The organism is Neorhizobium sp. PAMB6630 (genome assembly GCF_058242775.1).
In genome coordinates this window covers 1,864,085-1,919,579 of the sequence record NZ_CM177836.1, presented here as the reverse complement: position 1 = coordinate 1,919,579, position 55,495 = coordinate 1,864,085, and the positions used below count along the sequence as shown (strand labels likewise).

Genomic DNA, 55,495 nt, shown 5'->3' with positions numbered 1-55,495 from the left:
TCGGACATAGGCGAAGGCCGATCCGTCCGGCGCCCAGTTCGGTGAGTTCATCGTGCCCTGCCCGCCAAACAGTTCGAACAGTGTCTCGACGTTTTTGCCATCCGGGTCCATCAGCCGCACGCGGACATTATGGTCGCGCGGATGGTCGAACACATCGCCATCGTAGGAGACGAAGACAACCTTCCTGCCATCCGGCGAGGGATGCGGGAACCAGTCGCCAAAATCGCTGTCGGTGATCCGCTCGGCCGCGCCACCTGCCGCCGGCACGCGCCAGATCTGCATGCGCCCGGTGCGGCTGGAGTTGAAATAGATCCAACGTCCGTCAGCCGAATAATCCGGCCCGTCATTGCGGCCTTCGCCATGGGTCAGGCGGGTCTCGTCACCGCCGTCGATCCCGATCGTGTAGATATCAAAGACGTCATTGCGGATGCCGCAATAGGTGAAGCTTTGCCCATCCGGTGACCAGCCGTGCCAATAACTTGGCAGGTTTTTCGTCACCAGTTTGGCAGCTCCGCCCTCCGCCGGCAGCACATAGATCGCCGATTTGCCGAACTCCACCTTGTCGGAAATCGCCATCAGCGTCCCATCCGGTGAAAGTCCGTGATCGTTGTTGCACTGGATGGCAAAACCGGTGGCAATCACCTGCGGCTCAGGCTTGCCGTCAAGCGCCAAACGAACCATGCGCCCCTCGCTGTTCAGCACCAGGCTCTTCCCGTCCGGCGCCCAGTTCGGCGCCTCGAACAGAGCCTCGGTCTGCCATATCACGCGCGACATGCGGCTTTTCAGGTCATAGATCTCGATCGAACTGCGCATGTTATGTCTCCGGAGACGATGACCGTGTGCAAAGCGGCAGATCCTTCGGCGCGAAAAGCCTCACGCCCGGTCGCGGAACCGGTTGGTGATCGGATACCGCCGGTCGCGGCCAAAATTCTTCTTTGTGATCTTCACGCCCGGAGCCGATTGCCGGCGCTTGTATTCGGCGAGATAAAGAAGATGCTCGATGCGGTGGACGGTTGCCACGTCATGGCCGCGCGCCACAATCTCGTCCGTGCCCATTTCGTTTTCGACGAGGCATTCGAGGATGTCATCCAGCACCGGATAAGCCGGCAGCGAATCCTGGTCGGTCTGGTTGGGCCGCAGTTCCGCCGAGGGGGCCTTCGAGATGATATTCTTGGGGATCACCTCGCCACCCGGCCCGAGTGCCCCCGGTGGCACATGGTGGTTGCGCCATTCGGCAATCGCATAGACCTGCATCTTGTAGAGGTCCTTGATCGGATTGAAGCCGCCGTTCATGTCGCCGTAGAGCGTCGCATAGCCCACCGACATTTCCGACTTGTTGCCGGTGGTCACCACCATGGCGCCGAACTTGTTGGAAATCGCCATCAGGATGGTGCCGCGCGTCCGGCTCTGCAGGTTCTCTTCCGTAATACCCTCTTCGGTGCCTTCGAACATGTCGGCAAGCGAGGACAAAAATCCTTCGACGGGTTCGGAAATCGGCACGATGTCATAACGGCAGCCGAGCGCGCGCGCGCAATCGGCCGCATCCGAAAAGCTTTCTTCGGATGTGTAGCGATAAGGCAGCATCACCGTGCGCACCCGCTCCTCGCCGAGCGCATCGACGGCAATTGCCGCGCAGACGGCCGAATCGATGCCGCCGGAGAGGCCTAGCACCACGGACTTGAAGCCGTTCTTGTTGACGTAATCGCGAAAACCCAGAAGGCAGGCGCGGTAATCCGCCTCTTCCTTTTCCGGGATATGCACCATGGGGCCGGACGTTGCGCGCCATGTGCCGCCGTCGCGGTGCCAGTCGGTCACGGCCATCGCCGTCTCGAACTGGCTCATCTGGAAGGCCAGCGTCTTGTCGGCATTAAAGCCGAAACTTGCGCCGTCGAACACCAGTTCATCCTGTCCGCCAAGCTGGTTGACGAAGATCAGCGGCAGCCCGCTTTCGATCACCTGACGCAGCGCCACCTGATGGCGCACATCCAGCTTGCCGCGATAATAGGGCGAGCCGTTCGGCACGATCAGGAGTTCCGCGCCCGATTCGGCCAGCGTCTCGCACACACCGAGATCGTTCCAGATTTCCTCGCAGATCGGCACGCCGAGCCGAACGCCGCGAAAATTCACCGGCCCCGGCATCTCGCCTTCGTCAAACACGCGCTTTTCGTCGAACTCGCCGTAATTGGGCAGGTCGATCTTGTCGCGCAACGCAAGGATCTTTCCGCCATCGACGATCGCCACAGAATTGTGCCGACCCTTTTCCCCCTGCCTCGGCAGGCCGATGATCACGCCTGGGCCACCCTCTTTCGTGTCCTCCACCAGCGTCTCCAGCGCCGTCCAGCAGGCCTTTAGAAAAGCCGGCTTCAGCACCAGGTCTTCCGGCGGATAACCGGAGAGGAAAAGTTCGGTAAAGACGATCAGGTCTGCCCCCTCACGGGCGGCATCCCGGCGCGCCTCGCGCGCCAGCGCCAGATTACCGGCGACATCGCCGACGGTCGGATTGAGCTGCGCAAGGGCAATACGAAGGGTCTGTGCGGGTTCCTGGGTCATGTCCCTGATTTAGCGTGCGACTCCGGCTGGAGCAATGCGGCAGAGGGTGAATTTTCGATGTCAGGTCTGCGCCTCGTGCGGCCGGCGCGAATGACCGGCGGGATATTGCGGGGCATCGCCGCCGATCTCATAAAAATCGGGCTTGTCGGCGCAGTAGATGTGGTAACGCATCGAAAGTCCGCTTGGATCGTCGAAGGCGCCCACCATCACCGACACCCGATCCTCACCATCGGCCTGCCAGAACAGCGCCGAGCCGCAGCGACCACAAAATCCCCGTCCGGCGCTGTCGCTTGCACGGTACCAGTTGAGCGTGCCGGCATCCTCGATGGTGATGTCACGCAAGGCGCATTCAGTCGCGGCATAATAAAGCCCCGTCTGGCGCCGGCACTGCGAGCAATGACAGCCGACCACCCCGTCGAGTTGCCCCCGAACGACAAACCGCACCGCGCCACAGAGGCAGCCACCCTGATGATCGTCCATTCCATGTCCCTCCGGTCGCGTCAGAAACACCTGACGTTTCGCGGCGTCCGTGTCAAACAGCTTCGGCTGACAGGAAGTGTCAGCGAAATTGATGGCACGTAGAGAGGCGCCGGCGGCTCTCAAAGGCGCCGTCGACTGGAAACGCGTGCTGCAGATCGGCGTGGACAAGCCCACCGGTCTTTCCGCTCGCGCCTGCTCCGTCCTAATGCGCCGCGACAATGTTTGGGCATGCTGGTTCGATCGGCGGTGGCAGATGCCCCTATTAAAGGGCCCCGGACTGCAACTCAAAGATATATTCATCTGCGCATTCATGCAAATGGATGTATCGTCAATATAAATTCAATAAAAATTCTGAACGACCCAACAGTTTTCCAATTCTATAGCTAAAGACGCGCGAAATAATGTTTGTCATTCCTACACGAAGTGCCATCATTGAGACAGCGGTACGCCCCCGACACCCGATCGTCTCCGGCAGTCTTGCATCTCTGACAGCAGATCAATCACCAGCAGTATGAACACAAGGGGAATGTCATGAAACATGTGATAAGCCTTACCGTGCTCGCCATCAGCCTCGCGCTGCCGGCAGCCCTTCCCGCATTGGCGAAAAATGATGGAAAACTGCCCAAAACCGCAAAACCTCTGACGGAGGAAGAAGCGAAAGCGATCTACTCGGGCAAGACGATCGATTGGCAGCCATCGCGGGTCTATTGGCGACCGGATGGTACGGCGATCGGGTTCAACCCGAAAAAGGGCCAGGAATATTTTACGGAGGGAACGTGGACCGCCCGCGGCAACGAGGTCTGCTTGCACCTCGAATGGCATGGTCCGGACAAGGCAAAGCCGCCTTATCTCGAAGACCTGTGTGCGAAATATTATAGTGATGGCAAGAAGGTCTGGGTCGAGAACACCAAGGATGAGCCGCAATATATGGGCGACATCTGGACCGGCATCGAGAAGAAGCTCAAAAAGGGCGATACAGCATCCGAGCAGGCTTTGGCGCTAAAAGCCAAGTTCGGCTATTAAGCCTGTCAGGAACCGTAGCCTTCCAACGCCCACGAAAAAGGGCCGGATATTTCCCTCCGGCCCCTCTTCAATCCTGTGCGTGAAAACGGCCGATCAGCCGTTCACTACCATGCGCTTTTCGTCGCGGCCGGTCTTCATGCGCTCGGCCAGAAGGAAGGCCAGTTCCAGCGCCTGGTCGGCATTGAGGCGTGGGTCGCAATGGGTGTGGTAACGGTCCTGCAGGTCGCCGGCCGTCACGGCGCGGGCGCCGCCGGTGCATTCGGTCACGTCCTTGCCGGTCATTTCCACATGGATGCCGCCGGGATGCGAGCCTTCGGCACGGTGGATCTGGAAGAAGCTTTCGACTTCCGACAGAACCCGCTCGAAGGGCCGCGTCTTGTAGTTGTTGAGCGTGATCGTGTTGCCATGCATGGGATCGCAGGACCACACGACCTTCCGGCCTTCACGTTCCACCGCACGGATGAGGCGCGGCAGGTGGTCGGCGACCTTGTCATGACCAAAACGGCAGATCAGCGTCAGGCGGCCGGCCTCGTTGGACGGGTTCAGAATGTCGATCAGCCGCAACAGATCGTCGGCCTGCATGGACGGGCCGCATTTCATGCCGATCGGGTTCTTGATGCCACGGCAGAATTCCACATGCGCATGGTCGGCCTGACGCGTGCGGTCGCCGATCCAGATCATGTGGCCTGATGTGGCATACCAGTCGCCGGAGGTCGAATCGACACGCGTCATCGCTTCCTCATAACCCAGAAGCAGCGCCTCGTGGCTGGTGAAGAAATCCGTCTCGCGCAGCGCCGGATTGTTCTCCGAGGTGATGCCGACGGCCTTCATGAAGTCCATCGTTTCGGAAATCCGGTCGGCGAGCTTGCGGTAACGCTCGCCCTGCGGGCTGTCCTTGACGAAGCCGAGCATCCACTGGTGGACGTTTTCAAGATTGGCATAACCGCCCATCGCAAACGCGCGCAGCAGGTTCAGCGTGGCGGCTGACTGGCGGTAGGCCATCAGCTGGCGTTCCGGGTTCGGAATACGGGCTTCCGGGTTGAACTCGATGCCATTGATGATGTCGCCGCGGTAGGACGGCAGTTCCACATCACCCTGCTTTTCGATGTTGGACGAGCGCGGCTTGGCGAACTGGCCGGCAATACGGCCAACCTTCACCACCGGCTGCTGGGCACCAAACGTCAGCACAACAGCCATCTGCAGGAAGGCGCGGAAGAAGTCGCGGATCGTGTCGGCGCCATGCTCCTGAAAACTTTCGGCGCAGTCGCCGCCCTGCAGCAGGAAGCCGTTGCCTTCTGCCACCTGGGCAAGGCTCTTCTTCAGGCGGCGGGCTTCACCGGCAAACACGAGTGGCGGAAACGTCGCAAGCTGGGCTTCCGTTGCCTTCAGCGCCTCCATGTCCGGATAATCCGGAACCTGCTGGATCGGTTTTTGCCGCCACGTGTTCGGGGTCCAGTTCTGTGCCATGGTCTTTTATCCGTCCTTCGCACCGGGTCCTGCCGGTGCCGTTCCTCAAGTTGGCGGCTTATAAACCTTTGCAGGCGGCTTGCATAGCCGGGGAAACCACCCTCGCCGGCTGCTCAGGCAGGCATTTGTTCATCCTGTTTCTTCAACCTGTGGCAATCGATGCGTTCTAATCTTGGGCACTTCGGGGGCGTGTCTCGCCCCTCCTGCCGCATGATGCAGCACTCTTTTGGTGATCCTTTCACGACAGATGGCTTTTTCATGCGCCTCCTCACGCTCCTGCGCGACCGTTCCGGCAATTTCGGCATCACGACCGCCCTCATCGCGGCACCTCTGATCGGTGGTGGCGGCATGGCGGTCGATCTGGCCTATGCGCTCGACCAGCGTACGGCGCTGATGGCCGCAGCCGACGCGGCAGCTCTTGGCGCCCTGTCGGAAAAGTCCCCGGGCGTGGCGGCAGCGCTTGCCATGGGCGGCGATGGTAAGGTGGCGATCGGCGCCCAGGACGCGCTCAGCCTGTTTCGCGGCCAGATGTCCAATATCCAGGCACAGGTGACCAGGGTCGATATCGATCTCAATCGTCAGGGCAAGGATCTCGTCTCGTCCCTCACCTTTCAGGCAAGCGTGCCCACCGCCTTCATGCGCGTGCTCGGGCTTGACAGCATCACCATCTCGGGCACGGCAACGGCCACCTACCAGACGAATGCCTTTGTCGATTTCTACATGCTGCTCGACAACACGCCGTCGATGGGACTTGCCGCCACCACCGCCGACATTGCGACGATGAAGCGCAATACGCCTGACCAGTGCGCCTTCGCCTGCCACGAGACCACCAATGCCGACAACTATTACCTGCTGGCCAAATCGCTCGGCGTGAAAATGCGCATCGACGTGGTGCGCGAGGCGACCCAGGCCCTCACCCATGACGCCACCCGCTATGCCCAGCTTGCCGATCAATACCGCATGGCGGTCTATACGTTCGGTGCGACCGCCGATACCGCCGGTCTGACCGAAGTCTCGCCCATGAGTTCGGACATGGCCAAGGTGCGCACGGCCACCGACCTCGTCGACCTGATGACAACGCCGAAAAACAACTACAAGAGCAACCAGCTGACGGATTTCGATTCAGCACTATCGAAGATGAAGACGTTGATCGGCAAGGGCGGCACGGGCGACAGCACCACAAACCGCCAGAAAGTGCTGTTTTTCGTGGCCGACGGGGTGTTCGATGCGGCCAAGCCCACCTGCAGCGAGCCCCTGAGGGTAACACGCTGCCAGGAGCCGATCGATACCAGTTTCTGCGATGCGCTGAAGAAAAACGGCGTGAAAATCGCCGTCCTCTACACCACCTACCTGCCGCTGACGGACGACAGCTTCTGGGTCAACTGGATCAAGCCGTTCACCGCCAAGATCTCGCCGCATATGGAGGCCTGCGCGTCGACAGGCTATTTCTTCGAGGTGAGCCCGACCGAAGGCATCGAGGACGCCATGCAGGTGCTGTTTCGAAAACTGCTGAGCGCCCCCCGCCTCACCGGCTGACGATGAGGCGGCACTTTTGCGCAATCAGCCGTCGATACGCTCTCCACCCCGCACGCGGTAGCTCGGCTTGTACATGGTCACCAGTTCCTCGGCCGCCGTCGGATGCACGGCCATGGTGCGGTCGAAATCGTCCTTGGTGACGCCGGCCTTCAGCGACACGCCGAGAAGCTGCGCCATTTCGCCGGCATCGTGACCGAGAATATGGGCGCCCACCACCTTGCGGTCGCTGGCATTAACGACGAGTTTCATGATCATCTTTTCCGCCCGGCCGGACAGCGTCGCCTTCATCGGACGGAACTCGGCGCGGTACACTTCGATCTCGTCGAATTTTTTGGCCGCGTCCTCCTCGGACATGCCGACAGTGCCGATTTCCGGCTGCGAAAACACAGCCGTTGCAATGAGATCATGGTCCGGCGAGGTCGGGTTGCCGCGGTATTCGGTCTCAATGAAGCACATCGCCTCATGGATCGCGACCGGGGTCAGTTGCACTCGGTCGGTCACGTCGCCAAGCGCAAAGATATGCGCAACATTGGTGCGCGAATAGGCGTCGACGATGACGGCGCCCCGCTCATCCACGGCAACGCCTGCCTTTTCGAGACCCAACCCTTGTGTGTAGGGATCGCGGCCCAGCGCCAGCATCACCTGGTCGGCAACGATGGTGGCGCCGGCCTTGGTGCGCGCGCTCAGCCCGCCGGCGGGCGACTGCGTCACCTCCTCGATGATGTCGGTGAGCACGATGCGGATGCCCTTGGCTTCCATGGCCTTGTGCAGGCCCTGGCGCATGTCGTGGTCGAAGCGCGACAGGATTTCCTTGCCGCGGTAGATCAACGTCGTCTCGACGCCAAGACCATGGAAGATATTGGCAAATTCAACCGCGATATAACCGCCGCCGGCAATCAGGATGGATTTCGGCAGGTCTTCGAGATGGAACGCCTCGTTGGAGGTGATGCACAGCTCGTGGCCGGGCAATGCCGCATGCGGGTTGGCGGTGCCGCCGGTTGCGATGATGATGCGTTCCGCCGTCACCGTCGTATCGGTCTTCAGCAGCCGGATCGTGTGGGCATCGACCAGTTCGGCGCGGGTATCGAGAAGTTCTGCGCCGGCATTTTCCAGTCCACGGCGGTAAAGCCCTTCCAGACGGGCGATTTCCGTGTCCTTGGCCGCAATCAGCGCCTTCCAGTCAAAACGGCTTTCGCCGACCGTCCAGCCATAACCGGCGGCATCTTCGAAATGCTCGTGAAACTGCGAGGCATAAACGAACAGCTTCTTCGGCACGCAGCCACGGATGACGCAGGTGCCGCCAAAGCGGTATTCTTCGGCAATCGCCACTTTCTTGCCAAGGCCCGCCGCAAGCCGCGCCGAGCGTACGCCGCCCGATCCGCCGCCGATGACAAACAGATCGTAATCGTAACTGGCCATGAGAAACTCCTGTCAGGGATCGGGATAACGGCAACCGCAGCAACGCAACGCATGGGGTGCGCGAACCGGCCGCCCGCAAGGGAATGTGTCGCCCTGCCATATAATGCGGACGCTGCAAAAGCAAAAGCCCGGATCGCTCCGGGCTTTCAGGGCTGTCATGCACAAATGGCAGGGATCAGGGCTTGGCAGCGGGCGCCTGGCCTTCCACCTCGGCCACCGGCGGTGCGATCGGTGCCGCATCGATGGTGCCGCGCAGCTTTTCTGTGCTGCCGGTGGTCAGGTCGCGCGAGACGCCATTGGCCCAGATCTGGGCGGCGCGAACAGATTCGCGCTGCACCAGCGGCAGGGTCTTCAGGTATTTCTGGCCCACGTCGGAGGAGTAGAAAGCCGAGATCGCCTTCAGTTCATCCGCAGTAAACGAGCGGGCGAAAATCGTTGCCACTTCCTTTTCCAGGTCGGCGCGACGCGGAGCAAGAGCCAGCGCCTGCGCATCGACAGTCTTGGAAATCTGGTCCTGGAAGTTCGGCGAAGCGGTGATGTATTCGCTCTTCAACCGCTCCGCGAGGCCGGGAAGAATGGCATCGTAACGTTCGGTGGCCTTGAGCGCCGAGATGACGTCGCGGGCTGCCTTCAGGTGATCGGCAGCGATCTCCTGCGCCTGCGCCGTCGCGCCGACCATGGCGCCTGAGAGAAGGATTGCAAGTGCCGCAGCACGGCCGAGAACCGCTTGTCTGATCATGTTTCGTTGCTCCTGTCTTAATTCGCCTTCAGCGTCCGCGCTCCTGCCGCACCGGCAATGATCGCGAAGGACGCCATGTTGATGAAAAGCCCGTGCTCCACGACGCCGGGGATGGAATTCAGCTGGGTCGAAAGAGCCTCTGCATCAGGAATACGGCCAAAGAATGCGTCAAAAATGTAGTGGCCGCCATCGGTTGTGAAGACATCTTCACCTGAACGCCGAAGCTTGATATCGCCGGAAAGGCCAAGCCGTGCGGCGAGCGTCTCGATCGCAATACGCGTCGAGCCAAGGCCAAACGGGTTGACCTCGATCGGCAGCGGAAACTTTCCGAGCGTCTCGACCACCTTGGTTTCGTCGGCAATGACGATCATCCGCGTCGAGGCGGCCGCCACGATCTTTTCGCGCAGCAGCGCACCGCCGCCCCCCTTGATCAGGGTCAGATGCCCGTCCACCTCGTCTGCACCGTCGATGGTGAGGTCGAGCTGCGGCAGTTCGTCCAGCGATTTCAGCGGCACGCCAAGCTCCAGGCAGAGCCGCGCCGTGCGCTCGGAGGTCGGAACCCCCAGAACCGAGAGCCCGTCCGCGACCTTTTCCGCCAGCAGCCGCACGAATTCTTCCGCCGTGGAGCCGGTGCCGATGCCCAGCCGCATGCCGTCTTCCACATATTGAAGGGCCGCCTCGGCAGCCTTCACCTTCATGTCCCGGGCGTCCATACGCCGCTCGCTCCCGTCTGTTTCGCCGCAAGCTGTTTACACGGCCCGCCTGTCAAACAAAAGTCCCCCGCATGCATGTTATACCGGCTTCCTGTCGGCTGTTTTTGCCGGCCCGTTTGCATTTTTCCGCGGCAAACCGTAATTGGCGGGATCAGACCTTCCTTGATGCAAAGGCCTTGCCGTGACCCAACCTCTCGTCGTCTTCGATCTCGATGGAACGATGATCGATACTGCTCCGGACCTGATCGCGAGCCTCAACCACACGATTGCGGTCGCCGATCTTGCGCCGGTCGATTTCAACGACCTGACGCATCTCGTCGGCCAGGGCGCCCGCGTCATGATCCGCCGCGCCTTCGATCTCAGGGGCAAGCCGCTCGACAACGGCGCTGTCGAGCCTCTGCTCGCCCGGTTCCTCGATCACTACAAGGCCGAAATGCCAGGCCACAGCCGCGTCTATGACGGGCTTCTGGACAGTTTCGCGCGGCTGGAATCATCCGGCATGCGGCTTGCCATGTGCACCAACAAGCTCGGCGAACTCGCCTATCCGCTCCTCGAAAAGCTGGGACTTGCCGGGCGTTTTGTCGCCATGACCGCCGGTGATACATTTGCCGTGCGCAAGCCTGATGCCCGTCATCTGCTGGGCACGATCGAACAGGCCGGCGGCGATCCTGCCCGCTCCGTCATGATCGGCGACAGCGTCAACGACATTCTGGCCGCCAAAAATGCCGGCGTTGCCTCGATTGCCGTCACCTTCGGTTATTCGGACGTGCCCGTCGACACACTCGATCCGACCGCCGTCATCTCGCATTTCGATGAGCTGACCGTTGATCTGGTCCATCAGGTGCTGGATTTGCGTCAGAACTCAGCCGTCGCGGGCTAGCGTGTCCGCCAACATCTTTCCGGCGAGCGGTGCCAGAATGATGCCTGGATGTCCGACAGCAAGATAAAGCCCTTCCGTCCCAGGCACCGGCCCAATATGGGGCATGCCCCCAGCCAGCATTGGCCGGTGTCCTACACGGGCAGAGGAAAGACCAAGGTGTCCCAACAGCGGAAAGTGAGCTTCGATCAATGTCTTCAGGCGCAGACCAAACGCCTGCGGCGCGTTGTGCGGATCGTCATCAATATAGCCTTCAGCCGCAAGCACCGTGCCGTCCTGCTCCTGGCGAACTTCAATGTCCGGGCCGCACACGATATGGCCGATAGCCTGCCGCTCAGCTGAAAATCTGAAAAGAATGGTGGGCGAGGTGGAAAGCGCAAGCTCTGGCATGAATGCTTGCACAAGCGGTGCTGTGCCCTGTCCGCCTGCGATGACAATGACGTCTGCTGGCAAGCTGCGGGTTTCGGTGCGCACGCCTGACACCCGCCCACACTGCGTATCGACACCGCATACCGGCTGATCGAAAAAAATGGAGGCGCCCCTGCTGCGGGCTGCAGCCAGCAATGAAGCTGCTAACCGCCCCGGGTTCAACGCTATGTCACCCGCAACGTAGGCGGCGACCTCCGGCGCATGAACCAGATGTGGCTCAAGTTGCCGGATCTTTTCGTTGTCGATCAACTCCACTGCCGTCCCGGCCTGCTGCTGCTGTCGCACCAGTGCCTCTGTTTGCTGGGCGCTCTCCCGCCAGATCAGCGATCCGCGCCGGAACTCCCCGTAAAGGGCCGGAAAGTCCTTCAGCAGAGACTGGTGGTAGGCAAAGGCCTGCCGCTGCAGTTCATATCGTGCGCGGTCATCGGGCGTGGAATAGATGAGATTGATCCACCCGAAGGCAAGCCCAGTCACGCCGCAGGCGGCGCTGGGGCCAGCCTCGAGCAGGGTAACGTCAAACGCCGGCTGCTGGGAAAGGTGATACGCTGCAGACGCACCAAATATCCCGGCGCCGACAATAATGATTTTCATGAAACAGACGCCCCTTCCTTTAGAGGGGCCACACTTACCGCTTGTCTATGTCGGACAGATGTCGTGCAACCGCTTGCCGCACATGCCTACTAAAACGCAAGACGCTTCTGGTTTTCACCAGGAGCGTCTTCCTGTTTTGAAAACACGGAAGGCTGCTTCAGGCGCCGCGCGCCTTGCTCGTCGCCTCGAACGCCTTCACCACCGCCTGGTCGCGGTCATAAACGTCGTCAAAAAATTCCACCTTGCCATCCTTGTTCGGCCAGGCGGTGAAATAGGCGACATAGACAGGGATCTTCGCCGTCACCGGCAGCGCCAGGTTCTTGCCCTGTGCAATACGGGCGCCAACCTCCTGCTCGCTCACGCCCAGCACGGCGGCTGCCATCTTGCGCGGTTCGGCAAGGCGCACGCAACCGTGGCTCAGCGCACGCATGTCGCGCTGGAAGAAGCTCTTCGACGGCGTGTCATGCATGTAGATGGCATGGCTGTTGGGGAAGAGGATCTTCAATTCGCCAAGCGCATTGTCGCTGGATGGCGGCTGGCGCACGGCAATCGACTGGGTCGAGCCGTACCAGTTGACCGCAGTCGAAGGCACGGCCTTGCCGCCCACTTCCACCTGATAACCCAGACGGTCGAGATAGCTCGGGTCCTGGCGCAGCTTCGGCAGCATCTCGTTAATGATGATCGACTGCGGCACGCCCCAATAGGGGTTCACTTCCACGGTCTTGATCTCGTCGCGGAAGAAATAGGTCTGGTTCGACTTCGAACCGACCACAACGCGCATCGAAAACTGCTCGCGGCCCTGATCATGGTAATAGACGCGGAAAGCGGGTTGGTTGATGAAGACATAACGGTCGCCAAGCGTGTTGGGCAGCCATTTGGTCTGCTCCATGGCAACGACAAGCTTTTCGAGCTTGTTCTCGCTCGTCTCGCCCACCATGGCGCGCACGGTCGCGGGTCCAATCACACCGTCGGCCTTGAGGCCGGCTTCCTGCTGGAAACCCTTGACGAGATCGACAAGGTCCGGTGCATAGTCGGGGCTTGCCTGATAACCGGCCAGCGTCGAGGCATGGCTTGCCTTCAGGGCAGCCGAACCGCGATGCTGGATCGCGGCGACGACATGCGCCATTTCGGCGCTGCTATTCCCCGGCTTCAGGACAAGGTCGCTCGGCAGGCGCACGGCTTCCACCTGGTTGACGCTTTCGGCCCGAAGGCGCAGCAGTTCGGCCTTCAGCACGCGGTATTCGGCGCCGGCCGGCTCAAGCCCCTGCAGATAGGCGCTCGCATCCGGTGCCGCACCGGCAGACGCCAGCAGGCCGTCCAGCGCAAAGTCGCGGCGCTTCAGGTCGTGATAACCGGACAGCCGGTTGGGATCGACGCGGCCACGCACGAGGTCCTGGGCAAAAAGCACCATCTTGGCAGACATGGCCAGTTCGAACTGCATCAGGTCGCGGTCATGGCTGTCGGCAAGCGTTGCGGGCTGGGCAACGGGCGCTGCCGGCTGTGTCGCGGGAGCCTGCCCCGGCGTTGCAGCCGTTGCAGCGTCTGCGGAAACCGGCTGGGCACTCGCAGCACCTGCCGGAGCCACAACCGTCTCGGCCGGCGTCGATGCGGTCGTTGATGCCGGCGTCGCCTGCTCGGGCGTTACACTTGCCGTCGTCATGGCCGGAACCGTCAGGCGGTAGTCGGACGGATCAAGGCCAAACTCTTCTGCCTTGGCAAACAGGGCCATCACCGCATGGGCGCGCTCGTTCACATCGCCCTGCTCCACCCAGAGCGGCGCGCCACCCTTGCCGTAATAGGCTTCGACGGCGGCTGCGACATCAGACGGCGCCGTGACGGACGCATTGGCGAGAAAATGCGTCTGGTCGGTCGCATGGGCGGCGGTAAAACCTTGCGTGCGGATCTGGCGCGTCTGGTCGCTCTTGTAGGTGAGATATTTCGGCGCCGACACTTTTGGCAGCGGCTCAGGGTCGCTGCGGTCGGCGGCACGCTGTGTGTCCGGCGAAACGAGGTTGCGGGTATCCACATGTTGCTGCGTGCTCTGGCGGTTGCCGCGCAGCATCTCCATCAGCGTCAGGGCATGGGCGTGACCAGCCCCCAGGGAAGAAAACGAAATGCCCGACAGAAGGGCAAGTGCGAGCGAAGTCTTTTTGTGGGAGTGCGACAATGTTGTCCCCGTCACCTTATGAGCCGTGAATCAGCGTGCGTTCAGCCTGTTCCGCCTGTCTCTAACGGAAGCGGCGCGCCGTGGAAAGCAAACGAAAGACGTACGAGATCGGCAAAAAGATCCGACGCATCTGTTTATCGTTTCCAGAACCCTAAGAAACCACTGGTTAATTTTTTATAACACCACGCCAAATGGCCTGTTCACGCTGTCGTGACGCGGCAAAAAGCGCTTGTTTTATAAGGAGGCCGTGTCTTTCAGGGCACGCTGCAACCGTCAAAGGCCTCCGGATCTTTTGTGGTGCCTGCCCCGGCCCATCATCGGATGGTGGTGTTTTGCCCCGCTTGCAGTGCCGCTGTGATCGTATAGTAATTCGCCGCCTGATCTTGCGCGGCGCCGGTGGCTTGGCTAACCCGGTTCCACGATCCTTTTTTGTCACACAGAGGCTTTGAGATGACCACGCGCACCGAAACCGATACCTTTGGCCCGATCGACGTTCAGAGCGACCGCTACTGGGGTGCCCAGGCGCAGCGATCGCTCGGCAACTTCAAGATCGGCTGGGAAAAGCAGCCGCTCTCCGTCGTGCGCGCGCTCGGCATCGTCAAGCAGGCGGCGGCCCGCGCCAACATGGCGCTCGGCGGTCTCGATGCCAAGATCGGCGAAACCATCATCGCCGCTGCCCAGGAAGTCATCGACGGCAAGCTCAACGATCATTTCCCCCTCGTCGTCTGGCAGACCGGCTCCGGCACCCAGTCGAACATGAATGCCAATGAAGTCATCTCCAACCGCGCCATCGAAATGCTGGGCGGCGTGATGGGCTCCAAAAAGCCTGTTCACCCGAACGACCACGTCAACATGAGCCAGTCGTCGAACGACACCTATCCGACGGCCATGCATATCGCCTGCGCCGAACAGATCGTGCGCCACCTCATTCCGTCGCTGAAGCACCTGCATCAGGCACTGGATGCCAAGGCAAAGGCCTTTGCCCATATCATCAAGATCGGCCGCACCCACACGCAGGACGCAACACCGCTGACGCTCGGCCAGGAATTTGGCGGTTATGCCGCGCAGGTGGCCTCCGCCATCAAGCGCCTGGAACTCACGCTGCCGGGTCTCTATGAACTGGCGCAGGGCGGCACCGCTGTCGGCACCGGCCTCAATGCCCCCATCGGCTTTGCCGAAAAGGTCGCCGAAGAGATCGCCTCCATCACCGGCCTGCCCTTCATCACCGCGCCGAACAAGTTCGAGGCGCTTGCCGCCCATGATGCGATGGTCTTCTCACACGGCGCGATCAATGCGGCAGCCGCTGCCCTCTTCAAGATCGCCAACGACATCCGTTTCCTCGGTTCCGGCCCGCGCGCCGGCCTTGGCGAACTGGCGCTGCCGGAAAACGAGCCGGGCTCGTCGATCATGCCGGGCAAGGTCAACCCCACCCAGTCGGAAGCCCTGACGCAGGTCTGCGCCCACATCTTTGGCAACAATGCCGCCATCACCTTTGCCGGCAGCCAGGGTCATTTCGAGCTGAACGTCTACAACCCGATGATGGCCTACAATTTCCTGCAGTCGGTGCAGTTGCTGGGTGATGCCGCCGTCTCCTTCACCGACAATTGCGTCGTCGGCATCGAAGCGCGCGAAGACAATATCCGCAAGGGCGTTGAAAACTCGCTGATGCTGGTAACGGCGCTGAACGGCAAGCTCGGTTATGATGCCTGCGCCAAGATCGCCAAGACCGCCCACAAGAACGGCACGACGCTGCGCGAGGAAGCCGTTGGCGGCGGTTACCTCTCGAACGAGGAGTTCGACCAGTATGTGCGCCCGGAAAACATGATCGGCCCGAAGTAAGGTCCGGCTCCGGGCGGCGCAGGCGCGTCGCCCGGAGCATTTTTCCAGCCTTATCGGGTTGAGATCCATGCCGCTGGCCGATGCGGAAAAAGACATTTGTGCCAGATACCTGCAATGCTGCCTTAAGAGATTTCCAATATCTTGTCCCTAAAGCTTTCGTCGGAATTAACCGAAAGCGCCAGAGGGTTACGATGACATCGGCCGTTGCGCCAAAGGGGGCCCCTTCAGAGATTGCGGGCCATATCATGCAGGCAATGCGCAGCATGGGCGTATCGCCCATCCCGCGCAATTACCAGTTGTTCTATGAAGCCATTCTTGGCACCCACCCGGATCTGTCCCGCGATTTTGCAAAGCTCGCCCCCCGGGTTCGCCAGGAGGAACTGGACGAACTGGCCGCCCTTTACCTCGGCACGCACGGGACCAGCGCGGTCGAGCGTGCGCAAAACCGCATCCGTGAGGAACTCGAAGGCGTGCTGGCACTGCTACGACAGGAACAGGCCTCGCTCGAAAACTACAACCGCCTGCTGTCGGAAACACAAGAACGCGTCACCGCCAAACACACGTTATCAGCCGAATTGCTGGCGAGCGCCATCAATCTCGTCGCAACCGCCACCGGGGAAACACTGGCCAATGGCGAAAAGACCGTCGAGGGCATGGTGCGGCGCTCGCGGGAAATGGAAGCAGTCCGCAAGGAACTGGACACGTACAAGCGCATCGCCAACACTGATTCGCTGACGCGGCTTGGCAATCGTCGAGCCTTCGATGAGCGACTGGCTGCCCTCTATGACGATCCGATGGTGCTGCCGGTGACGGGTCTGGTACTCGCCGATATCGACCACTTCAAGAAGATCAACGACACCTATGGCCATCCGGTCGGCGACAAGATCCTGGCCTCCGTCGCCGGCATTATCCGGGCGGCCCTTCCGCGCGATGTTTTCGTTGCCCGCACCGGTGGCGAGGAGTTTGCCATCATTGCCGAAAACAAGACCATGGACGAGGTGATGGAGATCTGCGAACGCATCCGCCGGACCCTTGAGGGCCGCCCCTTGCGCAACCTGCGCACGGGCGTCGATTATGGACCGGTCACCCTGTCGCTCGGTTTTGCCATGGGCGCACAGGCGCAAGATCCCGGCGAGCTTTATGTCAGGGCAGACACGGCCCTCTACTGCGCCAAGAATGCCGGCCGCAACCGCACCATGCTCTACGAGGATGGCATGGCCAAGGATTACACCGGCAAGAGCTGGCTGATCTACAAGGGCTGACGGTGTTGCAACGCCTGCCGCGTCAGGCCCGTTTTACCAAAGGCCCCTTTTACCAAAGGCTTGTTTACCAAAGGCATGTCTACCAAAGGCTCGCGGCGGCGCGCGCGGGCCATTCACGGTCATAGGTCTCGTTGTCGAAATCTGTCTTTGCCGCTTTCAGCATGTCGCCGGGCGTCGGCAGCGCTTTGGGATCGAGATGGCGCTCGCCGTTCCACAGCTCGGCGCGCATCACGGCGCGCGCGCACTGGAAATAGACCTCGACGATGGTGACCACCGTCACGCTGCGCGGATGGCGGCCATCCATCGTAAAGCTTTCGAGCAGGTCCGGATCGACGGACACCACGGCGCGGCCGTTGATGCGCATCACGCTGCTGGAGCCCGGAATGAGGAACATCAGCGCCACGCGCGGATCACGCACGATGTTTTCCAGGCTGTCGATGCGGTTGTTTCCACGCCAGTCGGGCAGTAGCACCGTCTTGTCATCCGCAACCCGCACCACGCCGCCGAGATCACCGCGCGGCGAACAATCGAGCCCTTCGGGGCCAACGGTTGCCAGCGCCATGAAGGGTGATGCCTCGATCATCTGCCGGTAAGGTCCGGTCAGCGCCGGCGTCACCTTGGCAACGGAGGCCTCGGATTTTTCCTGGTAGATGGCGCGCAGGGCTTCCACGCTTTCGAGGATCGACATGACAGGGTCTCCGATAATGGTGCGGAGACGCTAACGGGGCTGCCGTCACCACGCAAGAAAAAGCCTTGGGGTCCGTGCGTCTCTATTCGCCGCTCGCATCGGCAATGTCGCCGGAGCTTGCGGGCCGGCGCGACAGCTGGCGATATTCCCAGACGGCCACCATCAGCAGCGTCAGCACCGCGGCAAGGCCTGTGACATGGATGACAACGAAAGGCGCCATGAAGAACAACAGGATGCAGAGCGCCAGACCCGCCAGATGCGAGGCCGGCAGGCGCCCCGTCGTCATGCGTTTCACCCAGAGATTGCCGGCAAGAAACAAAAGCGGCCCGCCGAGAATGACAGCCGCGTGCGCCGTATCGGCAGGCTCCGGGGGATGGGCGATCAGATATTCGGCGGCAACCGCTGTCAAAATGATGCCGGCAACGACGGGCATGTGGCCATAGGTAAACACATGCAGGGCCACCTCGCCCGGCTCATCGGTCGTTTCGATCTCCTGGCTGGCCTTGGCCTGGCCGAAATGGAAATAGATCCACCACATCAAAACGGTGGCGGCAAAGGCACCGACGAAGGTTGCCATCAGCACCCCCGTCATGTCCTCCTCGGCAAAGGTGCGCCCGATGGCCAGAACGCTTTCACCAAGACAGATCAGCACGAAAAGGGCGCAGCGCTCGGCCATGTGCTCGCCGGAAATATCCCAGTCGCTGGTGCGCGAAAAACCAAGGCCCGGCACGAAAAAGCGCAGTTCGGGGGCTGCATAATCCACCGCAAGCGCTGCAAGCCAGAGGAAAACCCGCATCTCCTCGCCGCTCAGCGCACCGGCAATCCAGAGGCAGGCCGACAGCGCAAACCAGACGGAGACGCGGGCAAAATTGCGCCTGACAGCGGGCATGACCTCCTTGAAGGCGTAGATGGCAAAGATCGACCGGCCGAGCTGCATGGCGATATAGGCACCGGCAAACATCAGTCCCTTGTCGTCGAAGGCGTGCGGGATAGCAGCAGACAGCAAGAGGCCAAAGAACATCAGCCCGAACAGCATGGCGCGCACCGCGCCATGTTCCGGATCCAGCCAGTTCATCACCCAGGCGGTGTGGTTCCACACCCACCAGAGCGACAGCGCGATCATGGTGCCCTTCAAGAGGCCAAGCGGGGTGAAATCGGTGACGATGAAATGCGACAGCTGAATGAGCGAGAAGACAAAGACCAGATCGAAGAACAGCTCGGGAAAACCGACGCGCTTGTCCTCCTGGCGTTCCTCGCGCAGCAGTTCACCCGGCTCCTCTTGCTGGTCGGCCATACGGTTACCTGCTCATGGCGGGGTTGTCGCGGTTCAGGCCTTTTTCGGCAAGCTCTGCCTCGTAGGCGGCAAAAAGCTCTTGGCCTTTTTCGCCCAGTTCCCGCAGGTAACGCCAAGTGAAGATGCCGCTGTCATGGCCATCATCAAAGGCGATTCGCACCGCATAATTGCCGGCAGCGATGGCGTTGCGAATGCCAACCATTCGTTTTCCCGGCACCGTCACCTTCTGGCCGGGGCCATGGCCCTGAACTTCGGCAGAAGGAGACAACACGCGCAGCATTTCAGCCGGCAGCGCAAAACGGGAGCCATCGTCAAAGGCCACCGTCAGTGTACGACGATCCTCGGATACCCGGAGTTCCGTCGGCCAGGCCTTGTCGTAAAGTTCGCTCATCGGATGTTCTTTCGTTTCACGAGGCAAGATGGAGCGCCATCGTCTTCCTACAAGGGAGGCAATCACCGGGGCGAAATGAGCCGTGGCGCGGTTGGCGCATCCTATCCGACTTGACGACACAAGCATCAAGACCCATTTTGTGGCTTGAGGAGAAATTGCCTTGAACAGTTTTGTCCAGCCACCACTCGCCCTTGATGGTGCCCACGCGCCGCTTTCTGCCGACAAGAGCCCGATGATCGATCCGTTCGGTCGCGCGGTTACTTACCTGCGCGTTTCCGTGACGGACCGCTGCGATTTCCGCTGCACCTATTGCATGGCGGAAAACATGACCTTCCTGCCGAAGAAGGACCTTTTGACGCTCGAGGAACTCGACCGTCTCTGTTCCGCCTTCATCGCCAAGGGTGTGCGCAAGCTGCGGCTGACCGGCGGCGAACCGCTGGTGCGCAAGAACATCATGTTTTTGGTCCGTGCGCTCGGCCGGCATATCGAGGCGGGCACTCTTGAGGAACTGACGCTCACGACCAACGGCTCGCAGCTGTCGCGTTATGCCGATGAACTGTATGACTGCGGCGTTCGGCGCATCAACGTCTCGCTCGATACACTCGATGCCCAAAAATTCAAGGCCATCACCCGCTGGGGCGATCTTTCCCGCGTGATGGAGGGCATGGAGGCCGCGCAGAAAGCAGGGCTCAAGATCAAGCTCAACGCGGTCGCGCTGAAAGGCTTCAACGACCACGAAATTCCAGACATGCTGCGTTTTGCCCATGGCCGCGGCATGGACCTCACTGTCATCGAGACCATGCCGATGGGCGAGATCGACGAGGACCGCACCGACCAGTATATGCCGCTCTCGGATCTGCGGAGAAATCTCGAAGAGCAGTTCACGCTGTCTGACATCGGTTACCAGACCGGCGGCCCTGCCCGCTATGTGCGCGTCGAGGAAACCGGCGGCCGCCTCGGTTTCATCACGCCGATGACGCATAATTTCTGCGAAAGCTGCAACCGCGTGCGCCTCACCTGCACCGGCACGCTCTACATGTGCCTGGGACAGAACGATGCTGCCGACTTGCGCACGGCGCTTCGCGCCTCTCCCGACGACGCCTATCTGTCTGCCGCCATCGACGAGGCAATCACTCGCAAGCCCAAGGGCCATGATTTCATCATCGACCGCAACAACCGCCCGGCCGTTGCCCGCCACATGAGCGTTACCGGCGGCTGAGGTTTTTCAGCCGTCGCAGCCTGACAGCCGGAACGATCGAGGGCTGCGACCCCGTCCAACAATCATACTTTTCGACCGATTTTCGCCGTGTTTCGGTCGCAAACCAGCGGGCGCTACGGATGTTTTGGCGCGCACGATTCCACCCTTTTTTGGATGATGTGCCCGGCGTTTGCAGCAGCTGAATAATTTTAGCTCCATCCTGTCTGCCCTTGGCGGCCCTTCTGCGGGTTATCCCAAAACCTGCCGGCCAATGGCATTCCTCACTGCAAGGAGAACGGTCGTGACAGAAACACGAACCGAGACGATCAAGACGGTGCTGCGCGTCACGAGCGGCAACTTCCTCGAAATGTTCGATTTCTTCCTGTTCGGCATCTATGCCTCGCATATTGCCGCAACGTTTTTCCCCAATGACAATCCGTTCGTTTCGCTGATGGTGACCTTCCTCAGCTTTGCCGCCGGCTTCGTCATGCGCCCCATCGGCGCGCTGACGCTCGGCCCCTATATCGATCGCATCGGGCGCCGCAAGGGTCTCATCGTCACGCTGCTTCTGATGGCAACGGGCACGGTACTGATCGCCTTCGTGCCGGCCTATGCCACCATCGGCATCGCAGCCCCCATTCTCGTCCTCATCGGCCGGCTGCTGCAGGGCTTTTCGGCCGGCGTCGAGCTTGGCGGCGTCTCGGTCTATCTCTCGGAAATGGCAAAACCGGGCCAGAAGGGTTTTTACGTCAGCTGGCAATCGGCCAGCCAGCAGGTGGCCATTGTGGTGGCAGCCCTCCTCGGCTTTCTCATCAACAAGTTCCTGATGCCGCAGCAGATTTCAGACTGGGGATGGCGCATTCCCTTCTTCATCGGCTGTATGATCATCCCGTTCATCTTTGTCATCCGCCGGTCGCTGCAGGAAACAAAGGAGTTTGCCGCCCGCAAGCACCAGCCGGATACGAAGGAAATATTCCGGACCCTGTTTTCCAACTGGTCGGTGGTGCTCGGCGGCGTCGGCATGGTGATGATGACGACCGTGTCCTTTTACCTCATCACCGTCTACACGCCCTCCTTTGGTAAGTCGGTGCTGCATCTTTCCGAATCGCAGGCACTGCTCGTCACCATGGCTGTCGGCGTGTCGAACTTCATCTGGTTGCCGATTGCAGGCGCCGTATCCGACCGCATCGGCCGCAAGCCGATCCTGATCGCGTTTACGGTTCTCGCCATCCTCACCAGCTATCCGGCCCTCTCCTGGCTTGCCGCCAACATCACCTTCGGCCACATGATGGCGGTGGAGCTGTGGCTGTCCTTCATCTACGCCTGGTATAACGGTGCGATGGTCGTGGCGCTCACCGAAGTGGTGCCGGTGACGGTGCGCACCGCCGGCTTCTCGCTCGCCTACAGCCTTGCCACGACCCTTGGCGGCTCCTCGCTTGCGATCTCCACCTTCGCCATCGAGGCCACCGGCGACAAAGCCGCCCCCGGTTATTGGATGAGCTTTGCCGCCCTCTGCGGCCTCGTCGCGACGCTCTTCCTCTATCGCCGCAAGGCAATGCCTGTGCTCGGTGGCCAGACGGAAGCGCCCCGCGCTTAACCCTCCCGATGCGGGGCAAGTCCAAGCCCCGCATCGCTCCCAACCCTTTGGCTTTCCCGCAAAACGCTCATGCTGTAGAAACCGGGCATGACCGCACAGCCCCTTAACCCCAACGCCTCCGGTGCAACAGACCTCACATCCCGCACCTGCGGCACCTGCACCTTCTGCTGCAATCTCCCTGACATCGAGGCGCTGGACAAACCGGCCAACACGCTGTGCCGCCACTGCGTCGCGGACAAGGGCTGCACGATCTACGACACCCGCCCAAACCTCTGCCGCGATTTCCTCTGTCTCTGGCGCACGTCCGACACCCTCGGCCCCGAATGGCAGCCGCAGACAGCCGGCATGATGATCTACCGCCAAGGGCCGCAGACCACCGTGCTGGTCGACCCCACCCGCCCGGACGCATTTTCCCGCGAACCCTATGCCAGCGGCCTTCAGACCCTTGCCCGGCAAGCGGAAGCGTCAGGCGGTTACGTCATCGTGTTTGTCGGGGATAAGGTGAGGAGAGTGCGGGCAATCGAGTGAAAGGCTAAATCGGTTATGTCTCGCCACAGTCACGCAAGTGGCCGCAATTCCGAATAAAGCGCACCCAGCGGCAGTTGGTAAAGCCTCACCAGAGCTGCCCAGAAGTTATAGTCCACAGCTGGCGCACGGTCCGGCTTGCCGAAGCCATCAAAATGATCGCCAAGCCCAAGCGCATGGCCAAACTCGTGAACCACTTGGTCAAAGGTCGCCACATGACCTGTCCGCGAGTCGATATTAACGGATAGGGTTTTACAAAAGCTGCCCGCTGCATCGACCGCATCCATGTCCCAAGCCGCCGTCCCCGGTCCCTTGCTGACATTGCCGACACAGATCTCTTTCGGCTTTTCGGGATTTCCCACAGCCTGCCGGAGCCAGATCATCATACCTTGATTTGTGGCTGAGGCTCGATCTGGTTGAACAGAAAACACATGAGAACCGAGAACCTCACCAATCAGTTTTACAGCCTCCTCGGCCCGCTCGTCGTTCGCGAGAAACACCGGGATCGGCCCCTTTGCAAGGTCCCAGCGTTTCACCCTACCCGGCAGAAACGATTTGAGATTTGATTCCACGGGAGAACCGTTGCTCTGCGAAAGGAGAGCATCGATATTCTCACCCTCAAGAAAGGTCTTTTCGCGAAGCCATTTCTTGGCGGAACGGGACGCAAAGGAGTGATCGAACTTACTCACGCCGCCCACTCCCGCCGTGCGCCGCCGGACACCGGTTCACCCGTGCGAAAATGCTCGATCTTTTCCGACAGCGCCTCGACGCGTCCGCGAAGGCCATGGATTTCGGCGTTGTTTTCCTCCACCATCGCGGCATTGCGCTGGGTGATCAGTTCCACCTCGCCGAGCGCATGCGTCACCTCGTTGATGCCGACCGACTGTTCGCCGGTGGCGGACGAGATATCGGCGACGAGTTTCTGCACGGTGCCGATATGGCTGATGATCTCGGTCAGCGCCTCGCCGGTTTCCTCGACCAGATGCACGCCGTTCACCACCTGCCGGGCGCTTTCGGAGATAAGGCCCTTGATCTCCTTGGCGGAATTTGCGCTGCGTTGCGCGAGTTCCCGCACCTCCTGCGCAACGACGGCAAAACCACGCCCCGCCTCGCCGGCACGGGCTGCCTCGACGCCGGCATTCAGCGCCAGCAGGTTGGTCTGGAAGGCGATCTCGTCGATGACGCCGATGATGGTGCCGATCTTTTCAGACGAGCGGTTGATCTCACCCATCGCAGCGATGGCATTCGTCACGACGGCACCGGAGCGGGTCGCAAAGGCTTCCGTCTGGTCGACGGATTGCGCCGTGCGCTTGGCGCTGTCTGCGGTGGCACGCACGATATGGCCGAGCTGGCGCAAGGCGCGTGTGCTCTCTTCAAGTGCTGCCGCCTGCTGTTCGGTGCGCCGTGCCAGATCGTCGGCGGAGGCGGCAAGGTTGCCGGTGCCGCTGTCGATATCGCCGGCGACCATGCGCACATCCGAAAGCGTGGCCCGCAGCGTCGAGACGGCCTGGTTATAGGTGCGGGCCATCTCGACGAATTCGGCGGGGAGATTTTCCGTCATTTCCTGTTCGAGGTCGCCTTCGGCCAGACGATGCAGCACGTCGGAGAGCGCAGACAGCGCCTGGCTCTGTTCGTTGGAGATGCGCGCCCGCTCGGCCGCACGGCGTTGCGCCTCGGCCTCCGTTGCGCCGCGCGCCGCACTTGCCTCCTGCTCGAGGCGAACGTTTTCAAGCGCTGCATCGCGAAACACGCTGACCGAGCGCACCATGTCGCCGATTTCGTCGCCGCGCTCGCGGCCGTCGATCTTGACCTCGAGATCGCCACCGGCAAGCCGGGTCATGATCTCGGTCACCCGGCGCAGCGGGCCACGCAGGGTTTCCACCAGCATCAGGGCACCGATGATGGCGAGAAGCGTGCCGACGACGGTTGCTCCGACCGACAGATTGGCGGAAAGCTCGCTGTCCTGTTTGCCGGCCTCCTGCGCCTGCGCCACAAAATCCTTCAATCCCGCCATGCCCTTCGCCAGCGTATCCTGGGCGGCCGCACGTGCTGCCTTCCATTCGGCCGAGAGCTTCAGGATCACGTCGGTGTTGCCGCTCAGTTGCTCCAGTTGCGGCAGAAGCTGCGGCGAAAATTCGCGCATGGCTTCGTTTTTGGTGCCGAGCTTGCTGACATTGCCGCTCGCCGTCGTCAGCGCGCGGATATCGGCCAGAACCTCCTCGCGGGCAGCCTCGGAGAGCGTTACCCGCAGACGCTCGGTATGCAGTTGCAAGAGGTCGATCAGCTGTAGCGAGGTGCCGATTTCGGTGAGCAGGCTGCGCATCAGCTGCACTTCGTCTTCCAGGTTGGCAAAGCGGTCGGTCGCGGTCGCGGTGCTGCGCAGCACCTCCTGCCGAAACGCTTCCTGCACGGGCACGAAGGCGTCGATTGCGGCGCGCACGGCAACCGCCTTTTCCGGCGTCGGCAGCGGGCCGGCGATCAGCTCCTGAAGGCTTTGGGCCTGCGCCTTCACGGCATCCACCATGCGCGCGGATTTGGTCGTGCCACGGCCTTCCAGCTTCGGAAACTGTTTTTGCAACACGCCGAGATAAGCGGACGCCGCCTTGATGGTGGTGGCGTCATCGGTCACGCCGCGGATGGCATCGATGATGTTTTCGATATGGCGATCGACCGTCTTCAGCACGAAGGCATCAAACAGCGCGCCCTTGGCAAAACGTTCCTTGCTTTCCGCCTCTTTGCGCACGGTGATGATCTGCGCGTTGACGGAGGACGCGAGCATGCGGATTTCATCGACACCTGACTCCATCGCCTGTTCCGTGCGCGTGATCTTGCGCTCGATCTCCCAGAGGCCTGCCGTCTGCTGTTTCAGCGCCGGCGCTGTCTGGCGCACCACATCCAGCCGCGTCCGGTCGGCATCGGTCAGCTGCAGCCCGTCAAGGGTCACGACCCCCTTTTCCAGCTGGTCGATACCTTCGTTGAGGCTTGTCAGTTTGTTGCGGGAGGGATCGGCGAAAAAGCCGAGCAGATCCGCCTGCAGCTGTTCAAAATCGCCAATGTTTTCGATGGATGCCCGGGTCACGGTCATGTGGCCGTTCAGCATCCGCGCCGTATAAAAGCCGGCAAGGCCGACCCCCGCAATCAAGAGGATCAACGGCACGACGAAGAGCAGAACCTTGGTCACGATCCGACGGCTCTGCAAAAGACGGTCCAGGAATGACATCGCACTACCCCGTGCAGTAACCCGGTCTGCCCGCATCGGCACCTGTCACGCGTCATTCCACCTCATACGGAACACTTCGAAACTTGCCCGGCAGCTATTGAACATACGTTAACGCCCGGCAAAAGCTGGCCATTTATGGGATAAAATATGACAGCAGGTCTCATAGGTTGATCGAATGGCTGGTCCGCACCCCGGCGATGCTTTAAGCCCTTGCTAAAATCAGGTCGAAAAAATCTTCTAGGGAATCGGAAATGCCTTTGTCGCAGAATGCACGCGGCGCGCTGATGATGACGCTCGCCATGGGCGTGTTCACCACCAACGATGCCTTCGTGAAAATGGTGACGCCGGAGATGAATGTCGGCCAGATCATGTTCCTGCGCGGTACCATGACGCTGGTGATGCTCATTCTGCTCGCCCGATATTACGGCCTCCTGCATCAGGTCAGGCTGATGTTTGCGCCGAGCGTCATCCTGCGCTCCGGCTTCGAGATCGGTGCCGCCGTCAGTTATATCTCGGCGCTTGCCCATATCGATCTGGCGGTTGCCGCCACCATCCTTCTGTCCTTGCCGCTCGCCGTGACATTTGGCGCATGGGCCTTCTTCAAGGAACCTGTCGGCTGGCGACGCTGGTCGGCCATCATTGTCGGCTTTATCGGCGTGCTGATTGTTCTCAGGCCAAGCCCTGAAGCCTTCGTGCCCGCCTCGCTGTTTGCCGTCATTGCCGTTGTCTTCACCGCCGGGCGCGATCTCACCACAAGGCGCATTCATGCAGGCATCCCCACGCTGCTGGTGTCGCTGTTTGCAGCGCTCACCAACACGGTCTTCGGTGCCGTCCTCATCTTCCCCATGGGCGGCTGGAGCCCCGTCAGCGCCTCGGCGCTAGGGCACCTCGCAATTGCCTCGCTGCTTATCCTTGCCGGATACCAGAGCATCGTGATTGCCATGCGCTCCGGCGATATCTCGTTTGTCGCCCCCTTCCGTTATACCAGCCTGATGTTTTCGCTCACCCTCGGTTTCTATTTCTTCGGTGAGCAGCCGGATGGCTATATGGCGGTCGGCGCAAGCCTCATCGTCGTGTTGGGCCTCTATGCCTTTTACCGGGAAAAACAGCGGGCACGAACAATTGCGGCTACGACCCCGCCCCGCACGCCTGTTTGAGCGGTCAGGCCGGATGACCAGTACCGAACCGGTGACACGATCCGTCTATCTTGACCGCGCAACCCCGCCGCACATCTCCACGCTTGTACTGGTGGCCGGGCTTGCGGCACTCAGCATGAACATTTTCCTGCCGACGCTTGCGGCCATGGCCACACATTTCGGCACCAGCTACGGCGTGATGCAGGTTGCCGTATCCGGTTATCTCGCTGGCACCGCCATCCTGCAACTGGTCATCGGCCCGCTGTCGGATCTTTTTGGCCGCCGCCCTGTCATGATCGGCTGTGTCGTGCTGCTGGCCATCGGCACGCTGATCTGCCTCGTCGCACCCAATGCCACCGTCTTCATGATCGGCCGCCTGTTGCAGACGGCCATCGTTGCCGGCTTTGTCCTGTCACGCGCCATCGTGCGCGACATGGTGCCGGCCGATGAGGCGGCCTCGATGATCGGTTATGTCACGATGGGCATGTCGCTGGTGCCGATGGTGGCGCCGGCACTCGGCGGTTTTCTCGGCGATGTCTTTGGCTGGAAGGCGAACTTCCTTGTCATCCTCGTCTACGCCCTCCTCTGCCTTGCCATCAGCCTGCGCGATCTCGGCGAAACCAACCACCGGCGCACGGTAAGTATCGGCGCGCAGTTTCGCGCCTGGCCGGAACTGGTGCGCGCCCCGGCCTTCTGGGGTTATGTGCTGACCGGCGGTTTTGCCTCGGGCATCTTTTATGCCTTTCTCGGCGGCGCACCCTATATCGGCTCGGTCGTTTATGGCTTGGCGCCGGCCATGCTCGGCCTGCAATTCATGCTTTTGGCCGTCGGATATCTCGTCGGCAATTTCCTCTCGGGCCGTTATGCCCGCCATGTCGGCCTGATGGGCATGATCACCTGTGGCAATATCGTCAGCATCGCAGGCGTCGCCGGCTCGCTCCTCCTCGTCGGCACCGGCAGCGAGGTGGCGATCGCCTTTTTCGGCCCGCTAACGCTGGTCGGAATTGGCAACGGGCTGGCGCTGCCCAGCGCCAATGCCGGAATGGTGAGCGTTCGCCCGCATCTGGCCGGCTCCGCCTCGGGTCTCGGCGGCGCGGTCATCACCGGCGCTGGCGCTGCGCTGTCCGTTCTGGCAGGCTGGCTCCTGAGTTTTGGCGACGGCGTCATGCTGGTCCTCTGGCTGATGTTCGCCTGCGCGGTCCTTGCCATCGCCGCCACCGAGTTCATCCGCCTGACCGCCAGAAACGCCGCAAGCGAGGACATATGACGACAACCCATCCGGTCTCGGTAAAACCTCCCGGCGTCATTCTGGCCGGCGGCCGCTCGCAACGGATGGGAGAGGACAAAGCGCAGGTGCTACTCGCTGGAAAAACGCTGCTCTCTCACGCGATCGCGCGCCTTGTCCCCCAGCTGTCGGCCCTCGCCATCAATGCGCCGGAAGGTTTTAAGCCCCCGGAAAACCTGGCCCTTGTGCCCGATACGCTTGCCGGCCAGCGCGGCCCACTTGCGGGCATTCTCGCCGCGATGCGCTATGCGAAAAACCTCTCACCGGTCGCAAGCCATGTGCTGAGTGCCCCCGTCGACAGTCCTTTCCTGCCGACAGATCTGGTTAAACGCCTGCAGCAGGCCATCGAGGACGGCCACGACATTGCGGTTGCCGCTTCGCGCGGCGCCATGCACCCGGTCTGCGGCCTCTGGCCGGTCGAGATCGCCGACGCCCTCCAGAGCTTCCTCGAAACGCCGGAAAACCCGCGCGTGAAAACCTTCCTGTCCCGCCATGACACGGTGGAGGTGGATTTTGCCGATATCGAAACCGCCATCGGTCCGCTCGATCCCTTCCTCAACGTCAACACGCCGGATGACCTGAAGACTGCCCATCGCTACCTCGAGGCCCTATAAACATGACAGCAGCAGACAGACGCCCGCGCATTTTTGGCATTTCCGGCTGGAAGAATTCCGGCAAGACCGGCCTTGCGGTGCGCCTGGTGGAAGAGTTGACGCGGCGCGGCTTTCGCGTTTCCACCATCAAACACGCCCACCACGATTTCGACATCGACAAGGTCGGCGCCGACAGCTACCGCCATCGCCAGGCCGGCGCGCATGAAGTGGCGCTGGTCTCCGGCACCCGCTTTGCCATCATGCACGAGTTGCGTGGCACGCCTGAACCCAGCTTCGAAGAAATCCTCGCGCGCCTTGCCCCTTGCGACCTCGTCCTTATCGAAGGTTACAAGCGCGAACCTGTGCCCAAGATCGAAGCCCGCCGGCTGGAGGCAAAAAACCGCGAACCGCTCGCCCCGACCGATCCCCACATCACCGCCATTGCCGCCGACCACCCGGTCCCCGACGCCACCCTTCCGGTTTTCGATCTGAACGACACGATGGCGATTGCCGATTTCGTGCTGGCGGTGGTGGGCCTTCCCAAGTCAGCACGCGACGCCTGACGCACTACTCCTGCCTTTCCAGACATGCTCGCCCACGAGGACCGGCGCACCGGACGGCGGCTGATGGAGATCGTCACCGGCACGGGCGACAGCCGCCTGCGCCGCTTACGCGAGACCATCCTGAAAGTCGGCCCTGAAACGCGGCGCTCGGCTCGTCGTTATACGAGGTGGCGCAGCCCCGGCCACAGGGCGGACCAGGCGGCAGCGGTGGACTTGCACGACGATCATCGTGATGCGGCGGCCATGAAGGTTTGAAAATCCGTCCTGAGTGAATAGGATGGGTTCATATGTCCCCTCATACCAATCTCAGTCTGCGAAGGCGCTTCTTCCACTTTTGCCAGCGGGTCTTGGGCGGCGCATGAACCTCCGTACCTCTGGCATTGATGAGAGCGCAATCAATGAAAAGCCGACCGCCACGCAGACGCACCGCCTCATTAAAGGCCACATGCTCGCAAACCTCATGGCCATCATCGCCAAGCCCTAAATAACGGCACCCCGAAATCGCCGAAAGCCGATAAAGGCCCAATCCGCCGAAGGCACTTTCTACCTCCACACGCCCTTGATCTGGCGGTAGCGAAAAGGAGATCGCGGTGATGAAGCGCGCAACGGCGTCCTCCGGGCTCATCTCCTTGGGGCGCTCGCGCACCTTCCTCCAGACATCGTAGGGGCAGAGCCTGGCATGGCGCAGGGCCCACAGATCGTAATAGCGGTCCGCCTGATTGGCGAAGAGGCCGGCCCAGTCGCCGGTGTCATTTTCGACAAGTTTCACCAGATAATCGACGCTGACGGTGGAATTGACGTCATCAAGGTCGAGCAGCAATAGAAAAGCATGTTGAGGATCCGCGACAGAGACTTCCGCGCGCGCCAGAATGGCATTGCGCAGATAGGCCAATCGAGCCGTACGCTTGCGGTAAGTCCGGCCAATTCCGTCCAAGCTTTCAAAATAACAAGAAGGATGCTGTCTAGCGAAAGACTTTAAAACTGCCTTTGTCCGATCGACGGAATCGTTTTCGAGAAAAATGAAATGACTCCGGGAAAAACGGCCGGCCAGTTCCTCCAGCATCGGAAGCAACCGCGGCAGCGAGTGCGCGCAATCACGAGCGAGACCGGCGATTACAATCTCCTTGTCGATCCGGCCTGCTTGCAAAGATCTGCCATCCGGCAATGCCTGCTCAAACTGCAAGTTCATTATACCGTCCCTCAATGACCATTCCGGCCGAAAAACGCGGCCATGGCTTGTTCCATCAGCATTTTGTAACCGAACCCGACATGTCCCAAATGGGCGGCCTATCCGCTCTCGATTGACGGAGGGATAGCCGGATTCCGACCCAACAGGAAGGCGGAATGCCGTTGCCACAGCCTCTGCCACAGCATAATCGCCACCTCGACCGCCTTGGTGGTCTCCTGCCACGCGGCTCCAGCCTTTTTTGCAACGTGGCGGGCGCATTTCGCCTGTCGCGCCACCTGCCCGAGCGAGTGCCGGACGCAAAGGAACTGCTCGCGGAGCGCGGATATGATGCCGTTTGGTTGCGCCCACACATTTCTTTCCGCAATCTTCCTCGCCGCGACATGCTGCTATTGGCGCGGCGAATGAGGCCTCAGTCTCGCTAGCCCACGAAAAAGCCGCCGGATCTCTCCGGCGGCCATGATTGCAGTGCAGAAGGGTTTTAGCGGTTCTGCGCCACCGGCTTTACCAGCGCCGTGATGCGGCGGATGGTGACGCGGCGGTTTTCCTGTGAGGGGCCGTCGGTGTTGACCTTCAGATAACGCTCGCCATACCCTTGCGTCGTCATGTTTTCCGGCGGAATGCCGTAGACGTCGCTCAGCACCACCGCCACCTGCTCGGCGCGACGGTCGGAGAGAACAAGATTGCTCTCGTCGGAACCCACGGCATCCGTGTGGCCTTCGATCAGGAAGGTTTCGCTCGGATCCTTCTTCAGCACCTCGTTGATGGCATCCGCCACCTTGCGCAGCGAACGCGCCTGGTTCATCGGGATATCAGCACTGCCCGTGGCAAAAGTGATCGTATCGAGGTCGATACGGCGCACCTTGTCGCGGATACGGGCGGAATAACGCACTTCATCCAGCGAATAGACCCGTTCGACACGCTCTACCGGCGGCTGTTCCAGGAATTTGTAATAGTCCCGGTCCGGATCGGTCGAGGTATCGATGATGTACTGGCTGACCGGCACGGTCAGACGCATCGGCGGCAGGTCGTCGGCCGGGTCACGCCATTCGTAGCCCGGACCACGGTCCTGACGCTGCTCGGGGGCATAGAACAGCACATATTCGCGGCCATCCTCGCCAATGCGCGAGCGCTGCACCACGTCACCGTAGCGGTCGCGGATCGTCACAATCTGCACACCATTGTCCCGCGCGATGATTTCGCGGGTCCGTCCGCCCGGCAGGCGTTCGTATTCCGGCGTGTAACCGCTGTCGTAGAAACGGCGGCTGTCGTCGTGGCGCACGATGGTGCGGTTGTCGAAGTTGATGATGATGCGGCCGTCATCGGAGGGACCGCCGGCATCGCGTCCATCAAAACCAGCCGGCATGTCATAACGCGGGCGCTCCCGCATCCGCTCGCCACGCTCGGAGGTGATGGCCTCCATGCGCACCGGCGGGGCTGCACGGCCGGCAGGGCCTGCCTGGGCATCGGCATCGGACCGCGGCGGCGGTGGCGGCGGGGTGTTGGGTGCCACCGGTTGCGGCTGGGCGCCCGGCTGTCCTGCCTGCGGCCCGCCATCACGGCGCTGACCGTCACGGGATTGCCCGTCTTGGGGCTGGCCATCGCGAGGGCCGCCCGGTCGGCCCATGGCAGCCGGCGCTTCCTTGGCGCTGTCGAGAACGGCGGCACCATTTTCAACCGGAAGCACGATGGGCTGGTTGCTGGCAGCGGGGTTCTCGGCAATCTTGCGGGCGCGCTCGACCTGTTCCGGTGTGGTGGGCGATGCAACATTTGGTGCAGCGGGTGCCGCCGCTTCACCCGGTGCCGGCGGCACGGGACGAGCGCCAGGTGCCGGGGGCTGACCAGCGGCAGGCGCCGGAGCATCGGGGGCGACAACGGCCGGAGCCTTGGCGCCGGGGACCGGTGCGGGAGCAACAGCTGCCGGAGCGGCAGGGCGCGCGGCCGGTGCCGGTGCTTCGCCAGACAGCGGCGTTGCGGGCCGCGCGGCAGGCGCCGGCGCCTCGCCGGCTTCCGGCTGCGGCTTCTGGGCATCCGTCGTCCGCGGGCGCGGCGCTTCGCCGGGCTTCTTCTCCGGGGCAGGTTTTGCTACAGGGGCAGCCTCGGCAGGCGCCGGGCGCGACTGCGCCTCCGGCTCAGCCGCCGGCTTTTCGCGGGCCGGTTTCGCCTCGGCTGGCTTTGGTTCGGGCGGCTGCGGACGAGCAGCAGGCGCGTCAGCCGCTACGGGTTCCCTCGCCTTCGGTTCAGCAGCTTTGGGTTCGGCAGCTTTGGGTTCCGCGGACTTGGGCTCCGCGGCCTTGGGTTCTGGAGCTTTTGGTTCTGGAGCCTTCGGTTCAGGTGCCTTGGGTTCAGGCGCTTTCGGCTCTTCGGCCACCGGTTCACGGGCGGCAGGGCGTGCCTTGGGCTCGGCCGGGGCTTCAGGCGCCGGGGCAGCGGCGCGTGGTTCGGCTTTCGGCTCGGGCTTCGGTTCGGGGCGCGCCTCGGGCTTTGCCTCCGGCAGCGCCTTCTGAGGTTGTTCTTCGGCAGCAGGCGGTGCGCGGCGCTTTTTCAGCTCCTCTTCGCTTTCTGCGCCTGCAGGCGGCGGGCTCACGGCGTCCTGTACGCGGATGATGTCGCTTGCACCATAAGCGCGCTCAAGCTGCGGCATGTTGGGCATGGCCTGCGCGTGCGGCACCATCAGGCTCATCGAAATCAGCGGCATTGCAACGCTTGCAAGATATCCGGTTCGCTTGGACATGTTTTCTCCTGGGTCGTCTTTTAACCGTCCCTTGCGCCGGGATCGGCGCGCCTCAACGGCGGACACGGTCTTTGGTTCCACGCTCAACAAGACACCGGGTGATGTGAACAGCAGATGAACCCTTGTGGCAGCAGTCATTCAGAATGAGTGCCAACTATCTGATTTATAGAGATAAAACGTTTGATATGATGGTTTTGTTAAGCTTCACTTAAGCCAGCGGTGCTCCAATGTCTACGAGCGCTCGCGCTCGACGCAGGGTCAACTCCAGGGGATACGCATGACACCCGAAATGGACATGATGCTGAAAGGCTACGGCCTCACCACCGCCCAGATCCTTTACCGCCTGCCGGATCATCCGGCCCTTCTGCAGACCTATATCTGGCAGAACTACGATCTGGCGCCTGACTTTCCCGAAATGCGCGGCTTTCTGAAATTCTGGCAGGACACGCTGGATGGACCGCTGCATTCCGTGCGGTATGTCCATCGCAAGCTGATCGCCGCCAGCGAATGGCGCTCGTTGAAGGGCGAGTTCATCCTGCATTAGGCGGCTTGTCCTTGCCATTGGCTGGCACTTTGCTTAAATCCGGCTCAAACGGTTCGGACACAAGAAGGCTGCCATGACGAAGATCGACGAAGAAGCGCTGGCGGAAGCCTATAACCGGGCTCTCGCCCACGAAAAGGCCGGCGAAATCGATGCAGCCGTCGCCGCTTACGGCGAGGTTCTCGAAATCGATCCGGAAGATCATGGTGGCGCGGCCGTGCGCATCGCGTCGCTGGGGCGCGGTGAAACGCCGCCCAGGGCGCCCGATGCCTATGTGGAAACGCTGTTTGACCAGCATGCGGAAAGCTTTGAGGATATCCTCGTGGCGCAGCTCGGTTACGACGTGCCGAAAATGGTGCTGCAGCGCCTGCAGGAGCGTGAGCTTGGGCCCTTCAAGCGCATGCTTGATCTCGGCTGCGGCACGGGGCTGACGGGCGGCACGCTGCGCGATCTCTGCGAGGATATCACCGGCATCGACATTTCCGAAAACATGGTCGAAATCGCCCATGAGAAGGATCTGTACGAGACGCTCTACGTCGCTGAAATCGAGGATTTCTTCGAAGACAATGACGATGAGCCCTTTGACCTGATCACCGCGACCGACGTCCTGCCGTATCTCGGCGCGCTGGAGCCCTTGTTCTTCGGGGCTGCGGAAAACATGGTGGATGGCGGCATCTTCGTGTTTTCCTCCGAAACGGCCTCTGACGACGTTCTCGCCGGCCGCCCCTATATGGTCGGCCCGCACCAGCGTTTTGTCCATTCGCCCGCCTATATCCGCGAGCGCCTGGCCTCCACCGGCTTTGTCGTCATCGAGATGGAAGAGATCAACGTGCGCATGCAGGATGGCCATCCGAGCCCTGGCCATCTGGTTGTCGCCCGCCTCACCAAGGCCTGATGTTTTGGGGCGGCAGGCCGGGGTCGTCTCTCCGGCCCGCCATTTCCTTTAACGAAACAGCGCCGCAACGGCCGCATGGATCACGGTCGCGCCGCCGATTGGCGCGACAACGAGCAGTGCGAGATTAAAGCAGATCACCCAGATCAGAACCTTCTGCTCGCGGACGGTCAGCGTCCGTCGCGGCGGGTTTTGCGGTGGTGGCTCCGGCTGGCGTCGATAATAGCCGTTAAGGTCAAGAAACATCGCAGTCCCATCTTTTTGAACATCTGCGCTGTCGGAAATCCTATACCGGATCGGTTGGCTTCGGAAGCTTGCGCCATCGGAAATGCCTGATGGCGTCGATCAAGCCTAGCCAGCACCGCCCTGTCCCTCTAAATTCAGCGGTAACCGGAGGGGCACAATGACACCAAACCGCTATTTCCTCGTTCAGGCCTATAACAATGCCTGGGCCAATCACCGGCTTCTTGGCGCCTGCCGAACGCTGACGCCGCTGGAACTGCAGGTTACCCGCACCAGCTTTTTTCCCTCCATCCTGCACACGCTGAACCATATCCTGACGGTGGACTGGTTTTACGTGAGCGCGCTGGAAGGCCGGCCGATGGGGGTCGCCGCTTTCACGCCGGAACTTCCCTTTCTCGATTTCAGCGATCTGGAACGCGAGCAGCGCGCCGTCGATCGCCGCCTGATCGATCACTGTCGCCAGATGCAGGATGATGACTTCGCCTGCGACATCGTCATCCCCCGCGCAAACGGCGAGCAGCGCGAACAGGCAGACCGCCTGCTGCTGCATCTTTTCCAGCACCAGATCCACCACCGCGGCCAGGTGCATGCCATGCTCTCGGGCACCCGCACCAAACCACCGCAACTCGATGAATTTTTCTGCGCATCGCCCACTGAACAGGCCCTGCGCCGGGGCGATCTTGCCGAACTCGGCTTTTCCGAAACACAGATCTGGGGTTGATCCATGCTCTATTTTCTCTTCAAGGCGCTTCACGTCGCCTCCGATATCATCTGGGTCGGCGGCATGCTGATCAATGCCTTCGTCATCGGCATGGTGCCGGCGCCGATCCGCACCGGCGTCATCAGCGCACTGCGCCGTTATGACCGCATCGTCACCACAGGCGCGCTTGCCGGCGCCTGGATCTTTGGCCTCATCCTTGTCTTCGGTTATGTCGGCTTTTCCGGTGGCTGGCTCCATGCCAAGCTGCTGATCGTCGTGCTCCTGTCGGCCCTGCATGGCATGCAGAGCGCCTGGTTGCGTCGTATGGAAGCCAACCCGCTCATCGATCCGCCGGCTTTCGTCGCCAAGGGCATGCCGATCGTGCTCGTCTCCATCGTCATCGTGGTGGGCCTTGCCATCATCAAGCCGTTCTAGAGCGTTTCCCTAACTGATTGAATCGGATGGCTTTGCAAATCAGTCTCCTTCTGATTCAAACTATCTGCCGATGGAGGTCGGCAGATATGTCGAAAGCCCTTTCCGTTGATCTTCGCATACGTGTGCTGGCTGCCGTGAACGGCGGCGCATCTCATAGAGAGGCTGCCGAGCGTTTTGGCGTGAGCGCAGCCAGCGTGAGCCGCTGGCGTCACTTGCAAATCCAGCAGGGAAATGTTCGACCCGGTCCACTCGGCGGCGACCGCAATTCCCACAAGACAGAAGCGCATGCCGATCTGATCATGACCTGGCTCGGCGAGCACCGGGACGGCACCCTTTTCGAGCTTCGCAAAGCCTTGGCTGACCAAGGCATTTCCATCAGCAAGTCGGCGCTGCATCGCTTTCTTGTCCGGCACGAACAAACGCGCAAAAAAAGACTGGCCATGCGGTAGAGCAAAGCCGCCCGGACGTTCTGGAAAAGCGGCAATGCTGGTTCGAGGAGCAACTCGATCTCGATCCAGAGCGGCTCGTGTTCATCGACGAAACCTGGACCGCGACCAATATGGCCCGTACTCACGGGCGATGCCGCAAGGGCGAGCGATTGAGGATGGGTTTCCCTCACGGTCATCGCAAGACGACCACATTGGTTGCGGGCCTCCGTAACACGGGAATGGTCGCGCCACTTGTCATAGACGGACCGATCAACGGTGAGTGGTTCGAGGCGTATGTCGCCCAGGTTCTGGTTCCGACATTGAAACCAGGGGATGTTGTCATCCTCGACAATCTGTCCAGCCACAAACGACCGGCAGCAAGGGAGCTGATCGAGGCGGTCGGCGCGACAATGATGTTCCTTCCGCCCTACAGCCCAGACTTCAACCCCATCGAGAAGGCCTTCTCCAAGCTCAAGGCTCTCCTGCGAAAAGCTGCGGAGAGAACCGTCACCGGACTGTGGGATCGCATCGGAAAGCTGATTGATATGGTCGAACCGCAAGAGGCTCAGAACTACTTCAATTCCTGCGGATATGATCCAACATGACAGGGAAACGCTCTAACGTCAACAGCTGTCCCGTTGTGAAGGGGGCATCTGCCCCCTCATGATGTGCCGAGGATCGCCGATAGCAGGCGACCTTCTAGCTGTGCCAGTTCCGGATCGCCATGTTTTCGCGGATGCGGGCGCGGCACATCGAGATCAAGCGTCACGCGGCCCTCGTCCAGCACGATCACCCGGTCGGCCAGATGCACCGCTTCGGCCACATCGTGCGTTACCAGTACGGCCGTAAATCCCAGTTCCCGCCAGACACGTGCAACAAGCTGCTGCATGCTGATACGCGTCAGTGCGTCGAGCGCGCCCAAGGGTTCATCGAGCGCCAGAAAACCCGGGCGGCTCACCAGCGCCCGCGCCAGCGCCACACGCTGACGCTGGCCGCCTGACAGGCTTGCCGGCCAGTCCAGCGCCTTGTTGCGCAGATGCATTTCCCACAATACGTGTTCGGCACGCCGGCGGGCCTCCTCGCGCGACACACCCTCGCCCAAGCCCACACCGACATTGTCGATAACGTTGAACCAGGGCAGAAGGCGCGGCTCCTGGAACACGATGCGGGCCTCCGGGGCAATCTTGCGGCCCTGTTCGTCCTCGAAGGCAATGTCGCCACCGCTTGCCGTCTCAAGACCGACGAGCAGCCGCAGCAGCGTGCTCTTGCCGCAGCCGCTCTTGCCGACAATGGCGACAAACTGCCCGGCAGGGATTTCGAGATCGATGCCGCGCAGCACGCGGTTTGATCCGAAGCTCTTTTCAACCCCTTTGAGCCGCAAGGCTGCGGCCCTGACAGGACCGGTCTCAGGGGCGGCAGGTTCTGCCGTATGTGTCGTTTCAGCCTGATGCAGAAGAGAAAGCGTCGGATTGAATGGTGCAATAGACATGGGAAAGATACCCTCTTGCTTCAGCGTTGATAGGCGACGTTCCAGGACAGCGTCCACCGCTCCAGCGCCCTTGCGATGACATCGGCAAGCTTGCCGAGCACAGCGTAGATGACGAGGGCGAGCACCACGACATCGGTCATCATGAATTCACGGGCATTGTTGGCCATGTAACCGATGCCCGAGGAGGCAGCGATGGATTCCGACACGATCAGCGTCAGCCACATGATGCCGAGCGCATAACGCAGGCCAACGAAGATCGAGGGCAGTGCGCCGGGAAAGATCACCTTGGTAAACAGCGACCAGTTGCTCATGCCATAGATGCGGCCCATCTCGATCAGCCCGCGATCGACATTGCGCACGCCGTGATAGGTGTTGAGATAGATCGGAAACAGCACGCCAAGGGAGGTCAGGAACAGCTTGGCCTCCTCGCCGATGCCGAACCAGAGGATGACGAGCGGGATCATTGCCAGATGCGGGATGGTGCGGATCATCTGCAGCGTCGTGTCGGTCAGCTGCTCGGAAAGTTTCGACACGCCGTTTGCGATGCCGAGCAGGAAACCAATCGAGCCGCCGATGGCAAGGCCCGCCAGCGCGCGGGCGCCGCTCACCAGAATGTTGTGGCCGAGACTGCCGTCCGACGCCTCCGACCAGAAGGCTTGCCCAACAGCTGCAGGTGACGGCATCACCCGGTCAGAAATCAGCCCCAGAGAAGATCCCGCCTGCCACAGCAGAACAAGGGCAAGCGGCACGGCAAAGGGCAGCAGACGCGCGCGGTCAGGTCTTGGGAGGCGAAGCAAACGCGGTGTGCTGCGCGCCGGCGAACGGCCTGCCTCAAATTCGACTGTGGTCATGACGGGATCTCCTTTTCCGGGATGGGAGGGGGAATGGCGGCGGTCCCTTTAAGAGGCCGCCACCGATTTCAGCGTCTGGTGTCCGCCGCCGGCAAACACCGTCTTTTGCGAAAACTCCGAGCCGAAGCCCGTGCGCTGTTCGGCGCGGCCGATGCCGAGTTCGGGAAACAGCAGTTCCGCCACGCGGTAGGCTTCTTCCAGATGCGGATAACCGGAGCCGATCACCGTCTCGATGCCGATCTCCTGATATTCCCGAAGCCGCGCCGCCACCGTCTTCGGCGATCCGACAAGGGCGGTGCCCGCACCGGAACGCACCAGCCCGATCCCAGCCCACAGGTTCGGCGACACTTCCAACTTGTCGCGGCGCCCGCCATGCAAGGCGGCCATGCGCTTCTGGCCAACCGAATCGGAAGCCTTTTCGAAATGCGCCTGCGCCTTGGCAATCGTGTCGTCATCGAGCTTGGAAATCAGCCGGTCTGCCGCCTCGAAGGCCTCATCGTCGGTTTCGCGCACGATGAAATGCAGGCGGATGCCGAAGGAGACCTCGCGACCCTTGGCGGCGGCGGATTTGCGCACCTGCGCCACCTTTTCCGCCACCTGCTCCGGCGGTTCTCCCCAGGTCAGGTATGTGTCGGCGCGGCCCGTCGAAAACTCGATGCCGGCCTCGGAGGAACCGCCGAAATAAAGCGGCGGACGCGGCTGCTGGATCGACGGGAAACCGAGCCGCGCATCCTTGGCCTGTACATATTTGCCATCGAGATCGGCCTTACCGGTGGCCAGCAGATCCTCGAACACCTGGAAGAATTCTTCCGCATGGGCATACCGCTCGTCATGCGGATGAAAGATGCCGTCGCCGGCCAGTTCCGCCGGGCTGCCGCCGACAACAATGTTGAGCAGAAGCCGGCCATTCGAGATGCGGTCAAGCGTCGAGGCAAGGCGCGCATAATAGGCCGGTGATGCCGTGCCGGGGCGGATCGCCACGAGGAATTTCAACTTTTCCGTAAACGGCGCAAGAGAGGCCGCCGTCACAAAGCTCTCCTCGCAGGAAACGCCTGTTGGCAAGAGAACGCCGCTATAACCGAGGCGGTCGACGGCGACAGCGATTTCGCGCAGGTATCTGTTGTCGGGCGCGCGGTTGAGATCGCTTGCACCGAGATAGGTGCCATCACCGCTGGTCGGGATGAACCACAGGAAATCGATGGGCTTTTGGGCTGCACGGGTCATGTCTGGTCTCCTCGATACGGTTCGGTTCAGCTGGCCTTGGGGCGCCAGACGATGTCGGTGATGGTGAGTTTCTTCGGCAGGATTTTCAGCGCGAAGAACTCGTCGGCCAGCGCCTGCTGGTAGGCAATCGCCGCATCCGACACCGTATCGACGGCGCCGAGATCAAAACCGCTGCGGGTGAGCGTGATGCGGGTGATATCCTGGGGCACGCCGGTGATGGCCGAAAGCGCCGGCACGGTGGTGTCGAGATCGGCCTGCGCCCGCTTGCCCACCTTGGAAAGCTCGGCAAAGAGTTCGGGAATGAGATCGCCGTGCTGTTTTGCAAAATCGCCGTTGGCGAGGAAATAGCTCCAGCTGTCGACGATGCCTTCCGCCGTCGTCAGCACCCGCGTCTGCGGATCGGCTTCGGCCACGGCCGTATAGGGGTCCCAGATCGACCAGGCGTCGATGCTGCCGGTCTTGAAGGCGGCCGCCGCATCCGGTGGCGACAGATCGACCAGCGTCACATCCGACAGCGACAGGCCCGCCTTGCGCAGCGCCTGCACCGCCACGTTATGGGCGCTCGATCCGCGCTTGAAGGCAAGCTTTTTACCCTTCAAATCGGTGAGCGTCTGGATGGGCGAATCCTTGTGGACGAGAATGGCAGAACCGGCCGAGCTGCCCTTGTAGGTGCCGATATAAACGAGGTTGCCGCGGGCAGCCTGGGCAAACAGCGGCGGCACGTCGCCGGTTGGCCCGAGATCCAGAGCCCCCGCCCCCAGCGCTTCCAGGAGCGGCGGGCCGGAAGAAAATTCCGACCACTCAATCGCAATGCCGCGATCGGAAAACAGCTTTTCCAGCGCGCCCTCGCTTTTGGCCAGCGCCAGAACACCGTTCTTCTGCCAGCCTATGCGGATCGTCTTTGGTGCCGCGGCCCATGCGCCCCGCACCAGCGGCAATGTCGCGGCGGCTGCCGCCCCCATCAGTCCCAATACCTGTCTGCGTCTTACCATGGTCTCGATCCTTCGATCCGGAGTGCTGCAGCGGGCCTGTTGCCCTTTCGTGTGTTGCAGCTCTCATGGTGCGTTAGACGACAGATATGGTCGACATTAAATGATTTCGAAAAACATCGATTACGGGAGAAATTTTTCCAAGATTTCGCGATTTTCTGCGTCGGAAACCGCAATCGCTCCGAAGGCGGGATTTCGGGATATCGGGACATCTTGCCGGCCGAAGAAATCGTCCCGGTGCTTTCCGCCTGCCGCGATATCGGCTAATCATCGCCCATCACAGTTGGAGCATGACATGGCGAAAGTTGCATTCATCGGTCTCGGCGTCATGGGTTTTCCCATGGCAGGTTATCTGAAGAACAAGGGCGGCCACGAGGTCACGGTCTATAACCGCACCGCCGCCAAGGCCGATGCCTGGGTGGAGAAGTTTGGCGGCGCATCTGCCGCCACCCCGCGCGAGGCCGCCGAAGGCGCCGATTTCGTCTTCACCTGCGTCGGCAATGACGACGACCTGCGCTCGGTGACGCTCAGTGAAACCGGCGTGCTCTCCGGCATGAAGCCCGGCGCCATCCTCATCGACAACACCACCGCATCCGCCGAAGTCGCCCGCGAGCTTTACGCGGCAGCGAAAGACAAAGGCTGCGGCTTCATCGATGCCCCCGTCTCCGGCGGCCAGGCCGGCGCGGAAAACGGCGTGCTGACCGTGATGTGCGGCGGCGACGAAGACGTGTTTGACAAGGCACGGCCGGTTATCGATGCCTATGCCCGCATGGTCGGCCTGATGGGTCCGGCAGGCTCCGGGCAGCTCACCAAGATGGTCAACCAGATCTGCATCGCCGGCCTCGTCCAGGGCCTTGCCGAGGGGATTCACTTTGGCAAGAAAGCCGGCCTTGATATTGAAAAGGTTATCGAAGTCATCTCCAAGGGCGCTGCCGGTTCCTGGCAGATGGAAAACCGCTACAAGACGATGAATGCCAGCAAATACGATTTCGGCTTTGCCGTCGACTGGATGCGCAAGGACCTCGACATCGTATTGACCGAAGCAAAACGCAACGGCGCCACGCTCCCCGTCACCGCCGTCGTCGACCAGTTTTATGGCGAAGTGCAAAAGCTCGGCGGCAACCGCTGGGACACATCCTCGCTGCTGGCGCGGCTTGAAAAGTAAGCCGAGAGGCGCTCAGGCGACAAACAGATCCTCGGCGCGCTTTTGAAGCGCCGGGGCAATACAAGCCGCAATCTTCTGGTCGAAGGGCAGCGTGCGGGAAAAAGCGTTGGAGGTGATGGTGCCAGCCTCAAGCTCCAGAACCAGCCGGTAGCCTTGCGCACTGCTGTTGTCGAAACCGAGACGGCATCACAGATGCCGACCACTTCCCCAAGATTTCGAAAAGCTGCCTCGTATCGCCGCCGGATGGCCTCTTCCGGAATGGGATGCCCACCCATGCGGACACGCTGCGCGACACGCAACACATGCAGGTCTGCGGATTCAAGCGCGATGAACACCAGCAGCGTCCGGTATCCGCGCTTTTTCGCGCGGCGCAACAGGTTGACCGATTGCCGGCTGCTCAGTGTCGTCTCGTAAGTGAAATCCTGCGCGCCCGCCAACAGCAGATCGAGCGTTTCCAGTACACGCCTGCCCGCTTCCAGCGATGCGGTTTCCGGGTGATCGGGATCTATCGTCTTGGCCACCTCGTCGGCATTGACGAACTGGCCCGGCAGATGAAGTTTTCGGTAAAGAGACGTTTTGCCCGCGCCATTTGGCCCGCCGAGCACCATGCATTCCGGTGTCAGCCGATCACTCTGCAGCATCGGCGCTGGTCTTGTCACCTTGTCGCACGATCACCGTTTTGCGCCCGTCGGGATGCTCTTCGATCAAGCGCCCCTGTTGATCGGCATAATAGGAAGACGTGCCCATGGAACGCGCCTTCGACCGCTCTTCCGACCCGATCTGTCCCACGTCACCAGCGGCGGATTTCAGCACATCAAGCATACGCATCGGCGAAACCTCCATTGAAGCGCCAATCTACACCATCTCACACACCCTGAACAGCTAGCGGCCTCAGTCCTCGCCCGCCTTCTGGTTGTCCAGCAGCATGTAATCCAGCGGCAGTTCGGTCGTATACTTGATCTGCTCCATCGCGAAGGCGGAGGAGACGTCGCGGATTTCGATGCGGGCGATCAGGCGTTTGTAGAAGGCGTCATAGGCGGCGATATCGGGCACCACCACGCGCAACAGATAATCCACATCGCCGCTCATGCGGTAGAATTCCACCACTTCGGGGAAATCCACCACCACTTCGGAAAAGCGCTTCAGCCATTCAATCGAGTGGCTTGCCGTGCGGATCGAGACAAAGACGGTAACCTTGGTATTGACCTTGACCGGATCAAGCAGCGCCACACGGCGGCGGATCACGCCATCCTCTTCCATCTTCTGGATGCGGCGCCAGCAGGGTGTGGTGGAGAGGCCGACCTTCTTGGCGAGATCGGCAACGGCAAGCGTTGAATCTTCCTGCAGAATACGCAGGATCTTGCGGTCAAGGCGGTCCATTTTCACTCCTTCAAGGATTATTTTTCTTCTTAGCGCGAAATTTTACGCCTGTAACCGAAATTCCTTTCAGCGTACCAGACTGTCCACATCCTGTCGAAGCACCGGTAGAACCTCCGCCTCAAACCAGGGATTCTTCTTCAGCCAGCCGCTGTTTCGCCAGCTCGGATGTGGCAGTGCCAGCACTTTCGGCCCGTCGTTGACAAAAAAGCCGGCCCGCCAATTGGCAACCGTCGCCGTCATCGTCTTCTGTGTGCGACCCGCCATATGCCAGCCTTGCGCATGGGCACCGATCGCCAGCACCAGCTCGATCTGCGGCATGGCATCGATCACTGCCCGCCGCCACATCGGCGCGCACTCGATGCGCGGCGGAAGGTCGCTGCCGCGCGCATCATATCCGGGAAAACAGAAACCCATGGGCACGATGGCAAAACGGTCGGCGTCGTAAAATTCTTCGCGCGTCACGGAAAGCCATTGCCGCAACCGGTCGCCGGAGGCATCGTTGAACGGCAATCCGCTTTCATGCACACGAAGCCCCGGCGCTTGGCCCGCGATCAACACTTTTGCACGGGCAGACATCACCACGACCGGCCGCGGTTCATGCGCCAGGCGCTCTTCAATACCGCGCGCCGGCACGTCACGGCAGATGCGGCAGCCGGCAATCGCATTTCGCAGCAGGTCTATCCGCCCTTCCTGCGCGTTGTCCCTGTTCACAAAGCCTGAAGAAATGACGTTACCCTCTGCCAAATGTGCCCTGCATCTTCCTCATCCTGTTGAAGCCCCTGGTTTTGTCGCCAAAGGCGCGGCGTCTCGAAGGATCCCCTCCAGAGCCCGGCGCGCTTTTTCTGTGCCAGCACCTGCTCGGCTGCATAATTGCCGCTGCCGGTCGCCACGGCCATGCCGGCGCGGACCATGGCGGCATTGATGCTGCGGTCTGCGCGCTCACAGAGTACGAGAAAGCGGCCATAACGATCAACCGATGTGCCGCGGCATTCCAGCGCACCTGCGGCCAATGCATTGTTGTCAGTCGCACTTTTGTCCCGCACCCTCTCGGCAAACGGCCCCTCCGTTATCAGCTGGAAAAGCACTTGGCGCGCACGCCGCCCACATGGCCAGTCTGAAACCCCTGTCTCCTCCCCGCCGCAAGTCTGCGCCAGTTCCGGCGCGTCGATGCCGAGAAGCCGCAGCCGGTGGTTTCCCGAGGCCAGCGTATCGCCATCCACCACCCGAAACGGCCCTGCAAAGACCTGTTCTTCGCGAAGGGCTGCCATCGTCATGGCAAACATGGCGAAACCCACGGCGATGAGGGCGCCCAGCACCCTGCCTTTACGCAGAACGGCGCGGCTGTTGCGGCGGGCTTTCGTCACGGTTCGGTCCCAATTGCAAACGCAACCTTGGCAAGCATGGACAACAGATCGTTTCTGGCAGGAACTTCTTGCAGTCTGTTCAAGAATTCCCTGTGGCGTGGCGAAAATGGCGATTTCGAGAACCGGAGCGGAGCGTACTGAACGTACGTGAGCACCGGAAGCGCAGAAATTGCCATTTGCAGACCGCCAAAGGGAATTATGGGACAGACTGTTAAGAATTAGGCCCTAGATTGGCTTCATCCGGAAGAGTACCCATGGCCATGAGTAGCGGCGTCAGCACATCCACAGACAAGATCATCGTGGACCGTTCCCGCGCACACCGCAACAAGGCGGTGTCTAAAGCCGTGCGCGCCATGCGCGAACGCCTGCAATCAAGCGGCAAGGGGCCGCTGGTTTTCGACCGGGAAACGCTTGTCCTGCATATCAGCACCATGTTGCAGGGTGCCATGATCATGCCGGTGTTCATCGTCGTGGTGGCCGCCATCGGCATCTATATCAGCGGCGATGCACGCCTGTTTCCCTGGGCCATCCTCACCCTTGCCACGCATTCTATCAATCTTCTGCTCGCCAAGCGCGCTGCGCGCCTCGACTGGACGGTGGAAAGAACGGAAAAATGGCGTGTCCGGCTGCTGGCCGCCCAGGTTCTGTTCGGCTGCTGCTGGGCGGTCTTCACGCTGTCCGATTGCACGGCCTGCGGCGGCCAAGGCTTTTATTTCTACAAGGGCGCCGTGCTTCTGGTGGCGATCTCGATCACCGCCATGGCCAATATCATGCTGCGCCAGGCGCTTCTTTTTGCCTTCCTGCCGGCCATTGCAGCCCTTGCGGCGGGCGCTGCCATTTCCGGCAATGCGCTCGATGTGGGCCTTACCGGTCTTTGCGCCACCGCCCTTGCGCTGTTTTATTATATTTCAGACCGGCTGCACCGCTCCAACCTGACGCTCATGTCCTACCAGTCGGAAAAGGACGATCTGATTGCCGAGCTGGAAGTGGCAAAATCCATGTCGGACGAGGCGCGCCGACGCGCCGAAGAGGCAAATCTTGCGAAATCCCGCTTCCTCGCCTCCATGTCGCATGAGCTACGCACGCCGCTCAATGCCATTCTCGGTTTTTCCGAGGTGATGAGCGGCGAAGTGCTTGGCCCCCTGCAGAACCCGACCTACCGGGAATATGCCGGTGATATCCACCGCTCCGGCCAGCACCTGCTCAACCTCATCAACGAGATCCTCGATCTGTCGCGCATCGAGGCCGGCCGTTATGAACTGAGCGAGGAAGCGCTGTCGCTTCTGGATATTGCCGAGGATTGCATCGGCATGGTGCAGCTTCGCGCGCGCGCCAAGAATATCAGCATCCAGCAGCAGTTCGAACCCAACCTGCCGCAGGTCTGGGCGGATGAAAAATCCATGCGCCAGGTGCTGCTCAATCTCCTCTCCAATGCGGTCAAATTCACCAGCCAGGGCGGCACTGTCACGGTCAAGGTCGGCTGGACGGCGGGCGGCGGTCAGTATGTGGCGATCAAGGACAATGGTCCGGGCATCGCGGAAGAGGAAATCCCGGTCGTGCTCTCCGCTTTCGGCCAGGGCTCCATTGCCATCAAGAGCGCCGAGCAGGGCACCGGCCTTGGCCTTCCCATCGTGCAGGCCATCCTTGCCAAACATGATGGCCAGTTCATCCTGAAATCAAAGCTGCGCGAAGGCACCGAAGTCATCGCCATCCTGCCCGCAACCCGTGTGCTGCAATCGCTGGCCCCGGTTGCCGGCACGCCCGCCGTGGAACCCCGCCGCAAAAGCTTCGGCTGATCACGACAGGTTGCAACGTCTGATGGGCGCATTCGGCCCCTCAATTCCATTTGGCGTTGGACTTGCCGGCCCATCTGTGCGCTAGTTGCGATGAAAGGCTTCTTGCCTTTGCCGCCCGGCCGGATCGCCGCTGCCCTGCCAGCACAATCCCGAATTCGCCTGACCGTGCAAACTTTGCGGTGCAGGCCAAATAAGCGATTGCGCTTTGCAAAAGGCGGTGTGCGGATTGTTCGTCCGGCGCCCTCCCCGAAAGAATTTTCGATGACCCTCCAGTTTCCAAACCGTAGCCGCAGTTTTGACGAAACCAAGCAGACCGTCCGCTTTCAAGGTTATGACGGCATGTTTGAGGTGCGTTTTCTGGTCGAAGCTGCCGCCCTCATGAAAAGCGCTGGCGGACGCGACGTCCTGGAAGCGGACTGCCTCCATGCCTTCGATACGGCACGCACCAGCATCCAGGATGCCGCGCTCAAGGTCTACACGCGCAACCGGCGCTCGATGTACACGCTGACGGCCGATGACCTGAAGTGACGCCGCCCTTGAGCCCCATCGTCTTACTGCCTGTCGGAGAACACCATGATCAAGTTTGAAAACGCACAGCCGGGCGCCCCGGCAACAGCCGCGGAGAAGGCGGCACAGGTCAAGAAGCTCGCTGCCGAAACCGGCGTGAACGAAACCGGCGATGCCGGGGCCTCGAGCCCGAAAAAGCGCACCCCGCCAGCGGCAAAGCCGGCTAAGGACGCAAAAACACCGCAGTCGGATCTGCTCGATCTCTGAGCCGCGCTCCCTGCAGACGGCTGAATGGCTGCCGATCGATGCGAACCCGATATCGGGCAAAGCTTGCAAATACAGGAATACGCCCATGAACCCGCCCCGCCCGGATAGCCAGGTCCTCAATCTGTCCGATACCCCGCACGCTTCCGAACAAACCGGCAAACCGCGGCTGATCGAGACCGCGCCTGCCCCCGCCTCCAATCTTCGCGAACGGATCACGGCCACGGTTGCCGCCGCGCAGGCCGAGCGGGAACTCGAACGGCAACGCGCCGCCGATCGCGTCAGCGCCGAACTGCGAAAGGCGCAGGACAAGGCAAAGGCCGCTCTTCTGCTGCTCCTCAGCGACGATGTCCTCACCATGGTCGTCGGCAAACATGCAAGCCTTGGTGAGCTTTACGTCGGCACCATCAAGGTCACCAAACACGGTATCGAACTGTTTCGCAGCGGCGGTGTGGGTGCAGCCCATACGGTGGGCGAACGGCTGGATATCCGCTTTGACGGTGGCATTCTCCAGGCAAGCCAGCAGCTGAAATCAAACGAATTCCGCAGCCGCGTCGCCGATCTCCTGACGCAGGGGATCAAGATCGAAGGCGCCTATGATGCCTCGGCGCAAGGGCTGTTCATCACCTTCGACTATGAAAAGGCGCTCGGCTGACGCCCGAAAAGCGTCCTGCCACGCGCGGGGTAGCAGCGCCGCCAAAGCATTCAAAGAACAATCCGCCGCGCCCGAAATGAGCCCGGCGGATCGGATGTCATCGCCTACCAGGCGTGGTGGACGTGGGGCGCGATGCGGGCCTCATAAACCGCGCGAAGCGCCGCCATCGTCTCCGGCGAGAGGGCCGCGATGTCGCTTGCATCGGCATTGCCCTTAGCCTGCGCGGCATTTTTCGCACCCGGAATGACCGTGGAGACGGCATCGCTCATCAGGATGTAACGCAGCGCAAACTGCGCCATCGTCTCGTTGCCGCGCACCAGAGGACGGATTTCCTCAACGGCCGAGAGCGCCACGTCATAAGGCACGCCGGCAAAGGTTTCGCCCTTGTCAAAGGCCTCGCCATGGCGGTTGAAGGCGCGGTGATCGTCCTTGGCAAAGGCGGTGTCGGCGCTCATCTTGCCGGTCAGCAGGCCAGACGCCAGCGGCACGCGCACGATCACCGCCACATCCTTGCGCTTGGCTTCGGCAAAGAATAGGTCAGCCGGACGCTGGCGAAAGATGTTGTAGATGATCTGCACGGAGGCAACGCCGGGATACTCGATCGCCTTCAGCCCCTCCTCGACCTTTTCGACCGAGACGCCGTAGTGGCGGATCTTGCCGGCCTTGATCAGCCCTTCCATCGCCTCGAACACGTCCTGACGGTAATAAACCTCCGTCGGCGGGCAGTGAAGCTGCACGAGATCGAGGCAATCGGTCTCGAGGTTTTTGAGCGACCGCTCCACAAAACCGGTGAGATTTTCGGCTGTATAGCCCTCCGCCACATGCGGAGACAGCCGGCGTCCGGCCTTGGTCGCAACGTATGGTCGCTCGCCGCCACGCTCCTTCAGCACGCCGGCAATGATCTTTTCCGAGCGTCCGTCGCCATAGACATCAGCCGTATCGATGAACGTCGTGCCGGCGTCGAGGGCAGCGTTCAGCGCCGCGCGCGCATCCGCCTCCGACACGTCGCCCCACGAGCCGCCGATCGCCCAGGCGCCGAAACCGATATCCGACACCGTCCGGCCGGTCTTTCCAAATTGTCTGTACTGCATGTCTGTCATTCTCCTTAAGGCATCAATTGTCCGCCGTTCACCTCGATCACCTGCCCGGTGATGTAACCGGACAGCGTTTGCGAGGCGAGAAACAGGAAGGCGCCGACGCATTCGTCCGGCGTTCCCTCCCGTCCCATCGGAATGGTGCCGCGCTGGGCCGCCATCACGTCCGGCGAGGTGTAACGATCATGGAAGGGTGTCTGGATCAGCCCCGGGGCAACCGCGTTGACGCGGATGCGGTCTTTGACGAATTCCTTGGCCTGACCGCGTGTCAGGCTGCTCACGAACGCTTTGGCGGCCGCATAAATCACCGCACCGCCGCCGCCGCCATTTCGCGCGGCAATCGAGGACGTGTTGATGATGAAGCCGCCACCGGCCTTGACCAGATGCGGATGCGCCGCCACCGTCGCCTCCCAGACCGATTTGGCGTTGAGATCCATCACCCGGTCAAAATGGTCGCCGCTCATCTCGGTCGTCGGGATGCGCCCCAGCATGCCGCCGGCATTGTTGATGAGCCCGTCGAGCCCGCCAAGCGACGCTGCGGCTTCCTTGACCACACGGGCAGCTTCCCCCACGGCGCTCATGTCGCCCTTCACGAGGATGATCTGCTGTGGATAATGTTCCTGAACGGCGGCGGCCGCTGCACCACTTTCATTGTAATGCAGCGCGACCTTGGCCCCTTGCGCGGCAAAAGCCAGCGCAACGGCGGCGCCGATGCCGGTCGAGCCTCCCGTTACCAGCACACGTTTGCCCTGAAGATCGGGCAGACTGATCTGATCGAATGTGGACATGGTTCCTCCTCCTGCGGTCCGGTTCGTTGAATGCATCATAACGGTTGCGGCACAGGGCGCCGCATGGTTTAACTTGCCGTCTATTCATTCAAACGATGAACATCGTTCATGTATTCGCTCGACCGCATCGATTTTGCCGATCTTCGCCTTTTCCTCACCATCGTCCGCCGCCGCAGTTTCAAGATGGCCGCAATCGAACTGGGGTTGACGGCGTCAGCCGCCAGCCATGCCATGCGCCGGCTGGAAGCGCGGCTGGATGCAAAACTGCTCAACCGCACCAGCCGGGCGGTCTCTCCCACCGATCTCGGCCTCGATCTTGCCCGCAAGATCGGTGACGGATTTGATGCCATCGGCTCGGCGCTGGAAGCCTTGGAAGCGCCGGGAGCCGGACGTTTTGGCGAGTTGCGCATCAATGTCTTTGCCGATGCCGCGCATCTCCTCATCGCGCCTGCTTTGCCGGAATTTGCCCGGCAATGCCCCGATGTGCGCCTCACGGTGGTCGTCGATGATCGCCCCATCGAGATTGCCGCCGAAGGGTATGATGCCGGGATCCGTTATGGCCATCACGTGCCCGAAGACATGGTGGCGGTGGCGCTGACCGGGCCGCAACGCTGGGTCATCGCCGCCGCTCCCGCCTATCTCGATGCCCGAGGGCGGCCGGCCTCACCCGCCGATCTCGCAGACCATACCGGCCTGCAACTGCTGCTCGGCGACAATTCCTGGTATCGCTGGGAACTGGGACAGGATGAAAGTGCGGCGCGTGTGCGGGTGCCCGGCCTCATCACGATCAACGACACCGCGACCACGATTTCGGCGGCCAAGGCCGGCATGGGCCTTGCCTACCTGCTGGAGGCGCGTATTGCAGACGAGCTTGCCGAAGGCAGCCTGGAGATCGTCCTTCCCGGCCATGCCTCCCCCGGAGATCCGCTGCATATCTATTACGACAGCCGGCGCCACGGCCATCCGGCACTGCGCACGCTCGTCAACATCATCCGCAGCGAAAACGGCCTGACGCGCATCGGATGATCCGGACCAGACGGTCAGCGGTGGCGGAGCTGGAGATCGCCGGCCGGCGTCACAGCGACGGTAAGAGCGCGATAATCAGGTGTCGAGAATTCATCGATGGCCAGAGGCGTTTCATGCGTCTCCGTGATCACCACGACGCCAGCCCGCAGCGTCCGTGCCGCCTCTACACCGGCCGGCGCATCTTCAAACACCACGCAGTTTTCCGGGTCAAACCCGAGAAGACGCGCGGCCTTGTCATAACCTTCCGGGTCCGGCTTGCCGTTTGCCACGTCTTCGCCGCAGATCAGCACATCCGGTGTCGGAATTCCCGCCGCGGCCATGCGCTTGACGGCAAGGGCCCGCGGCGCGGATGTCACAATGGCCCAGCGGTCATCCGGCAGCTGGCGCAGGAAATCCACGGCACCACCGATTTCCACGATGCCATCGACGTCATCAAGCTCCTGTTGAAGGATGATGGCCGCCTGCTCCTCGGCATCGACACCGGGCAGATTTTCGCGGCGGATAACATCGATGGCGCGCACGCCATGCAGCCGGCGCATGAAATCCTCGACGTCAAGACGATGGGCCACGGCCCAGTCGCGCCAGACACGCTCCACCACCGCGATGGAGTTGACCAGAGTGCCATCCATGTCGAACAGGAAGGCATCATAGGCGCGTGTTAGAACGGCATGCCGGGCGGCGGTAAGATCGGTCATCGGCAAATCCTGAAAATTCATCGTGCCCCTTCATCGACGTTTCGATGCCGCGCGGCAAGTGCAATTCCGCCGCCGGCCGTCGCCTCCTCATGCGCGCACCGGCAGAGCCTCGCATGATCAGGCCAGCATGCACAAAGCGCTCTCTGTCATCATGACCGCCCCACAACAACGGCCGTTTGCGCAAGGCTGACCTCTCGGCAACTTCCATTGCCAGCCGCCCGGACCCCTCCTAAAGTCGCGGTCTATGCCTGTGCAACACCGTGTTCCATGCGGTAGTTGTCAGGCCCAACCGATCGAGCGAAAAAAGGAGCCCGCATGACTGACCAAGCCGCCCCCGAAGGAGAACTGACGCTCCGGACCCTTGCCATGCCCGGAGATGCCAATCCGGCCGGCGATATCTTTGGCGGCTGGGTCATGGCCCAGATGGACCTGGCCGCCGGCATCCGCGCCGGCGAACGGTCGCGCTGTCGCGTGGTGACCGCTGCAGTCAAGGAAATGGCCTTCCGCCACCCGGTCAAGATCGGCGACACACTCTCCATCCATACCGATATAACCCGCATCGGGCGCACCTCGATCACGCTGCAAGTGGAAGCCTGGGTCAACCGCGCCCGCATCGGCAGCCCGGAAAAGGTCACCGAAGGCACCTTCATCATGGTCGCCCTCGACGCCGCCGGCCAACCAACGGCCATTCCGGCGGGGTGATGGCGGCGGGTCCCTTTTGACAAAGCAGAAAGTCCCCCTCTGCCCTGCCGGGCATCTCCCCCACAGGTGGGGAGAACAGCCTGGAAATAAGGCCCCAGCTTTACGCTAGCCTTGGAAATTTCGACCGTCAGTTTTTGTAGGTGGATGCGTTCACCACACGATCATCTCCCCACCTGTGGGGGAGATGCCCGGCAGGGCAGAGGGGGTAAAGCCCAACCGCCTTGGGCTCGGCAAAGCGAATAGCTCGGACACCGCAGCATCTCCCAAACCCCTCACAAATACGCCTTGGCCCCCTCGAACGACAATCCGGGAAACACTTTGCTCGTCAAATTGCCCGGCGTGATGTCGAACTGGCGGTGCAGCATGGCGGCGGCGATGTCGCGCAGGTCGGCTGTCGGGGCAAGGTCGCGGCCGTCGAGAAGCGCATCGTCCGAGAGGCCGGGCCAGCGGCCGGCGACGCGCCCGCCAAGTCCGGGGGCCGTTGCCTCGGCCGTAGCCGCGCCTGAGAGTGCGCCGCCAGCAAGGATCGCAACACTTGCCGTGCCGTGGTCCGTCCCGAGGTTTTCGTTCTGGCGCACGCTGCGGCCAAATTCGGTGGCGGCCAGCACCACAGTGCTCTGCCAGGCCGCCTCCCCCATGCTCTCCTTTAAGGACAGGATGGCTGCTGCAAGATCACCGGCGACCTTGGGAAACTGCGTTGCCTGATCAACATGCGTATCCCAGCCGTTGATCGAGAAACTGGCGACACGATAATCGGCCTTCAGCATGCTGCCGGCCAGCCGCGCCGTCTCCACCATGCCGCTGCGCCTCTGTGCATCGTCATAAAGATGGCCCGATGCGGCCCCCGCCGTCACCGCCCCCGAGAGCGCCGTCTCAAATCCCGCATCCTCGTCGTAAAGACGCTCAAGAAACTGCAACTCGTCCGGTGCCAGCGCAAAATCAGCGGCTGGTGCAAACACATCCGCATCGCTCGGCCCGCTCAGAACCAGTTCCATGGCGGCGGTGATATCCATCGCCTTGCGCGATGCCGAGCGCGGCACCAGGGACAGCGCACGGTTGAGCCAGCCGGTGCGCAGTGCCTTACCCTCCACGCTGCCGGTTTCCAGCACGTCCTGCCCTTCGAAATGGTTGCGCCCGCCGCGATAGGGTGTGGCCACCCCATGCACGAACGAAAGCTCCCGCGCCTGCCAGAGCGGCATCAGGGCCGCTGCCCCCGGATGCAGGCCAAAGAAGCCGTCGAGATCGACAAGACCGTCATCGCCCGTCAGCGCAAGGTTCGGCCGAAGCGTTTTCAGCAGCGGATCGTTCTGCGGCTGCACCAGCGAAAGCCCGTCCATCGCGCCGCGCAGGATGATCGTCACGAAGCGGTTGTCGCCGGGGGTGGCGGCCAGCGACAGGTTTGGCATCAGCGGCAGCGCGGCAACACTGCCGGCAGATAGAAGAAAGCCGCGGCGTGACAGCTGGGAAAAAGCCGATAGGGCCATGCTCATCTCCTGTTGAATTCCGGCGAGGCCAGCACCATCGCCACACCATGCACCTTGGTCGGCGCCTCCGCCACCACCTGGCGCGTCCTGTCGCGCGCGGAATCGGCAAGCGTTGCGGAAAGAAACGTCGGCGGGTCGAGATCGCGGCCGAGCGTTCGCGCGGCAAGCCGTGCCCAGGCCAGCCGTTCGGACAACTGGCGGGCGGAAAGCCAGGCCTCCACGTCGTCGGGAAAGCCGGCGGGACTTGGCGGCTGCCACACCGGCTGGCCCAACCGCGAAAGCGCCTGGAATGTCAGCGCGCGCGCCACCGCCGGCTGCTGCACTGCAGGCCCCTTGGCTGGCGTCCCGCTTGCGTCAGCCGTATCGTCAAGCTCGGCAGCCTTGGCCAGTGCCGAGAATTCATCGCCCTTCTGTTCGAAGGCGCGCAGGCCCGACACCACGAAATCAAACGGCGGAATGACCTTGCCGGTCTCTCCCGACCAGGCGCGCGGATGCTCCAGCATGGCGCGGTAGACGGCCGTAAGGTTGCCGCCGCTTTCACTCCACGCCGCCACCATCTGGTCGACGATTTCCTGCGGCGGCTGGTCGGCAATAAAATGGCGCACCAGCTTGGCGCAGATGTTGCGTGCAGTCTCAGGCCGGGCCGCCAGATCCTCCAGCATCGTCAGGTGGTCGCTGCCGCTGCGGCCTTCCGCGCCGTAGGTCTTGCCGAGCAGCGCCAGCGTGCCCGGTTCGGCGGGCGGCGGCTGATAGGCCACTTCCAGCGAGCGGCTGTCCAGCGAAAGACCGGCGAGAATGAGGGATGCGCCCCGCACGTCGTCGGGCGTATAGCCGGTGCCCAGCGTGTGCAGTTCCAGGAGTTCGCGGGCGAGCGCCTCGTTCAGCCCCTTGCCGCTGCGCAAAAGTGCTGTCGGCATCGGCCCGCCCGGCTGCTCGGGATCGAGATAGATCAGCATGGCCGGATGTAGCATGGCGGCGCGCAAGAGGTCGGTAAACGAACCGGCAAGGTTCGGCCGGATGGCTTCGGCCTCGAACAGCGGCACGATCATGCGCATCTCGTAGGCCTTGCGGGCGCTCACCGAGAAATGGTCGATCCAGAAACTGGCCAGCCGTTCGAAAAAGCCGTTTTCGGACGCCACGGCCTGGCCGATGCGCGCCAGCACGTCGCGCACGAAGAACCGTTCCGCCTCGCGCTGCGTCTCGCGGCGAAGGCCGGGGTTGGGGCGTCCCTCGAGCGCTGCCTTCGCTTCCACGGCGCGCACCGTCAAGAGCCGGCCGATC

56 protein-coding genes (2 of these 56 cut by a window edge) are annotated in these 55,495 nt (G+C 61.6%); 25 read left to right on the top strand and 31 right to left on the bottom strand.

Features of this window, described 5'->3' with window-relative positions; genetic code table 11:
* The 3 genes in view from AC4CWF_RS09050 to AC4CWF_RS09040 are tightly spaced (at most 60 nt apart) and all read right to left on the bottom strand, a layout consistent with a single transcriptional unit that may run on beyond the window.
* On the bottom strand, positions 1–813 hold the 5' portion of the coding sequence (locus AC4CWF_RS09050) for a TolB family protein (protein ID WP_491285082.1). 18 nt of this gene lie to the left of the window's left edge; the window shows 813 of its 831 coding nt (coding positions 1–813); its start codon is at positions 811–813; its stop codon lies beyond the left edge, outside the window.
* A 60-nt stretch (positions 814–873) separates the two neighbouring features.
* Complete coding sequence (locus AC4CWF_RS09045) at positions 874–2,550, bottom strand: NAD+ synthase (protein WP_491285081.1); 1,677 nt, start codon at positions 2,548–2,550, stop codon at positions 874–876.
* 60 nt (positions 2,551–2,610) lie between these two features.
* Complete coding sequence (locus AC4CWF_RS09040) at positions 2,611–3,030, bottom strand: GFA family protein (protein ID WP_491285079.1); 420 nt, start codon at positions 3,028–3,030, stop codon at positions 2,611–2,613.
* 531 nt (positions 3,031–3,561) lie between these two features.
* Here AC4CWF_RS09040 and AC4CWF_RS09035 point away from each other — a divergent pair.
* Complete coding sequence (locus AC4CWF_RS09035) at positions 3,562–4,053, top strand: DUF995 domain-containing protein (protein ID WP_491285077.1); 492 nt, start codon at positions 3,562–3,564, stop codon at positions 4,051–4,053.
* A gap of 93 nt (positions 4,054–4,146) precedes the next feature.
* Here AC4CWF_RS09035 and AC4CWF_RS09030 read toward each other — a convergent pair whose 3' ends face one another.
* On the bottom strand, positions 4,147–5,520 hold the full coding sequence (locus AC4CWF_RS09030; RefSeq protein WP_491285076.1) for a class II 3-deoxy-7-phosphoheptulonate synthase: 1,374 nt from the start codon (positions 5,518–5,520) through the stop codon (positions 4,147–4,149).
* Positions 5,521–5,778: 258 nt separating this feature from the next.
* On the opposite strand from AC4CWF_RS09030, the gene AC4CWF_RS09025 reads away from it, so the two are divergent.
* Positions 5,779–7,056: a hypothetical protein gene (locus AC4CWF_RS09025; protein ID WP_491285074.1), complete on the top strand. Its 1,278-nt coding sequence runs from the start codon at positions 5,779–5,781 to the stop codon at positions 7,054–7,056.
* A gap of 24 nt (positions 7,057–7,080) precedes the next feature.
* Here the strand turns inward: AC4CWF_RS09025 and gor are convergent, their stop codons facing one another.
* The 3 genes from gor to rpiA all read right to left on the bottom strand — a co-directional run bounded on the left by gor (position 7,081) and on the right by rpiA (position 9,927).
* Positions 7,081–8,475 carry a glutathione-disulfide reductase gene (gene gor, locus AC4CWF_RS09020; protein ID WP_491285073.1) on the bottom strand — a complete coding sequence of 465 codons (1,395 nt, stop codon included), beginning with the start codon at positions 8,473–8,475 and terminating at the stop codon, positions 7,081–7,083.
* A gap of 175 nt (positions 8,476–8,650) precedes the next feature.
* Positions 8,651–9,214, bottom strand: a complete 564-nt coding sequence (locus AC4CWF_RS09015) for a DUF2059 domain-containing protein (protein ID WP_491285071.1) — start codon at positions 9,212–9,214, stop codon at positions 8,651–8,653.
* A 17-nt stretch (positions 9,215–9,231) separates the two neighbouring features.
* Entirely contained in the window at positions 9,232–9,927 is a 696-nt protein-coding gene (rpiA, locus tag AC4CWF_RS09010) for a ribose-5-phosphate isomerase RpiA (protein ID WP_491285070.1), read from the bottom strand.
* Positions 9,928–10,147: 220 nt separating this feature from the next.
* On the opposite strand from rpiA, the gene AC4CWF_RS09005 reads away from it, so the two are divergent.
* Positions 10,148–10,807: an HAD family hydrolase gene (locus AC4CWF_RS09005; protein ID WP_491285316.1), complete on the top strand. Its 660-nt coding sequence runs from the start codon at positions 10,148–10,150 to the stop codon at positions 10,805–10,807.
* On the opposite strand, the gene AC4CWF_RS09000 is transcribed toward AC4CWF_RS09005, so the two are convergent.
* Together AC4CWF_RS09000 and AC4CWF_RS08995 are read right to left on the bottom strand one after the other, a co-directional pair.
* The gene (locus AC4CWF_RS09000; RefSeq protein WP_491285069.1) at positions 10,790–11,824 is read right to left on the bottom strand and encodes an NAD(P)/FAD-dependent oxidoreductase; all 1,035 of its coding nucleotides are present in this window, start codon (positions 11,822–11,824) and stop codon (positions 10,790–10,792) included. The two genes, AC4CWF_RS09005 and AC4CWF_RS09000, sit on opposite strands and share 18 nt — an antisense overlap.
* Positions 11,825–11,981: 157 nt before the next feature.
* Positions 11,982–13,892, bottom strand: a complete 1,911-nt coding sequence (locus AC4CWF_RS08995) for a L,D-transpeptidase family protein (protein ID WP_491285314.1) — start codon at positions 13,890–13,892, stop codon at positions 11,982–11,984.
* A 549-nt stretch (positions 13,893–14,441) separates the two neighbouring features.
* Here AC4CWF_RS08995 and fumC point away from each other — a divergent pair.
* Positions 14,442–15,830: a class II fumarate hydratase gene (gene fumC / locus AC4CWF_RS08990; RefSeq protein ID WP_491285067.1), complete on the top strand. Its 1,389-nt coding sequence runs from the start codon at positions 14,442–14,444 to the stop codon at positions 15,828–15,830.
* Positions 15,831–16,021: 191 nt separating this feature from the next.
* Positions 16,022–17,092, top strand: a complete 1,071-nt coding sequence (locus AC4CWF_RS08985; protein WP_491285065.1) for a GGDEF domain-containing protein — start codon at positions 16,022–16,024, stop codon at positions 17,090–17,092.
* Between the two features lie 79 nt (positions 17,093–17,171).
* On the opposite strand, the gene AC4CWF_RS08980 is transcribed toward AC4CWF_RS08985, so the two are convergent.
* The 3 genes from AC4CWF_RS08980 to AC4CWF_RS08970 all read right to left on the bottom strand — a co-directional run bounded on the left by AC4CWF_RS08980 (position 17,172) and on the right by AC4CWF_RS08970 (position 19,465).
* Positions 17,172–17,780, bottom strand: a complete 609-nt coding sequence (locus AC4CWF_RS08980) for a pyridoxamine 5'-phosphate oxidase family protein (protein WP_491285063.1) — start codon at positions 17,778–17,780, stop codon at positions 17,172–17,174.
* A gap of 82 nt (positions 17,781–17,862) precedes the next feature.
* Positions 17,863–19,074 (bottom strand): low temperature requirement protein A, encoded by a 1,212-nt coding sequence (locus tag AC4CWF_RS08975; protein ID WP_491285061.1) that lies wholly within the window; start codon positions 19,072–19,074, stop codon positions 17,863–17,865.
* A gap of 4 nt (positions 19,075–19,078) precedes the next feature.
* The gene (locus tag AC4CWF_RS08970) at positions 19,079–19,465 is read right to left on the bottom strand and encodes a gamma-butyrobetaine hydroxylase family protein (protein ID WP_491285059.1); all 387 of its coding nucleotides are present in this window, start codon (positions 19,463–19,465) and stop codon (positions 19,079–19,081) included.
* Between the two features lie 232 nt (positions 19,466–19,697).
* On the opposite strand from AC4CWF_RS08970, the gene moaA reads away from it, so the two are divergent.
* The 3 genes from moaA (at position 19,698) to AC4CWF_RS08955 (ending at position 22,788) form a co-directional block, all read left to right on the top strand.
* Positions 19,698–20,684, top strand: a complete 987-nt coding sequence (gene moaA, locus AC4CWF_RS08965; RefSeq protein ID WP_491285313.1) for a GTP 3',8-cyclase MoaA — start codon at positions 19,698–19,700, stop codon at positions 20,682–20,684.
* Between the two features lie 280 nt (positions 20,685–20,964).
* The gene (locus AC4CWF_RS08960; RefSeq protein ID WP_491285057.1) at positions 20,965–22,260 is read left to right on the top strand and encodes an MFS transporter; all 1,296 of its coding nucleotides are present in this window, start codon (positions 20,965–20,967) and stop codon (positions 22,258–22,260) included.
* Between the two features lie 87 nt (positions 22,261–22,347).
* On the top strand, positions 22,348–22,788 hold the full coding sequence (locus tag AC4CWF_RS08955; RefSeq protein ID WP_491285055.1) for a hypothetical protein: 441 nt from the start codon (positions 22,348–22,350) through the stop codon (positions 22,786–22,788).
* A 29-nt stretch (positions 22,789–22,817) separates the two neighbouring features.
* Here AC4CWF_RS08955 and AC4CWF_RS08950 read toward each other — a convergent pair whose 3' ends face one another.
* Together AC4CWF_RS08950 and AC4CWF_RS08945 are read right to left on the bottom strand one after the other, a co-directional pair.
* Positions 22,818–23,474: a hypothetical protein gene (locus tag AC4CWF_RS08950; RefSeq protein WP_491285053.1), complete on the bottom strand. Its 657-nt coding sequence runs from the start codon at positions 23,472–23,474 to the stop codon at positions 22,818–22,820.
* A complete protein-coding gene (locus AC4CWF_RS08945; protein WP_491285051.1) occupies positions 23,471–26,005 on the bottom strand; it encodes a methyl-accepting chemotaxis protein in 2,535 nt (844 codons plus the stop codon). The genes AC4CWF_RS08950 and AC4CWF_RS08945 overlap by 4 nt, the downstream gene beginning before the upstream one ends.
* A 251-nt stretch (positions 26,006–26,256) precedes the next feature.
* On the opposite strand from AC4CWF_RS08945, the gene AC4CWF_RS08940 reads away from it, so the two are divergent.
* From AC4CWF_RS08940 to AC4CWF_RS08920, 5 genes are all read left to right on the top strand, one after another.
* A complete protein-coding gene (locus AC4CWF_RS08940) occupies positions 26,257–27,162 on the top strand; it encodes a DMT family transporter (RefSeq protein ID WP_491285049.1) in 906 nt (301 codons plus the stop codon).
* 31 nt (positions 27,163–27,193) lie between these two features.
* On the top strand, positions 27,194–28,408 hold the full coding sequence (locus tag AC4CWF_RS08935) for a multidrug effflux MFS transporter (RefSeq protein ID WP_491285312.1): 1,215 nt from the start codon (positions 27,194–27,196) through the stop codon (positions 28,406–28,408).
* Complete coding sequence (gene mobA, locus AC4CWF_RS08930) at positions 28,405–29,040, top strand: molybdenum cofactor guanylyltransferase MobA (RefSeq protein ID WP_491285048.1); 636 nt, start codon at positions 28,405–28,407, stop codon at positions 29,038–29,040. The genes AC4CWF_RS08935 and mobA overlap by 4 nt, the downstream gene beginning before the upstream one ends.
* 2 nt (positions 29,041–29,042) lie before the next feature.
* Entirely contained in the window at positions 29,043–29,582 is a 540-nt protein-coding gene (mobB, locus tag AC4CWF_RS08925) for a molybdopterin-guanine dinucleotide biosynthesis protein B (RefSeq protein WP_491285046.1), read from the top strand.
* 63 nt (positions 29,583–29,645) lie between these two features.
* Positions 29,646–29,837: a hypothetical protein gene (locus tag AC4CWF_RS08920; RefSeq protein ID WP_491285044.1), complete on the top strand. Its 192-nt coding sequence runs from the start codon at positions 29,646–29,648 to the stop codon at positions 29,835–29,837.
* 40 nt (positions 29,838–29,877) lie between these two features.
* Here AC4CWF_RS08920 and AC4CWF_RS08915 read toward each other — a convergent pair whose 3' ends face one another.
* Both AC4CWF_RS08915 and AC4CWF_RS08910 read right to left on the bottom strand, forming a co-directional pair.
* Positions 29,878–30,771: a hypothetical protein gene (locus AC4CWF_RS08915; protein WP_491285042.1), complete on the bottom strand. Its 894-nt coding sequence runs from the start codon at positions 30,769–30,771 to the stop codon at positions 29,878–29,880.
* 478 nt (positions 30,772–31,249) lie between these two features.
* The gene (locus tag AC4CWF_RS08910) at positions 31,250–33,502 is read right to left on the bottom strand and encodes an OmpA family protein (protein WP_491285040.1); all 2,253 of its coding nucleotides are present in this window, start codon (positions 33,500–33,502) and stop codon (positions 31,250–31,252) included.
* A 277-nt stretch (positions 33,503–33,779) separates the two neighbouring features.
* Here AC4CWF_RS08910 and AC4CWF_RS08905 point away from each other — a divergent pair, with 277 nt between their 5' ends.
* Entirely contained in the window at positions 33,780–34,046 is a 267-nt protein-coding gene (locus AC4CWF_RS08905; RefSeq protein ID WP_491285038.1) for an usg protein, read from the top strand.
* Positions 34,047–34,119: 73 nt separating this feature from the next.
* A complete protein-coding gene (locus tag AC4CWF_RS08900; RefSeq protein ID WP_491285036.1) occupies positions 34,120–34,938 on the top strand; it encodes a class I SAM-dependent methyltransferase in 819 nt (272 codons plus the stop codon).
* A 48-nt stretch (positions 34,939–34,986) separates the two neighbouring features.
* Here the strand turns inward: AC4CWF_RS08900 and AC4CWF_RS08895 are convergent, their stop codons facing one another.
* Positions 34,987–35,181 carry a hypothetical protein gene (locus tag AC4CWF_RS08895; protein ID WP_491285034.1) on the bottom strand — a complete coding sequence of 65 codons (195 nt, stop codon included), beginning with the start codon at positions 35,179–35,181 and terminating at the stop codon, positions 34,987–34,989.
* Between the two features lie 157 nt (positions 35,182–35,338).
* Here AC4CWF_RS08895 and AC4CWF_RS08890 point away from each other — a divergent pair, with 157 nt between their 5' ends.
* From AC4CWF_RS08890 to AC4CWF_RS08880, 3 genes are all read left to right on the top strand, one after another.
* Positions 35,339–35,899, top strand: a complete 561-nt coding sequence (locus AC4CWF_RS08890) for a DinB family protein (RefSeq protein ID WP_491285032.1) — start codon at positions 35,339–35,341, stop codon at positions 35,897–35,899.
* Positions 35,900–35,902: 3 nt separating this feature from the next.
* Positions 35,903–36,313, top strand: a complete 411-nt coding sequence (locus AC4CWF_RS08885; RefSeq protein ID WP_491285030.1) for a CopD family protein — start codon at positions 35,903–35,905, stop codon at positions 36,311–36,313.
* Positions 36,314–36,399: 86 nt separating this feature from the next.
* A protein-coding gene (locus tag AC4CWF_RS08880; RefSeq protein WP_491285028.1) for an IS630 family transposase occupies positions 36,400–37,346 on the top strand; the annotation gives its coding sequence in 2 pieces (ribosomal slippage) (positions 36,400–36,739 and positions 36,739–37,346; 948 coding nt in all).
* Positions 37,347–37,402: 56 nt separating this feature from the next.
* Here the strand turns inward: AC4CWF_RS08880 and AC4CWF_RS08875 are convergent.
* From AC4CWF_RS08875 to AC4CWF_RS08860, 4 genes are read right to left on the bottom strand one after another with little or no spacing between them, the layout of a single operon-like run.
* A complete protein-coding gene (locus tag AC4CWF_RS08875) occupies positions 37,403–38,230 on the bottom strand; it encodes an ABC transporter ATP-binding protein (protein ID WP_491285026.1) in 828 nt (275 codons plus the stop codon).
* 20 nt (positions 38,231–38,250) lie between these two features.
* On the bottom strand, positions 38,251–39,081 hold the full coding sequence (locus AC4CWF_RS08870) for an ABC transporter permease subunit (protein WP_491285024.1): 831 nt from the start codon (positions 39,079–39,081) through the stop codon (positions 38,251–38,253).
* 48 nt (positions 39,082–39,129) lie between these two features.
* On the bottom strand, positions 39,130–40,305 hold the full coding sequence (gene ssuD / locus AC4CWF_RS08865; protein WP_491285022.1) for an FMNH2-dependent alkanesulfonate monooxygenase: 1,176 nt from the start codon (positions 40,303–40,305) through the stop codon (positions 39,130–39,132).
* Between the two features lie 26 nt (positions 40,306–40,331).
* Complete coding sequence (locus AC4CWF_RS08860) at positions 40,332–41,297, bottom strand: aliphatic sulfonate ABC transporter substrate-binding protein (RefSeq protein WP_491285020.1); 966 nt, start codon at positions 41,295–41,297, stop codon at positions 40,332–40,334.
* 292 nt (positions 41,298–41,589) lie between these two features.
* Here AC4CWF_RS08860 and AC4CWF_RS08855 point away from each other — a divergent pair, with 292 nt between their 5' ends.
* Entirely contained in the window at positions 41,590–42,459 is an 870-nt protein-coding gene (locus AC4CWF_RS08855) for an NAD(P)-dependent oxidoreductase (RefSeq protein WP_491285018.1), read from the top strand.
* Here the strand turns inward: AC4CWF_RS08855 and AC4CWF_RS08850 are convergent.
* The 5 genes from AC4CWF_RS08850 to AC4CWF_RS08830 form a co-directional block, all read right to left on the bottom strand.
* A complete protein-coding gene (locus AC4CWF_RS08850; protein ID WP_491285015.1) occupies positions 42,387–43,067 on the bottom strand; it encodes an ATPase in 681 nt (226 codons plus the stop codon). The genes AC4CWF_RS08855 and AC4CWF_RS08850 overlap by 73 nt on opposite strands.
* Positions 43,068–43,086: 19 nt before the next feature.
* The gene (locus AC4CWF_RS08845; RefSeq protein WP_491285013.1) at positions 43,087–43,287 is read right to left on the bottom strand and encodes a hypothetical protein; all 201 of its coding nucleotides are present in this window, start codon (positions 43,285–43,287) and stop codon (positions 43,087–43,089) included.
* Between the two features lie 63 nt (positions 43,288–43,350).
* The gene (locus AC4CWF_RS08840) at positions 43,351–43,839 is read right to left on the bottom strand and encodes an Lrp/AsnC family transcriptional regulator (RefSeq protein ID WP_491285011.1); all 489 of its coding nucleotides are present in this window, start codon (positions 43,837–43,839) and stop codon (positions 43,351–43,353) included.
* A gap of 66 nt (positions 43,840–43,905) precedes the next feature.
* A complete protein-coding gene (locus AC4CWF_RS08835) occupies positions 43,906–44,550 on the bottom strand; it encodes a uracil-DNA glycosylase family protein (protein ID WP_491285007.1) in 645 nt (214 codons plus the stop codon).
* Positions 44,547–45,203, bottom strand: a complete 657-nt coding sequence (locus AC4CWF_RS08830; protein ID WP_491285005.1) for a thermonuclease family protein — start codon at positions 45,201–45,203, stop codon at positions 44,547–44,549. Before AC4CWF_RS08830 ends, AC4CWF_RS08835 begins: the two co-directional genes overlap by 4 nt.
* Before the next feature lie 260 nt (positions 45,204–45,463).
* Here AC4CWF_RS08830 and AC4CWF_RS08825 point away from each other — a divergent pair, with 260 nt between their 5' ends.
* The 4 genes from AC4CWF_RS08825 (at position 45,464) to AC4CWF_RS08810 (ending at position 48,425) form a co-directional block, all read left to right on the top strand.
* A complete protein-coding gene (locus AC4CWF_RS08825; RefSeq protein WP_491285310.1) occupies positions 45,464–46,999 on the top strand; it encodes a sensor histidine kinase in 1,536 nt (511 codons plus the stop codon).
* Positions 47,000–47,260: 261 nt separating this feature from the next.
* Complete coding sequence (locus tag AC4CWF_RS08820) at positions 47,261–47,527, top strand: DUF1488 family protein (RefSeq protein WP_491285003.1); 267 nt, start codon at positions 47,261–47,263, stop codon at positions 47,525–47,527.
* Positions 47,528–47,572: 45 nt separating this feature from the next.
* Positions 47,573–47,773 carry a hypothetical protein gene (locus AC4CWF_RS08815; RefSeq protein WP_491285001.1) on the top strand — a complete coding sequence of 67 codons (201 nt, stop codon included), beginning with the start codon at positions 47,573–47,575 and terminating at the stop codon, positions 47,771–47,773.
* Between the two features lie 85 nt (positions 47,774–47,858).
* Complete coding sequence (locus AC4CWF_RS08810) at positions 47,859–48,425, top strand: hypothetical protein (protein ID WP_491284999.1); 567 nt, start codon at positions 47,859–47,861, stop codon at positions 48,423–48,425.
* A 104-nt stretch (positions 48,426–48,529) separates the two neighbouring features.
* On the opposite strand, the gene AC4CWF_RS08805 is transcribed toward AC4CWF_RS08810, so the two are convergent.
* Together AC4CWF_RS08805 and AC4CWF_RS08800 are read right to left on the bottom strand one after the other, a co-directional pair.
* Positions 48,530–49,516: an aldo/keto reductase gene (locus AC4CWF_RS08805; RefSeq protein WP_491284997.1), complete on the bottom strand. Its 987-nt coding sequence runs from the start codon at positions 49,514–49,516 to the stop codon at positions 48,530–48,532.
* 14 nt (positions 49,517–49,530) lie between these two features.
* Entirely contained in the window at positions 49,531–50,307 is a 777-nt protein-coding gene (locus tag AC4CWF_RS08800) for an SDR family NAD(P)-dependent oxidoreductase (protein WP_491284995.1), read from the bottom strand.
* Between the two features lie 108 nt (positions 50,308–50,415).
* Here AC4CWF_RS08800 and AC4CWF_RS08795 point away from each other — a divergent pair, with 108 nt between their 5' ends.
* On the top strand, positions 50,416–51,333 hold the full coding sequence (locus AC4CWF_RS08795; protein ID WP_491284993.1) for a LysR family transcriptional regulator: 918 nt from the start codon (positions 50,416–50,418) through the stop codon (positions 51,331–51,333).
* Positions 51,334–51,347: 14 nt separating this feature from the next.
* Here AC4CWF_RS08795 and AC4CWF_RS08790 read toward each other — a convergent pair whose 3' ends face one another.
* Positions 51,348–52,028: an HAD-IA family hydrolase gene (locus AC4CWF_RS08790; RefSeq protein WP_491284991.1), complete on the bottom strand. Its 681-nt coding sequence runs from the start codon at positions 52,026–52,028 to the stop codon at positions 51,348–51,350.
* 315 nt (positions 52,029–52,343) lie between these two features.
* Between AC4CWF_RS08790 and AC4CWF_RS08785 the strand changes: the two genes are divergently transcribed.
* Positions 52,344–52,730: an acyl-CoA thioesterase gene (locus AC4CWF_RS08785; RefSeq protein WP_491284989.1), complete on the top strand. Its 387-nt coding sequence runs from the start codon at positions 52,344–52,346 to the stop codon at positions 52,728–52,730.
* Between the two features lie 272 nt (positions 52,731–53,002).
* Here AC4CWF_RS08785 and AC4CWF_RS08780 read toward each other — a convergent pair whose 3' ends face one another.
* Complete coding sequence (locus tag AC4CWF_RS08780; protein ID WP_491284987.1) at positions 53,003–54,220, bottom strand: DUF1501 domain-containing protein; 1,218 nt, start codon at positions 54,218–54,220, stop codon at positions 53,003–53,005.
* Positions 54,217–55,495: the 3' portion of a DUF1800 domain-containing protein gene (locus AC4CWF_RS08775; protein WP_491284985.1), read on the bottom strand. The gene runs 194 nt beyond the window's last position; the window shows 1,279 of its 1,473 coding nt (coding positions 195–1,473); its start codon lies off the right edge, out of view — the gene reads right to left on this strand; its stop codon occupies positions 54,217–54,219. Before AC4CWF_RS08775 ends, AC4CWF_RS08780 begins: the two co-directional genes overlap by 4 nt.

Coding starts and splice junctions, on each gene's coding strand:
- AC4CWF_RS09045 (WP_491285081.1), bottom strand. CDS start 2,550: ATGACCCAGGAACCCGCACAGACCCTTCGTATTGCCCTTGCGCAGCTC.
- AC4CWF_RS09040 (WP_491285079.1), bottom strand. CDS start 3,030: ATGGACGATCATCAGGGTGGCTGCCTCTGTGGCGCGGTGCGGTTTGTC.
- AC4CWF_RS09035 (WP_491285077.1), top strand. CDS start 3,562: ATGAAACATGTGATAAGCCTTACCGTGCTCGCCATCAGCCTCGCGCTG.
- AC4CWF_RS09030 (WP_491285076.1), bottom strand. CDS start 5,520: ATGGCACAGAACTGGACCCCGAACACGTGGCGGCAAAAACCGATCCAG.
- AC4CWF_RS09025 (WP_491285074.1), top strand. CDS start 5,779: ATGCGCCTCCTCACGCTCCTGCGCGACCGTTCCGGCAATTTCGGCATC.
- gor (WP_491285073.1), bottom strand. CDS start 8,475: ATGGCCAGTTACGATTACGATCTGTTTGTCATCGGCGGCGGATCGGGC.
- AC4CWF_RS09015 (WP_491285071.1), bottom strand. CDS start 9,214: ATGATCAGACAAGCGGTTCTCGGCCGTGCTGCGGCACTTGCAATCCTT.
- rpiA (WP_491285070.1), bottom strand. CDS start 9,927: ATGGACGCCCGGGACATGAAGGTGAAGGCTGCCGAGGCGGCCCTTCAA.
- AC4CWF_RS09005 (WP_491285316.1), top strand. CDS start 10,148: ATGATCGATACTGCTCCGGACCTGATCGCGAGCCTCAACCACACGATT.
- AC4CWF_RS09000 (WP_491285069.1), bottom strand. CDS start 11,824: ATGAAAATCATTATTGTCGGCGCCGGGATATTTGGTGCGTCTGCAGCG.
- AC4CWF_RS08995 (WP_491285314.1), bottom strand. CDS start 13,892: ATGGAGATGCTGCGCGGCAACCGCCAGAGCACGCAGCAACATGTGGAT.
- fumC (WP_491285067.1), top strand. CDS start 14,442: ATGACCACGCGCACCGAAACCGATACCTTTGGCCCGATCGACGTTCAG.
- AC4CWF_RS08985 (WP_491285065.1), top strand. CDS start 16,022: ATGACATCGGCCGTTGCGCCAAAGGGGGCCCCTTCAGAGATTGCGGGC.
- AC4CWF_RS08980 (WP_491285063.1), bottom strand. CDS start 17,780: ATGTCGATCCTCGAAAGCGTGGAAGCCCTGCGCGCCATCTACCAGGAA.
- AC4CWF_RS08975 (WP_491285061.1), bottom strand. CDS start 19,074: ATGGCCGACCAGCAAGAGGAGCCGGGTGAACTGCTGCGCGAGGAACGC.
- AC4CWF_RS08970 (WP_491285059.1), bottom strand. CDS start 19,465: ATGAGCGAACTTTACGACAAGGCCTGGCCGACGGAACTCCGGGTATCC.
- moaA (WP_491285313.1), top strand. CDS start 19,698: ATGATCGATCCGTTCGGTCGCGCGGTTACTTACCTGCGCGTTTCCGTG.
- AC4CWF_RS08955 (WP_491285055.1), top strand. CDS start 22,348: ATGACCGCACAGCCCCTTAACCCCAACGCCTCCGGTGCAACAGACCTC.
- AC4CWF_RS08945 (WP_491285051.1), bottom strand. CDS start 26,005: ATGTCATTCCTGGACCGTCTTTTGCAGAGCCGTCGGATCGTGACCAAG.
- AC4CWF_RS08940 (WP_491285049.1), top strand. CDS start 26,257: ATGCCTTTGTCGCAGAATGCACGCGGCGCGCTGATGATGACGCTCGCC.
- mobA (WP_491285048.1), top strand. CDS start 28,405: ATGACGACAACCCATCCGGTCTCGGTAAAACCTCCCGGCGTCATTCTG.
- mobB (WP_491285046.1), top strand. CDS start 29,043: ATGACAGCAGCAGACAGACGCCCGCGCATTTTTGGCATTTCCGGCTGG.
- AC4CWF_RS08920 (WP_491285044.1), top strand. CDS start 29,646: ATGGAGATCGTCACCGGCACGGGCGACAGCCGCCTGCGCCGCTTACGC.
- AC4CWF_RS08915 (WP_491285042.1), bottom strand. CDS start 30,771: ATGAACTTGCAGTTTGAGCAGGCATTGCCGGATGGCAGATCTTTGCAA.
- AC4CWF_RS08910 (WP_491285040.1), bottom strand. CDS start 33,502: ATGTCCAAGCGAACCGGATATCTTGCAAGCGTTGCAATGCCGCTGATT.
- AC4CWF_RS08905 (WP_491285038.1), top strand. CDS start 33,780: ATGACACCCGAAATGGACATGATGCTGAAAGGCTACGGCCTCACCACC.
- AC4CWF_RS08900 (WP_491285036.1), top strand. CDS start 34,120: ATGACGAAGATCGACGAAGAAGCGCTGGCGGAAGCCTATAACCGGGCT.
- AC4CWF_RS08895 (WP_491285034.1), bottom strand. CDS start 35,181: ATGTTTCTTGACCTTAACGGCTATTATCGACGCCAGCCGGAGCCACCA.
- AC4CWF_RS08890 (WP_491285032.1), top strand. CDS start 35,339: ATGACACCAAACCGCTATTTCCTCGTTCAGGCCTATAACAATGCCTGG.
- AC4CWF_RS08885 (WP_491285030.1), top strand. CDS start 35,903: ATGCTCTATTTTCTCTTCAAGGCGCTTCACGTCGCCTCCGATATCATC.
- AC4CWF_RS08875 (WP_491285026.1), bottom strand. CDS start 38,230: ATGTCTATTGCACCATTCAATCCGACGCTTTCTCTTCTGCATCAGGCT.
- AC4CWF_RS08870 (WP_491285024.1), bottom strand. CDS start 39,081: ATGACCACAGTCGAATTTGAGGCAGGCCGTTCGCCGGCGCGCAGCACA.
- ssuD (WP_491285022.1), bottom strand. CDS start 40,305: ATGACCCGTGCAGCCCAAAAGCCCATCGATTTCCTGTGGTTCATCCCG.
- AC4CWF_RS08860 (WP_491285020.1), bottom strand. CDS start 41,297: ATGGTAAGACGCAGACAGGTATTGGGACTGATGGGGGCGGCAGCCGCC.
- AC4CWF_RS08855 (WP_491285018.1), top strand. CDS start 41,590: ATGGCGAAAGTTGCATTCATCGGTCTCGGCGTCATGGGTTTTCCCATG.
- AC4CWF_RS08850 (WP_491285015.1), bottom strand. CDS start 43,067: ATGGTGCTCGGCGGGCCAAATGGCGCGGGCAAAACGTCTCTTTACCGA.
- AC4CWF_RS08845 (WP_491285013.1), bottom strand. CDS start 43,287: ATGCGTATGCTTGATGTGCTGAAATCCGCCGCTGGTGACGTGGGACAG.
- AC4CWF_RS08840 (WP_491285011.1), bottom strand. CDS start 43,839: ATGGACCGCCTTGACCGCAAGATCCTGCGTATTCTGCAGGAAGATTCA.
- AC4CWF_RS08825 (WP_491285310.1), top strand. CDS start 45,464: ATGAGTAGCGGCGTCAGCACATCCACAGACAAGATCATCGTGGACCGT.
- AC4CWF_RS08820 (WP_491285003.1), top strand. CDS start 47,261: ATGACCCTCCAGTTTCCAAACCGTAGCCGCAGTTTTGACGAAACCAAG.
- AC4CWF_RS08815 (WP_491285001.1), top strand. CDS start 47,573: ATGATCAAGTTTGAAAACGCACAGCCGGGCGCCCCGGCAACAGCCGCG.
- AC4CWF_RS08810 (WP_491284999.1), top strand. CDS start 47,859: ATGAACCCGCCCCGCCCGGATAGCCAGGTCCTCAATCTGTCCGATACC.
- AC4CWF_RS08805 (WP_491284997.1), bottom strand. CDS start 49,516: ATGCAGTACAGACAATTTGGAAAGACCGGCCGGACGGTGTCGGATATC.
- AC4CWF_RS08800 (WP_491284995.1), bottom strand. CDS start 50,307: ATGTCCACATTCGATCAGATCAGTCTGCCCGATCTTCAGGGCAAACGT.
- AC4CWF_RS08795 (WP_491284993.1), top strand. CDS start 50,416: ATGTATTCGCTCGACCGCATCGATTTTGCCGATCTTCGCCTTTTCCTC.
- AC4CWF_RS08790 (WP_491284991.1), bottom strand. CDS start 52,028: ATGACCGATCTTACCGCCGCCCGGCATGCCGTTCTAACACGCGCCTAT.
- AC4CWF_RS08785 (WP_491284989.1), top strand. CDS start 52,344: ATGACTGACCAAGCCGCCCCCGAAGGAGAACTGACGCTCCGGACCCTT.
- AC4CWF_RS08780 (WP_491284987.1), bottom strand. CDS start 54,220: ATGAGCATGGCCCTATCGGCTTTTTCCCAGCTGTCACGCCGCGGCTTT.